Here is a 54,480-nt window from a genome sequence, read left to right as displayed (position 1 = left end):
TCGAGCGATGCCAGGAGCCGCAGCACCGTGCTCTTGTAGAGCTGCGTGCGTTCGGCGAACTGCGCGAGCGACAGCGCCTCGTCGCCGGGCTGGAAGGCCGAGAGCAGGCTCAGCGCGCGGTCGACCGCGGCGGCGCCGCCGGGGGCGGCGTTGAGGTCGGACACCGATTCGTTCTGGGCTTTGCGGGGCATGGCGTGGCTTGACAGTCGGCGGGCTTGCCGATTTAATTCTGTTTGCCAGAATATAGTTCTGCAGGATAGAACAGTCAAGAAAGCATCCGATGACCACCCCCGACGTCCTCATCAGCGAGGTCGGTCCGCGCGACGGCCTGCAATCCGTGAAGGCCATCATGCCCACGGCCGACAAGCTGCGCTGGATCGACGCGCTGCATGCCGCCGGCGTGCGCGAGATCGAGGTCGCGTCCTTCGTGCCCGCGAAGCTGCTGCCGCAGATGGCCGACGCCGCCGAGGTGGTGCGCCATGCCGTCACGCTGCCGGGCCTCGTGGTGATGGCGCTGGTGCCCAACCGCAAGGGCGCGCAGGCCGCGCTCGACGCCGGCGTGCACAAGCTCACGATGCCGGTGTCGGCCAGCATGGCGCACTCGCTGGCCAACGTGCGCAAGACGCCGACCGAGATGGTGGAAGAGGTGCGTGCCATTGCCGACCTGTGCCGCGCGAGCGCACCGCAGGTGAAGCTCGAAGCCGGCATCTCCACCGCCTTCGGCTGCACGCTGCAGGGGCTGGTGCCGGAGGACGACGTGATCCGCCTCGCGGTGCAATGCGTCGAAGCAGGCGCGCAGGAAGTCGGCCTTTCCGACACCGTCGGCTACGCCAACCCCGCGCAGGTACGCCGGCTCTTCAAGCGGCTGCGCGCCGAACTCGGCGTGCACGCGGGCGCCGCCCACATGCACAACACGCGCGGCCTGGGCATCGCGAATTGCCTGGCCGCATGGGACGAGGGCGTGCGCACCTTCGACGCCTCGCTCGGCGGCCTCGGCGGCTGCCCTTACGCGCCGGGCGCGTCGGGCAACGCCGTCACCGAAGACCTCGTCTTCATGTTCGAGGCCATGGGCGTGCGCACCGGCATCGGTCTCGAGAAACTCATCGCGGCGCGCGCGCCGCTCATGGTCGGCCTGCCCGGTGAACCGGTCTACGGCATGACGCCCGAGGCCGGCCTGCCCAAGGGCTTTGTCCAGGAAACCATCTCTCATGTCTGAAGCCAATCCCTTGCCCTACGCCGGCGTGCGCGTCGTCGAGTTCACCCACATGGTCATGGGGCCGACCTGCGGCCTGCTGCTGGCCGACCTCGGCGCCGAAGTCATCAAGGTCGAGCCCATCGAGGGCGACAACACGCGCCGGCTGCTGGGCTCGGGCGCGGGTTTCTTCCCGACCTTCAACCGCAACAAGAAGAGCATCGCGCTCGACCTGAAAAAACCCGAAGGCGTGGAGGCCGCGCTGCGCCTCATCGCCACCGCCGACATCGTGAGCGAGAACTTCAAGCCCGGCACGATGAAGAAGCTGGGGCTCGACTACGACACGTTGGCCAAGCTCAACCCGCGCCTCATCTACGTGAGCCACAAGGGCTTCCTGCCCGGCCCGTACGACCACCGCACCGCGCTCGACGAGGTGGTGCAGATGATGGGCGGCCTGGCCTACATGACCGGCCGCGCCGGCGATCCGCTGCGCGCGGGCACCAGCGTGAACGACATCATGGGCGGCATGTTCGGCGCCATCGGCGCGATGGCCGCGCTGCGCCAGCGCGACATCACGGGCAAGGGCTGCGAGGTGCAGTCGGCGCTGTTCGAGAACAACGTGCTCCTGGTCGCGCAGCACATGATGCAGTTCGCCGCCACCGGCAAGGCGGCCGACCCGATGCCCAGCCGCATCTCGGCCTGGGCCGTGTACGACGTGTTCACCGTGAAGGACGGCGAACAGATCTTCCTGGCGGCCGTGAGCGACAAGCAGTGGGCCATCTTCTGCAAGGCCTTCGGTCTCGAGGAGATGCTGGCCGATCCGCGCCTGAAGACCAACAACGACCGCGTGCGTGCGCGCGAATGGATGATGCCGATCCTGCGCTCGCACCTCGCGAACCACAGCGCGGCCGAACTCAGCGCGGTGTTCGAGCAGAACGAGCTGCCCTTCGCTCCCATCACCAAGCCCCAGGAACTGTTCGACGACCCGCACCTGAACGCCACCGGCGGCCTGGCGCCCGTGCGCATGAATGACGGTCACATGGCGAAGGTGCCGCTCGCGCCCTTCACGCTGGGCGGCGAGCGCCCCGGCATCCGGCTGCAGCCGCCGCACATCGGCGAGCACAGCGGCGCGCTGCTGAAGGAAGTGGGCTACAGCGACGAAGACATCGCCGCGCTGCGGTCGCAAGGCGTCACGGCCGGCGATTGAGCGCATGCCGCCGATGGCGGGCGATATAGTTCCCGCGCCATGGACCGCCTCAAGCAGCTCGAATCCTTTGTCTCGGTCGCGACCCGCGGCAGCCTCACCGCGGCGGCCAAGGCGGAAGGCGTGGCGCCTGCGATCATGGGCCGACGCATTGACGCGCTCGAGGAGCGCCTGGGCGTCAAGCTGCTCGTGCGCACCACGCGCCGCATCGCGCTCACGCACGAAGGCAGCGCCTTCCTCGAAGACTGCCAGCGCCTGCTGACCGAGTTCGCGAACGCCGAGGCCAGCGTGAGTGCCGGCGGTGTGAAGGCCAGCGGCCACCTGCGCGTGACCGCGCCGGCCGGCTTCGGTCGCCGCCATGTCGCGCCGCTGGTGCCGCGCTTTCACGCGCTGCATCCCGAAGTGACGATCTCGCTGAACCTCAGCGACCGCGTGGTCGACGTCACGGGCGAGAGCTTCGACTGCGCCGTGCGCGTGGGCGACCTGCCCGACTCATCGCTCGTCAGCGTGCGACTGGCCGACAACCGCCGCCGCTGCGTGGCCACGCCCGAATTCCTGCGCCGCCACGGCGCGCCGAAGCACCCGAGTGAGCTGTCGCGCTTTGCCTGCCTCACGCTGTCGAGCGACGCTTCGCAGACGCGCGGTTGGGCCTTTCGCATTACCAGCGAAGAGGGCGTGCAGGAGCTGATCCACCTGCGCCCCAGCGGCCCGCTCGACTGCTCCGACGGACAGGTGCTGCACGACTGGTGTCTTGCGGGTCATGGCATCGCATGGCGCAGCACCTGGGAGGTCGAGGCCGAGATCGACGCGGGCCTGCTTGTTCCATTGCTCGACGACTTCGCCGCGCCGCCCAACGGCATCTACGCCGTGTTCGCAGGCACCAAGCACCTGCCGCTGCGCGTGCGACTGTGGCTTGATTTCCTCAAAGCGCAGTACGGGCAGCCGGAATTCTGGGGCGGGCGGTCCTGAAACTGCGACCGGGCGGCACAATGCCTTTTGCATTTGCTTGCAACCCCGATGAAGAAAGTTTCCGATGACGCTCGAAGCCATCCTCGCCTACCTGCACCTGCTGGCCATCCTCACGATGGTCGTGTTCATTTCCAGTGAGGCCGCGCTGTGCCGCGTCCAGTGGCTCAATGCCGCCGTGGTCGAGCGGCTGGCCAAGGTCGACATGGTCTACGGCATCGCCGCCATCATGGTGCTGGCCACCGGCATCGCGCGCACCTGGTGGGGCGTGAAGGGCACGGCCTGGTACTGGACCAACCCGCTGCTGCACGTGAAGCTCACGCTGTTCATCATCGTGGGCGTGCTGTCGATCTTCCCGACGCTGACCTACTTCCGCTGGCGCAAGACGCTGCGCGCCACGGGCAAGTTGCCGGCGGAGGCCGACATCCTCAAGACACGCAAGCTGGTGATGATCCAGGCGCACCTGATCGCGGTGATCCCGCTGGTGGCGGTGTTCCTGGCGCGCGGCTTCGGCAAGTAATCCACAACACCACAAGACACAAAAGAAAGGGCCCGCGTGAGCGGGCCCTTCGACTGTGCGGGAGAAACCAACGTCAGCGCCACACGGCGCTGCGCCGGATCAGGCCTTGGCCGCGTCGGCTTCGCACTTCTTCATGAAGCTGTTCTTGGCGGCACCGGCCAGCGCCTTGCCGTTCTTGTCGACAGCCTTGGCTGCGCAGGCGGGCGTGGCGGCAGCCTTGTTGCACTTCTTCATGAAGCTGTTCTTGGCGGCGCCGGCCAGGGGCTTGCCGTTCTTGTCGATGGCCTTGGCATCGCAGCTGGCGCCACCGGCGGGCGCGGCCGCTGCGGCAGGGGCTGCTGCAGCAGGTGCGGCGGCGGGGGCCACGACCGGTGCCGGAGCCTTGTCCTGCGCGTAGGCGCTGAACGACAGGCAGGCGCCGAGTGCGACGGTGGAGGCGACCAGGGAAAGGAGCTTCTTCATGATGGGATATGTCCTTGCAAGGTTGGGTTGTGACAGTTGTTGCCCGGCCTCGGGGCCGACCATCGTAACGGGCGACATCGCCCATCGGATGACGATCGTTAACTGGACCCGGGTTTGCCCCCGGTAAAATTCACAGATGCTATTGGTCAAACAGGAGCTGCTCGCGGCGCTCGCGAACACGCTCGAAACCCTCTCTCCCGGCGCTGGCGTCAAAGCCGCGTTCGAGTCGCCCAAGGTGGCGGCGCACGGCGATTTCGCCAGCACCGCCGCGATGCAGCTCGCCAAGCCGCTGGGGCGCAAGCCCCGCGAACTGGCCGAGGAACTGAGCGCTGCGCTGCTCGCCACCCCCGCTTTCGGCCAATGGGTCGAGGCCATCGAGATCGCCGGTCCCGGCTTCCTCAACATCCGTCTCAAGGCAGCCGCCAAGCAGCAGATCGTGCGCGAAGTGCTGGCCGCGGGCGAAGCCTTCGGCCGCCAGCCGGCCACGGGTCAAAAGGTGCTGGTCGAGTTCGTGTCGGCCAACCCGACCGGCCCGCTGCACGTGGGCCATGGTCGCCAGGCGGCGCTGGGCGACGCCATCTGCAATCTGCAGGCCTCGCAGGGCGAGAGCGTGTGGCGCGAGTATTACTACAACGACGCCGGCGTGCAGATCCAGACGCTGGCCAACAGCACGCAGCTGCGCGCGCGCGGCTTCAAGCCCGGCGACGCCGAATGGCCCAGTGGCGAGAAGGCACCGGCCTACAACGGCGACTACATCGCCGAGATCGCCGCCGACTTCAAGGCGAAGAAGACCGTCAAGTCGGAAGACCGCGAGGTCACCGGCTCCGGCGACATCGAAGACCTGGACGCCATCCGCGAGTTCGCCGTGGCCTACCTGCGCCGCGAGCAGGACCTGGACCTGCAGGCCTTCCGCGTGCGCTTCGACCAGTACTACCTGGAGTCCAGCCTGTACACCAGCGGGCGCGTCGAGGCCGCGGTGGCCAAGCTCGTGGCCGCCGGCAAGACCTACGAACAGGACGGCGCGCTGTGGCTGAAGTCGACCGACTACGGCGACGACAAAGACCGCGTGATGAAGAAGAAGGACGGCACGTACACCTACTTCGTGCCCGACGTCGCGTACCACATCGCCAAGTGGGAGCGGGGCTTCCACAAGGTCGTGAACATCCAGGGCACCGACCACCACGGCACCATCGCGCGCGTGCGCGCCGGCCTGCAGGCCGCGGGCGAGGGCATCCCCGAGGGCTACCCCGACTACGTGCTGCACACCATGGTGCGCGTCATGAAGGGCGGCGAGGAGGTCAAGATCAGCAAGCGCGCCGGCAGCTACGTCACGCTGCGCGACCTGATCGAGTGGACCAGCACCGACGCCGTGCGCTTCTTCCTGCTCAGCCGCAAGCCCGACACCGAGTACACCTTCGACGTCGACCTCGCGGTAACGAAGAACAACGACAACCCCGTGTACTACGTGCAGTACGCCCACGCGCGCATCTGTTCGGTGCTCGCGGCCTGGGGCGGCGACGTGGCCGCGCTCAAGGCGGTCGACCTGTCGCCGCTGGACAGCCCGGCGGCCCAGGCGCTGATGCTGCTGCTGGCCAAGTACCCGGCCATGCTGACGGCCGCGGCGAAGGATTTCGCCCCGCACGACGTGACTTTCTACCTGCGCGAACTCGCCGCCAGCTACCACAGCTACTACGATGCCGAGCGCATCCTGGTGGACGACGAACCGGTCAAGCTGGCGCGTCTCGCACTCGTCGCGGCGGCCGCGCAGGTGCTGCACAATGGCCTCGCGATCCTCGGCGTCAGTGCGCCGAGCAAGATGTGAATCACCCTCCGAACATGAAGAAGACAAGCAGACAAAGCGGCAACATCGTCATCGGGCTGATCATCGGCCTGGTGCTCGGTCTGGGCGTTGCCCTGGGCATCGCGGTCTACGTCACCAAGGTGCCGATCCCGTTCGTCAACAAGACGCAACGCGGCGGTGCCGAGCAGGACGAGGCCGAGGCCCGCAAGAACCGCGACTGGGACCCGAACGCACCGCTGGCCGGCAAGGCCGGCGCGCCCAAGCCGGCCGCCACGCCGCCGGCGGCCACGGCCACCGGCCCGGTGAACCCGATCACCGGTGCTCCGGTCACCGTGGCACCCGGCACGCCGCCTGTCGCCACCCCGCCGGTCACCGCGCCCGCTCCCGTGGTGGTGGCGCCCAAGCCGGCGCGTCCCGCACCGGTGCCGGCCGAAGCCAACGCGCTGCCGCCGTCGAACGATCCGCTGGGCGACCTCGCTCGCGCCCGCTCGGGCGGCAGCACGACCACCGCGTCTGCGGCACCAAGCCACACGGCCGCCGCACCGTCGCCGTCGGGCGCCGATCCCTTCATGTACTTCGTGCAGGCCGGCGCCTTCCGCACCACCGACGACGCAGAGGCGCAGCGCGCCAAGCTGTCGCTCATGGGCGTCGAGGCCAAGGTCACCGAGCGCGAGCAGGCGGGCCGCACGGTCTACCGCGTGCGCGCCGGCCCGTTCAACAAGAAGGACGACGCCGACCGGCTCAAGGAACGGCTCGACGGTGGCGGTCTCGAATCGGCGCTGGTGCGCGTCCAGCGCTGAGCGGCACCTTTTCTTCATCCACAGCCCTTAAGCTTCGCCCGCGCGGCATTTGCCGCACTCTGTCCATTCCAGCGCCCCGGGCGCGCCGCCAGCAGGGAACTCCCCGCGGCGCGCCGGCTCTGTCTGCGGTACCTACAGGAGAACCCTTTCAATGAAACGTCGTGACTTTTCGCTGGCCGCCACTTCGATCGGGCTGCTTTCGCTGGCCGCCGCTCCGGCGCACGCCCAACGTGCTCCCAAGGCCGGCACCGATTTCCTCGTGCTCGACAAGCGCGTGCCGGTCGATGCACCCGCTGGCAAGGTCGAGGTGGTCGAGTTCTTCTCGTACAACTGCCCGCATTGCAACGACTTCGAGCCCTCGCTCGAAGCCTGGGTCAAGGCCGCCCCGAAGGACATGGCGTTCCGCCGCATCCCGGTGCCCTTCGTGGGCAACGACGTCGAGGCCAAGCAGCGCCTGTACTTCACGCTCGAGGCCATGGGCAAGCTCGACGAGTACCACCCGAAGGTCTTCGCCGCGATCCACGCGCAGCGCCAGAACCTGACCGGCGAAGCCAACATCCAGGCCTGGGCCGAGCGTGCCGGCCTCGACGGTGCCAAGTTCAAGGAAACCTTTGCGTCCTTCGGCGTCGCCAGCAAGGCCCGCCGCGCGTCGCAGCAGACCGAGGCCTACAAGGTGGCCGGCGTGCCGGCCCTGGCCGTGGCGGGCCGCTGGTACGTGGACGGCGAAACGGCAGGCAGCATGGCCAAGGTGCTGCAGGTCGCGACCTTCCTGATCGGTGAAGCCAAGAAGGGCTGATCGACCCGACAGCCCCGGTTCGGGGTCGAATGCAAGGCCCGCTTCGGCGGGCTTTTTCATTGGCGGCGGTGGGCAATCGCCATCCCACGCATACAATGTTTCAGAGCAAGTTTCGTGCCTTTATGACATTGCCCTCCATCCCCACATTCCCCACCCTTCGTCGCCTCGGCCGCCTGGCCTTCGGTGCGCTGTTGCTGGCCGGTGCTGCTTCGGGCGCCTTGGCGGAAACCGCCGACCGCACCAAGCCGATGAACATCGAGTCCGATTCGATGCGCTACGACGACCTCAAACAGACCAGCGTGTTCACCGGCAATGTGCTGGTCACGAAGGGCACGATCATCATCCGCGGTGCGCGGCTGGACGTGCGCCAGGACGCCGAGGGCTACCAGTACGGCGTGGTCACGGCGGCGCCCGGCAAGCTGGCCTACTACAAGCAGAAGCGCAACGCCGGCGACGAGTGGATCGAGGGCGAGTCGGAAGTCATCGAGTACGACAGCCGCGCCGACAACGTCAAGTTCATCCGCCGCGCGGTCATGCGTCGGCTGATCGGTGCCACGCCCAACGACGAGAGCAGCGGCGCGTTGATCGTCTACGACCAGAGCAACGACACCTACACCGTCAACGGTTCCCTCGTGCCGCCGAACGCCGGCGTCGCGGCGCCGGGCGGCGGTGGTCGCGTCAAGGCCATCCTCACGCCGAAGGCCGCGGCAGCCCCCGCAGCGGGCGGCTCGGTACCGGCGGCCGGCGGCAAGAAGCCCGCGGCCCCGGCACCCACTCCCGCGCCCGGCACCGGGCTGCGCTCGACGACCACGTTGAGCGGCCCCGAAGGGGAAGGGCGCAAGTGATCGAAACCGCAGGAACCCAGACCGCCGACGGCATCCCGGGCAGCCGCCTCGTCGCGCGCGGCCTCAAGAAGAGCTACGGCAGCCGCACGGTCGTCAAGGACGTCTCGCTCGACGTGCAGAAGGGCGAGGTCGTCGGACTGCTCGGCCCCAACGGCGCGGGCAAGACCACCTCGTTCTACATGATCGTCGGGCTGGTGCGCGCCGACGCCGGCGAGATCACCATCGACGGCGAGCCCATCGCCCACATGCCGATCCACCGCCGCGCGCGCATGGGCCTGAGCTACCTGCCGCAGGAAGCATCGATCTTCCGCAAGCTCACGGTCGAGGAAAACGTGCGCGCCGTGCTCGAGCTGCAGCGCGAGCCCGATGCCAACGGCCGCCTGGTGCCGCTGACCAAGCAGCACACCGAAGAGCGCCTGGCCGACCTGCTGGCCGACCTGCGCGTGGACCACCTGCGCGACTCGCCCGCGCTCGCACTGTCGGGCGGCGAGCGCCGCCGCGTCGAGATCGCGCGCGCGCTGGCCACCCAGCCGCGCTTCATCCTGCTGGACGAGCCCTTTGCCGGCATCGACCCGATCGCCGTGATCGAGATCCAGCGGATCATCAGTTTCCTGAAAGAGCGCGGCATCGGCGTGCTCATCACCGACCACAACGTGCGTGAGACGCTGGGCATCTGCGATCACGCGTTCATCATCAGCGACGGGCACGTGCTGGCACAAGGCACACCCTCGGAGATCGTCGACAACGCCGAGGTACGCAGGGTGTACTTGGGCGAACATTTCCGCATGTAAGGGCGGGGTCGGTTCCCATGAAGCAAGGGCTGTCCCTTCGCGTCTCGCAGCATCTCGCGCTGACGCCACAGCTGCAGCAGTCCATTCGCCTGCTCCAACTCTCCACGCTCGAACTGAGCCAGGAGGTGGAGCAGATGCTGGACGAGAACCCGTTCCTCGAACGCACCGCGGAAGAAGCGGCGCGCGAAGAGTTCGGGCTGGACACGGCCGATGCGCCGGTGCCGCGCGACGACGCGGGCGAGGGTGAGGCCGACTTCGCGCCGTCCGCCGCCAGCACGACGACCACTTCGAGCGAGACCACCTCGACCCCCGACACCGATGGCCCCGCCGCCGAGATCGCCGAGCGCGAGCCCGACTGGGAAGGCGACGGCACCGTCGACATGGCGCCCGACGACAGCGAGTGGGGCAGTGATGCGCCCGCGCGCCAGAACAACCTCGGCGACGACGAACGCGCCGATGCCACCGAACTCGCGCGCAGCCAGGAGTCGCTGCAGTCGTTCCTGCACCGCCAGGCGCTGACCCTGCGGCTGAACGAGAGCGACAGCGCGGCGCTGCGATTCCTGATCGAATCGCTCAACGACGACGGCTATCTTGAAGACTCGCTGCCCGCATTGGCCTCGGGCCTGGCGGGCGACGACAACGACGAGTTCGACGACCTCGTGCATCACTTCCAGGTGGCGCTGGGCCTGCTGCAGAGCCTGGAGCCGGCCGGCGTGGGCGCGCGCGACCTCGGCGAATGCCTGAGCATCCAGCTGAAGGCGCTCGCCAGCGAAGACGAGACCGAGGCCGAAGCGCTCGTGCGCAAGACCGCCATCGCGATCTGCAAGCAGCCCATGGAGCTGCTCGCGCGGCGCGACTTCAAGCGACTGGCCACGCTCACGCGCACGAACGAAGACCTGGTGCGCTCGGCGCTGCAGATCATTGCGCGGCTCGAGCCCAAGCCGGGGCGCCGCTTTGTCGACGTCGAACGCAACATCGTCATTCCCGACGTGATCGTCACCAAGACCGGGCGCGGCACCCACGTGAAGTTCCGCGTCATGCTGAACCCCGAGGTCATGCCGCGTCTGCGCGTGCACGACATCTACGCCGGTGCGCTCAAGTCGCACAAGGGCGAAGGCAGCCAGGCGCTGTCGCAGCGGCTGCAGGAGGCGCGCTGGTTCATCAAGAACATCCAGCAGCGCTTCGACACCATCCTGCGCGTGAGCAACGCCATCGTCGAGCGCCAGAAGAGCTACTTCGTGCACGGCGAGCTGGCCATGCGCCCGCTGGTGCTGCGCGAGATCGCCGACGAGCTGGGCCTGCACGAATCGACCATCTCGCGCGTGACCACCGCCAAGTACATGGCCACGCCCTTCGGCACGGTCGAGCTCAAGTACTTCTTCGGTTCGGCGCTGGGCACCGAGACCGGCGGCAATGCGTCGAGCACCGCGGTGCGTGCGCTGATCAAGCAGTTCGTGGGATCCGAGAGCATCAAGAAGCCGCTGTCCGACAGCCAGATCTCCGAGATGCTGAAGGAGCAGGGCATCGAGTGCGCGCGCCGCACCGTGGCCAAGTACCGCGAGGCGCTGCGCATCGCGCCGGCAAACCTGCGCAAGGCGCTCTAGAAGCCCGACGATGACGACGAGTCGCCTGCTGTCTCGTTGTGGGCATTGGGCTTTGGTCATGGTGGCGGTGCTGCTGTTCGCCGGCTGCGCCACGCTGCCCGACGAGGCCCCGCGCCCGCCCACCAAGGCCATGGCCGTCTCGGCCGACACCGCGCTCGGCAAGATCGCGCTGGCCTCGCAGCCCGACCCCGACCCCGACCTCAGCGGCTTTCGCCTCATGCCTGGCGGCGACTTCGCCTTCGACACGCGCCTGCAACTGGCGCGCCGCGCGCAGCGCACGCTCGACGTGCAGTACTACCAGATCGAGAACGACGAAACCGGCCGCTACCTGCTGCGCACCCTGCGCGACGCGGCCCAGCGCGGCGTGCGCGTGCGCCTGCTGATGGACGACCTGTACACGTCCGGCGAAGACGAACTGCTGCTCGGCCTGGCCGCCACGCCGAACGTGGAGCTGCGCCTGTTCAACCCGTTCCCGGCCGGGCGCGGCAGCCTGCTCAAGCGCTTTGCCGCGTCACTGTTCGACTTCAGCCGCGTCAACCGCCGCATGCACAACAAGCTGTTCATCGCCGATGGTGCGATGGCGGTGGCGGGCGGCCGGAACATCGGCAACCAGTACTTCACGCGCACCGCGGGCGCGAACTTCATCGACCTCGACACCTTCGTCACGGGCGCACTGATTCCGCGCCTGGGTGTGCTGTTCGACCAGTACTGGAACAGCCCGCACGTGCGCCCGATCGGCTCGGTCGTGCGCACCGACCTGCCGCGCGAGGAGCTGCAGCGTCGCTTCGACGTCGCCACCGGCCCCGACACCACGCCTCCGCCGCCGAAGCCGGCGCCCAACGATCTGCTGGGCTACAGCCCCGTGGCCGACGACCTCGACGCCGGCAAGCTCGGCCTGATCTGGACCACCGCCGAGGCGTACGCCGATTCGCCTGATCGTGTGATCGGCAAGACGGCCTCCTACGGCGGCGTGCCGCTGCTCGACGTCGACAGCGTGCGCTACAACGTGGTCGAGCAGATGCGCCGCGCGGGCAGCGAAGTGACGCTGGTCTCGCCCTACCTGATCCCCGGCGCTTCGGGGCTGGAGGTGATGCGCGAGATCCGCGGGCGCAACGTGAAGATCAGCGTGGTCACCAATTCGCTCGCCGCCACCGACGAGCCGCTGGTCCACACCGCCTACCGCCGCTACCGCGCCGACATGCTCGCGCTGGGCGCCGAGATGCACGAGCTGAGTTCCGCGCGCACGCGGCGCAGCGTGAGGCTGGGATTGTTCGGCACGTCGGTGGGGCGGCTGCACGCCAAGTCGGCGGTGATCGACCAGCGCATCCTGTTCGTCGGCTCGATGAATTTCGATCCGCGCTCGGAGATCCACAACACCGAGATCGGCCTGTTCATCCGCAGCCCCGAGATGGCGCAGCAGACCCTGAAGCTGATCGACGTGCTCAAGCAGCAGGGCGCCTACCGGCTGCGTTTTGCCGAGGGCGGCGATGCAGGCGCAGGGGGAGCAAGTGGTTCGCGGCGCATCGAGTGGGTCAGCGAGGAAGGCGGCAGGACCACCGTGTTGCACGAAGAGCCCGACTCGGGCTTCTGGGATCGCACCATGCTCGAACTGCTGGCACCTCTCACGCCGGAGAGCCTGCTGTAGCGGTTGCTGCCGTGCTGTGCGCTCAGGCGCCGCGTGCCGCTGACCACACCAGGCGCAGGCCCAAGAGGCCCATCACGCCGCCGGCCGCGCGGTCGATCCAGGTCTTGTAGCGCAGGTAGGCCGCGCGTGGCGCGGCCGAGGACAGCGCCAGCGCGACGATTGCGTACCAGCCCGTCTCGATGCAGAAGATCACCGCCGGCACCGCGAGCGCCAGCACCAGCGGCACCTCGCGCGGCAGGAAGGCCGCGAAGATGCTCGCGTACACCACCGCCGTCTTCGGGTTGCTGACCTGCGTGGCCAGGCCGAGCAGGAAGGTGCGCCCGCTGCGGCCTTGCTTGCGAGGCGAGGCTTCGGTGTCGGGCGTCATCGCGAGCGGCTGCCGTGCGCCGCGCCAGATGCGAAAGCCCAGGTAGATCAGGTAGGCGCCGCCGAGGCCCTTGATCGCGAGGTACAGCCCCGGCACCGCGAGGAACGCCGCCTGAAGCCCGGCCAGCGCCGCGATCGAGAACGCCAGCCCGCCGGCGCCCATGCCCAGGGCCGCGGCCAGTCCGTCGCTGCGCGAGGCCACGGCCGTGCGCGCCACCATCACGAAACTCGGGCCCGGGCTCATCGCGCCGACCGCCATCGCGCCGGCGATGCCGAGCAGGGAAAGCGTGGTGTCCATCATGGCGTGGTTCCTTGCGTCGTCATTGCTGCACGTTCACGGCTTCGACCTGCACCAGCAGCTTCACCTTGTTCTCGAAGCCGAAGTTCAGGCCCCAGGTGATGCCCCAGTCGCTGCGCTGCACCGTGGTCTCGAAGTCGCCGCCGCAGACCTGGCGGTTGATGAGCGGGTTCATGTAGCAGTTGAAGCGCACGGCCTTCAGCGTCACCGGCTTGGTCTGGCCCATGAGCGTGAGCGTGCCGGGCACGTCGGTCACCTTGTCGCCGCTGAAGTCGATGCGGTCGGCCACGAAGCGGCCGGTGGGGAAGGCGGCGACGTTGAAGAAGTCCTTGCTCTGCACGTGGCGGTTGAGCAGGTCGACGCCGGTGTTGATGGAGCTGATGTCCATCGTGATGTCGACCTTGCCGCTGGCGCCCGTGCCGTCGATCTGCACCGAGCCGTCCTTGGTGCTGAAGCGGCCGCGGTTGGTGGTGGTGCCGTAGTGGCCCATCTCGTACATCACGAAGGTGTGGGTGGGGTCGATCACGTAGCTGGCGTTCTTGACCGGACCGCCCGAAGGCTTGGCGGCCACCGCGGGCGCCGTGTATTCCTGGGCCGTCGCGAGCGACACGGACGCGGCCGCGAGCACCGTGGCGAAGAAGAGCTTGTTCATGGCGGGGGAGGCAGAAAGCATGAAAGAAAAAACCTGGAGAGGATCGTCGTCAGAGCGGCCCGAAGCCCGCGAGCGTCAGCTTGAAGCGCACCTGCACCTCGTTGCCGACCACCGAGGTGTCGGTCCATTCGCCGTCGCCCACCTTGTAGTCGAGCCGCTGGATCGTGAGCGTGCCCGTGGCCACGGCATACGCGCCGCTTGAAGGCGATGGCGCGATGCTCACCGGCACCGTCACGGGTTTGGTGGTGCCCTTGATGGTGAGCTTGCCGGCCATCTCGAAGCGGCCGTCGCCCAGTGCCTTGATGGCGTTCGAGCGGAAGCTGGCCTGCGGGAAATGCGCGGTGTCGAACCAGGTGGGCTTGGGCAGCTCGGCATCGCTCATCGGCACGCCGAAGCCGGCGCTGGCCGTGTCGATCTGCAGCACGACCGAGCCGCCCTCTGGCTTCTTCGGATCGAAGGCGACCTGCGCGTCGAAGCGCTTGAAGCTGCCTTCCACCGGTACGCCCATCTGCTTGCTGACGAAGACGATCTGGCTCTTGTCGGGCACCAGCTTCGCGGTGGCCGGCTGGGGTTCGGCCGCGACGTGCAGTGCGAGGCCCAGGAGGGCGGCGCCCCACAAAAAAAGACGGGACAGGCGGCGCGTCGTCATCCGACAGATTCCTTGCGTGGCGCGGGCCACATGCGTTGCAACAGACCGTCGCGGTCGATCCAGTGGTGCTTGAGTGCCGCCGCCACGTGCAGCAGCGTGACACCGGCCAGCAGGAAGGCGCTGCGCTGGTGCAGCGGCTTGAGCACGGCCTCGGCGAATTCCTTGTCGACCGGCACCAGGTCGGGCAGCGGCAGCACGCCGAACCACACGACCGGCACGCCCATGCCCGTGCTGTAAGCCCAGCCGAACAACGGGACCGCGAAGAACAGCAGGTACATCAGCACATGGCTGACGCGGTAGGCGGCCGTCTGCCAGGGCGGCATGACCGCCTTCACGCGCGCGGGCAGCGGCGGCGGGCGGTGCGTGAGTCGCCACAGCAGGCGCAGCGCCGACAGCAGCAGGATGGTGATGCCGGCCCACTTGTGCCAGCTGTAGAGCTTCAGGCGGTGCGGCGAGAAGGGCAGGCCCGTCATGTAGAGCCCGACGCCGAGCGAGCCGACGATCATCGCCGCGAGCAGCCAATGCAGTGCGATGGCGACCCGCCCGTAGCGGGGCTCGCGCAGGGCGGCGGCGCCAATGGACGGGGCGGAAGATGGTTCGACGGGCATCGGGCAGGAGCGGCGGCGGCCTGTGCGCGGAGCATAGCTCGGAAGCGATGACACCGCAGCGGCGCCGGGCCCGCAGGCCGCGCGCTACGACGCCTGCGTCTGCTGGGCCCGCAGCAGCACGCGCCGCAGATCGTCCGGCTGCACCGGCTTGCGCAGCGCGTGCCAGCCGCGCGCCGCGGCCAGCTGCTGCGTGGCTTCGGTGATGTCGGCCGAGATCAGCGCGATCGTCAGCGTGGGCTTGCGCTGCGCCAGCCGCTCGGCCAGCGCGATGCCGTTGAACGCACCGGGCAGGCGGATGTCGCACAGCGCCGCGTCGATCGCGTCCAGGTCGGCCAGCGCCAGCGCTTCGGCGGCGCTCGCATAGATGCGCGGCGCCAGTTGCCAGTGCCGCAGCAGCGCCGAGAGACTGTCGGCCACGACGATGTTGTCTTCGACCACCAGCACGGCCAGACCGGGGCGCAGCACGGCGTCTGCGTCGGGCGCCGCCATGGCCACGGACGGTGCAGGCCCCGGCACGGTGGCCGCACCGGGGCGCGCCGCCGGCAGCTCGAAGCTGAAGACCGAGCCCCTGCCCGGCGCCGAGCGCAGCGCGACCTCGATGCCCAGCTGCCCGGCCAGCCGCCGCACGATCGCCAATCCCAGGCCGTGGCCGTGCTGCAGGTTGCGCTCCACGTTGCCGACCTGCTCGAAGTCGTCGAACACACGCGCCTGTGATTCGGCCGCGATGCCGATGCCGCTGTCGCGCACCTCGACACGCCACGCGCGCCCGGTGGCCGCGGCGGGGCGCCGGCGCGCCCGCACCGCCAGCATCACGCGGCCGCGCGGCGTGAACTTGAGGGCGTTGTCCAGCAGGTTGGAGAGCACGCGGCGCAGCGCGACCGCGTCGGTCCAGGCGATGGCGTCCGCAGGGCAGCGCACGGCGACGCGGCCTTCGCCGGCCTGGCGTGCCAGCTCGTGCAGCAACGGCGCCAGCGCTACGCCTGCCGGCCGCAGCGGATCGACCGCCGCCTCGATGCGGCCGATTTCGAGCAGCTGGTTGGTCAGGCCCTCCAGCGCCTGCTGCGCGCGAGAGAGCGAGGCCACCGTGTGCTGCACCGCCGCGCTGTCGGTGCCGTGCTGCAGCTGCTGGCGCAGCACCTCGGCCTGCAGCCCGATGGCCATCACCGGCTGGCGCAGGTCGTGGTTGGCCGCCGAGAAGAAGCGCAGGCGCTCCGCCTGGGCCTGCTCGGAGGCGCGCAGGCCGGCCAGCGCCTGTTCGCGCAGCGTGCGTTCGTTCAGGCGCAGGCCGATGTTCTCCTCGAGCTGGCGCGAATGGTCGGCCACCAGCTTCCACATCATTGCCGTGAGGCCGATGCCGATCACCGCGACTGCCATCATCACCGGCGCCCCGAGCCACAGGCCCGTGACGATCACCGGCGCCAGCAGCAGCGTGATGGCCAGCTGCGTGGCCGGCGTATAGAAAGACACCGAGAACGCCGACGACAGCGTCATGCCCATCAGGATGAGGCCCAGCAGCAGTTGCAGGTCGGCACGCTCGGGGTTGAACAGCAGCACGCCCGCCAGGCCATGCGCCAGCTCCCAGATGGCCGTGCGCAGCGTGTGCAGGCGCTGCGCGGCGCGCAGGCTGGCGGGGGTGAAGGGCTCGGGCAGGCGCTGCGGAAAGAAGCCGCGCATCACCGTGACGCCGGTGACGAGCGCCAGCCACACCAGCGCGCGCACCGGCGAGAACTGCCAGGCGAACAGCGCCGCTACGCCGCAGTTGAGCAGGTACTGCACCAGCAGCACCGGGCCGAGCGGTCGGATCGACAGCCGCAGCACTTCGCACTGGATCGCGAAGCGGTTGTCGCCGCCGCGGGCGTCTGCCGGGGCGGCTGCGGGTGCGGGGGAGGGCGTCATGGGCAAATCGACTATATAGAGAAGGCCCCCGACCCGGCGACAATGGGGGCCCCTAGCGGGCTTCCCGATGGCCGACTTTCCGTGAACGATCTCTCATTTTTCCTGCCTTGCGCCGCCGGCGTCGAGGAATTCCTCGCCCAGGAGGTGCATGCCCTGACCGGCCGCGCCGGGCAAGACCTGCTCACCCTGCGCGGCGGCGTGCGCGTGCGCGCCGACTGGCGCGACGCCCTCAAGCTCAACCTGCACAGCCGGCTCGCGCAGCGCGTGCTGGTCGAACTGGCCCATGGGCCGTACCGCAGCGAGAACGACCTGTACGCCATCGCCAGCGGCGTGGCCTGGGAGATCTGGTTCACGCCCAAGCAGACCTTCAAGATCGAGACCACGGCCCAGCACAGCCCGCTGCAGAGCCTGAATTTCGCCACCTTGCGCATCAAGGACGCCGTGGCCGACCGCTTCCGCGCCAAGGCCCATGGCGTGCGACCGAGCATCGAGACCCAGTGGCCCGACTGCCGCATCTTTGCGCACCTGACCACCGACACCTGCACGCTGTACATCGACACCTCGGGCGAGCCGCTGTTCAAGCGCGGCTGGCGCCAGGACAAGGGCGATGCGCCGCTGAAGGAAACCCTGGCCGCCGCCATGCTGGCCGCCAGCGGCTGGTGGAACCCCGAAACCGGCGAGGTCGCGAAGGCCCCGCTGTACGACCCCTGCTGCGGCAGCGGCACCATCGCCATCGAGGCCGCGCAGATCGCCAGCGGCATCGCGGCCGGGTCGCTGCGGCGCTTCGGCTTCGAGAAGCTGCTGCCGTTTCAGGCGCATGTCTGGACTGCCATCAGGAGTGAAGCCGAGGCCGCGGCGCATGCGAGCGACATCGCCATCTTCGGCTCCGACGTCTCGCACCGCATGGTCGACTTCGCCCAGCGCAACGCGGAACGCGCCGGCGTGGCCGGTGCCGTCGAGTTCCGCGGCGGCGATGCCTTGCAGCGCATGCCGCCCGCCGAAGATGGCGTGATCATGCTCAACCCGCCCTACGGCGAGCGCATCGAGGTCGGCGGCGTCGCCCGCTCCGGCGCCCGCGAGACGGCGCAGACCCCGCGTGAGGGCGAGGACGGCGTCGGCGAGTTCTTTCCCCAGCTCGCCACGCACTGGAAGAAGAACTACGCGGGCTGGACCGCCTGGGTGCTCACGCCCGACCTCAAGCTGCCCAAGCAGATGCGCCTGAAGGAGTCGCGCCGCGTGCCCATGTGGAACGGCCCCATCGAATGCCGGCTGTTCCGCTTCGACATGGTCCGGGGCTCCAACCGCGCGGCGCCGCAGGACGCCGCCACCTGAGCTAGCTCTGCAGCTTCAAGCCTGCGATGCCCAGGAAGATCAGGGCAATGCACATCAGTCGCAGCGGCGCAGCGCTCTCCTGGAAGAAGACGATGCCGATCAGCGTGACGCCGATGGCGCCGATGCCGGTCCAGATCGCATAGGCCGTCCCGACGGGCAAGGTCTTCATGGCGGCGGTGAGCAGCACGATGCTCACCAGTGCCGCGCCCAGGCCCAGCGCAACGGCGCCGGGGCGTTCCCAGCCCGCCGCGGCCTTCAGCGCGAGGGCCATCACGATCTCCACCAGTCCGGCGGCAAGCAGCAGTAACCAGGCCATGGTGCGTGCCTCCTTCACAGCAGCTTGATGATCGCGACGCCGAGCAGCAGCACCGCTACGCCCGCCGTGCGCAGGCTCGACACCGGGCGCTGCGGCAGCCGGAACCAGCCGTAGCGGTCGACGAACACCGACGCCACCTGCTGCCCCGCCACCGTCAGCCCGACCGCGGCCGAGGCGCCGATCGCGGGGATCGCCGTGAACACCGTCGTCACATAGGCCGCGCCCGCCAGGCCGCCGAGCCAGCCCCACCACGGCATGCCGCGCAGCGCGGAACCCGGGGCCGGGGCCGCCGGCGACGGTGCTGCCGGCGCACGCCGGAACAGTGCCACGAGCAGCAGCGTCGCGGCCATGGCCAGCGTCGCCACGAAGAAGCTCACCGCCCCCACCGCGAACGGCGCGCCCAGGTCCTGCCGCAGCAGCCCGTTGACGACGCCCTGCACCGGCAGCACCGCGCCGGCCAGCAGCGCGAGCACGATCCAGCCGGCCTTGCCCGCCAAGGCCTGGCGCAGGCTGCCGGCCTGCCCGGCGACGATGGCCGCGGCGCCCAGCAGCACTGCCAGCGTGCCGCCGGCCATGGCCGGTGTCAGCGCCTTGGGCGTCACGCCGAGCAGGCCGAAGGTGTCGAGCGCGAACGAGGCCAGCATCTGCCCCGCGATGAACAGGCCGACCGCCACCACCGCGCCCAGACGCGGAAACAGCAGGATGGTCGAGACCACGTAGAAGGCGCTCGCCGTGCCGCCGATCACGTGCCACCACGGCACGGCCGGCAGGCCGGCGAGCGCCGTCAGCGTGCCCGTGGCGAGCGCCACGGCCAGCAAGGCCAGCGTGCCGACCGACAGCTGCAGCGTCGTGGCCGTGAAGGGGCTGCCCGTGGCCTTGGACAGCTGGGCGTTGGCACCGGCCTGCACCGCGAGCAGGCCGCCGGCAACGAGCGAGGCGGGAATGAAAAACGTGTCCATGGTCATTCGATCTCCGTGTGGTGTGAAGGCGGGGCGGGCGAAGGGCGGCCCCTTGCGGATGACTGTAGGATCCGCACGTTTGCAAGACCATTCGAAAAAATCGCATCCGGGATATGCATAAATGCAGGACACAGACTGGGATGACTTTCGCGTGTTCCTGGCCGTCGGCCAGGCCGGATCGCTCTCCGGGGCCGCGCGCGGGCTGGGCGTCAACCACTCCACCGTGCTGCGTCGCCTGGGCGCGCTCGAATCGCGCATGGGCGTGCGCCTGTTCGACCGCCTGCCCGCCGGCTATGCGATGACGCTGGCCGGCGAGGCGCTGCGCGAGCGGCTGCAGGGCGTGGGCGAGCAGATCGACGCCGCGCAGCGCCACCTCATGGGGCTCGACCTGCGGCTGACCGGCGTCATCCGCATCACCAGCACCGACACCTTCATGGCCGGGCTGCTCGGGCCGATCCTGGCGGACTTCCGTGCGCTGCACCCGGGCATCGAGCTGCAGGTGGTGATGAACAACCTTTTCCTCAGCCTGACGAAGCGCGAGGCCGACGTGGCGATCCGCCCGACCAACGCCCCGCCGAACCACCTGGTCGGGCGCCGGGCCGGGCGCCTGCAGACGGCGGTGTACGCGTCGAAGGCCTATCTCGCGAAGCAGGCGGCGGACACCCCGCTGGCCGCGCACGACTGGGTCGCGCCCGACGAAGGCCTGTCGCACCTGCTGCAGGCGAAGTGGCTGCGCGAGCAGGTGTCGCCCTCGCGGATCGCGGCGCGCGTGGACAGCCTGGTCGGCATGACGCAGCTCGTGAAGCGCGGCATGGGCCTGGGCATGCTCCTGTGCATGCTGGCCGACACGGAAGAGGAACTGGTCCAGGTCGAGCCGCCGATGGAGGCGCTCGACACGCAGGTCTGGGTGCTGACGCATCCCGACCTGAAGGAGGTGGCGCGGATCAAGGCCTTCACCGACTTTGCCTACGCGCGGCTCGTCGCCGACAGGAAGGTGTTGGCGCTGCCTGCGGGACGGCATGCGGTGCGCTGAAGGCCCGGGCGCCGGCATGGTGCAACATCGGCGGTAGCCCGTCTTCACGCCGCCCATGACCTTGCCCGCCCCCGACCTCGTCGTCATCGACACCAACATCGCGCTCGACCTGCTGGTCTTCGAGGACCCGGCCTGGGCGCCGCTGGTCGACGCCCTCGCGCGCGGCGCGCTGCGCTGGCTGGCCACGCCCGCCATGCGCGGCGAACTGGAACGCGTGCTGGGCTACCCGCTGATCGCCCGGCGCATGGCGCAGCGGGAGCTGACGATTCCCGCGGTGCTCGCGGACTTCGATGCGCGCGTGCAGCTGGTGACCGAGGTGCCGGCGCGGGCGCCCTGCGTGTGCAGTGACCCGGACGACCAGATGTTCATCGACCTGTCCGTGGCACATGGCGCCCAGCTGTTCAGCAAGGACAAGGCAGTGCTGTCGATGAAGAAACGGCTGGCGCTGCGCGGAGTGGTGGTGCGGTCGGCGCTGGGGTAGCACCGAACAATGCCGCGCGTGGCGAGCCCTCAGGCCGGCACGCTGTCGATGTTCAACCGGTCCCAGTGCCGGTGCTTCGCGATCGCCGCGATGAAGTCCTGTGCGATCCGCGTGGCGGGGGTGGCGTCGCCCAGGTTGGTGACGGGCGTTTCGGCCACCACCACGCCGGCCGGTGCCTCGCCTTCGGGCGTGACGCCGAGCGTGGCCAGCAACTGCACACCCTCGCCGATTGCGCAGATCGCCTTGCAGTGCTTATAGGCCTCGAGCACGAAGTGCACGGCATCGCCCTGCGCCGCGAGCGCGGCGGCGCCCTCGGCGCCTGCGGGCACGAGCACGGCGTCGAACAGCACCGACGCGGTGTTGGTGAAGGTCATGTCGATGTCGATCTGGCGCTTCGACGCGCTCGCCACCGTGCCCAGGCGCGGCCCGACCACCTTGCACAGCGCGCCCGCCTGTTCGAGCGCGTCGCGGATGGGCTTGAGCGATGCGGAATCGACGCCGTCGGCCACGAGGATCGCGACCTTGCGCGTGCGCACCACGCCGTCGGCGTTGCCGTCGCTCATGCGCAGCGCGGGCGATTCGTCGATGGGCAGTTCGATGCGGTGATCGCGAAAGCCCGCGTAGCCTGCGGCCGCCTTGGCGTCGGGCTCGCCGATGCCCAGCGGTTCGGCCACGCGGCGCGCGAGTTTTTCGTCGACGTGCGCGAGGTTGTCGACCATGCGCTGGCGGATGGCGGGCACTTCGAGCTTCGAGAGTTCGAAGCGGAAGGCCGCGACGATGTGCTCCTTCTCGACCGTGCTCTGGCTGTTGAAGAACAGCCGTGCCTGCGTGAAGTGGTCGTCGAACGACGGGCTGCGCCGGCGCACCTTGGGTGACTCGATCTCTTCGGGGAACGACTGGAAGCCATGGCTGCCGCCGTCCACGCGGAACTCGGTGCCGCTGCCCAGCGTGTTGGGCTCGTAGGCCACCTGGCCGCGTGCGATGGTCTGGCGGTGCATGCCGTCGCGCTGCATGTTGTGGAACGGGCACACGGCCTTGTTGATCGGCAGCTCGTGGAAATTGGCGCCGCCCAGGCGTGAGATCTGCGTGTCGGTGTAGCTGAACAGGCGCCCCTGCAGCAGCGGGTCGTTGCTGAAGTCGATGCCGGGCACGACGTGGCCCGGATGGAAGGCCACCTGCTCGGTCTCGGCGAAGAAGTTGTCGGGGTTGCGGTTGAGCACCAGCTTGCCGATGCGCTGCACGGGCACCATTTCCTCGGGAATCAGCTTGGTCGGGTCGAGCAGGTCGAAGCCGAGCGCCTCCGCGCGGTCGGGCGCGATGAGCTGCACGCCGAGTTCCCATTCGGGGAAGTGGCCCTGCTCGATGGCCTCCCAGAGGTCGCGGCGATGAAAGTCCGGGTCCTTGCCGGCGATCTTCTGCGCCTCGTCCCACACGAGGCCGTGCACGCCGAGCTTGGGCTTCCAGTGGAACTTCACGAAGTGGCTCTCGCCGCGCGCATTCACGAAGCGGAAGGTGTGGACGCCGAAGCCTTCCATCATGCGAAGGCTGCGCGGAATGGCGCGGTCGCTCATGGCCCACATCAGCATGTGGGTGCTCTCGGGCATGAGCGAGGCGAAGTCCCAGAAGGTGTCGTGCGCGCTCGCGGCCTGCGGCATCTCGTGGTGCGGCTCGGGCTTCACGGCGTGGATGAGGTCGGGGAACTTCATCGCGTCCTGGATGAAGAACACCGGGATGTTGTTGCCCACGAGGTCGTAGTTGCCCTCGCGCGTGTAGAACTTGACGGCGAAGCCGCGCACGTCGCGCACGGTGTCGGCCGAGCCGCGCGAGCCGGCCACCGTGGAGAAGCGCACGAACACGGGCGTCTTCGCATCCGGGTCCTGCAGGAAGTCGGCGCAGGTGTACTGCGACATCGACTGGTAGACCTGGAAGTAGCCGTGCGCCGCCGAGCCGCGCGCATGCACGGCGCGCTCGGGAATGCGCTCGTGGTCGAAGTGCGTGATCTTCTCGCGCAGGATGAAGTCTTCGAGCAGCGTGGGCCCGCGCACGCCCGCCTTGAGCGAGTTGTGGTTGTCGGGAATCTGCAGGCCCTGGTTGGTCGTCAGGTGCGTGGGGTGCTCGGCGGTGAAGCCCTCGAGCTGCAGCTGCTTGGCGTTGGCGCCGTCACCGGTCTTGGCGGTGCTGGCGCGGCGGCCCGCGGCGGCCTTGTTCTGGGCGGACATGGCGGTTCTGGGCATCGATGAGGGGTCGGGCTCAGCCGACCTCGTTGCTGTTGCCGCTGCCGATGAAGATGTCGAGCACGTTCACCACGGCGATCAGGCCGATGCAGCCGGCCACGGCGGCCACCGCCCAGATCAGGATGTCGTCGCCCCAGGTGCCCATGAGCGAATCGAACAGTGCTGAGATTTCCATGGTGTCTTCCCTCCGAGAAAAGCGGAGGCCGCGAGCCGGCGAATCCGCAAGGGAAGAGCTTAGGTTTGGCCCGGTTCACGGGTCGTAGTGGCGGCCCCTCCCCGCCTGTGGGAGAAGGCGCGCGTCCCCGGTAGGAGGGCGCCGACAGCGCTGCCGTGCCGACGCGCGATGGGGCTCAGGCGGCCGGGTCGAGTACGCGCTCGCTGGGCCGCGCGAAGTAGAACCACTCCGCGCCCGGCAGCGCCATGGCATTCGGGAACACGATGAAGCCGTCGTCGGGCGCGCTGACCAGCGTGCCGTCGTGCCGCATGCCGACGGGTTCGCCGCGCTGCACGGCATCGAAGGTGGCCCAGTCGCGCACGAAGCTGTCGTCTTCGTGCAGGCGGTCGGTCACGCTGGCCAGGCGCAGCAGTTGCGGTGGCTGCGCGGGCGCGGCCGACAGGCCCGGCGGCAGCGGCGCCATGCCCAGCAGCGCGAGCGTGCGGCGGATGGCGCTCCACGCCACCTCGGGTGCCTGCGGGTCCTGGTGCTGGCCGCATTCGAGCGTGACGCCGTAGCCGCCGCAGCTGCGGATGTATTCGTTGGTGCCGCGACCGAAATCGATGGCGGCCTCGTCGACCGTGGCGCCGCGCTGCGCGAGGCCGGCGGCGTAGATGTCGAGCCAGCCTTCGACGACGATGGGCGTGCCGATGTGCAGCGCGAGTCGGCCTTCTTCCTGCGCACGCGCGAAGGGTTCGAGGGAGCCGCTGTTGTCGCGCGGGCCGATCATCGCGAAGGCCTCGCCTTCGCTCTGGAAGGAGTGCAGGTCGAGCAGCACGTCGTGGCGCGCGATCACCGGAGCCAGCCGGTTGGTGATGCGACCTTCGTAGTCGGCGGGCGCATCGCTCGGCCGGAACAGGCGGTTGAGATTGCGCTGGCCTTCGCGCTGCAGGCGGCGCCGTGCGAGCGGGTTGGCAACGGGCACGAGCGTGAGTTCGCCGCGCAGCAAGCGCAGGTCGCCGGCCTCGAATTCGGCCAGCACGCGCGCAATGCCCTCGGTGCCGGAGGTCTCGTCGCCGTGCACCCCACCGATCACGAGCAGGCGCGGGCCGGGGTTCAGCGACGCGAACGCATGGATGCGCAGGCTGTCGGTGGCGGTCAGGGCGTCGTCGAAAAGGGCGGTGGACATGCGGGCGATTATGCGGAGGCGACTCCTGGCGCGCAAAAGCCAAAGACCTCGCGACACACGGGCGTGCCGCCGCCAACCTACAGCCGTGCCCAGGCCTGTCCTACCGCCCTGTGGCGAGGTGCCACGCAAGCTGGCGCCAGACCAGGACGTTCAAGGAGCACACGATGGCCAAGCCGCACAAGGACAGGAAAGACACCGGAAAGGACACCACCCGCGTCGAACAGGGCGGCGAGTCGGCGCCACGGCTGCCGCACGAGCGCGACCAGTCGTCGGACAGCCAGGCCATGCAGGATGGCCAGCCGCCCGAGCGGGGCAAGCGAGGCTACGAGGACGTGGAGCGCGGCGTGGTCGACACCGACCGCGGCCTCACGCCCGAACGCACCGCCGACGGCAAGGTCAGACGTTGACCGTGGCCAGCTGCTTGCGCATGTCGCCGATGACCGCGCCGTAGTCCTTGGCGTTGAAGATCGCGCTGCCGGCCACGAAGGTGTCGGCGCCGGCCGAGGCCACGCGGGCGATGTTGTCGGCCTTGATGCCGCCGTCCACTTCGAGGCGGATGTCGCGCCCGCTCTGCTCGATGCGCTTGCGCGCCTGCTCGATCTTGCGCAGCGCCGAGTCGATGAAGCTCTGGCCGCCGAAGCCGGGGTTCACGCTCATGATGAGGATCAGGTCGATGTCGTCGATGGCCCAGTCCAGGGCCTCGAGGCCGGCGCCCGGGTTGAACACCAGGCCGGGCTTGCAGCCCGCGGCCTTGATGGCCTGGATGCTGCGGTGCACGTGGGTCGAAGCGTCGGGGTGGAAGCTGATGTAGTCAGCGCCCGCTTGCGCAAAAGAGGCGGCCAGTGCGTCGACCGGCTGGATCATCAGGTGAACGTCGATCGGCACGGGCGTGCCGTCGGCGGTCTTGGCGTAGGGCTTGAGGGCCTGGCAGATCATGGGGCCGAAGGTCAGGTTCGGCACGTAATGGTTGTCCATCACGTCGAAGTGGATCCAGTCGGCGCCGGCCGCGATCACGTCGGTCAGTTCCTGGCCGAGGTGCGCGAAGTCGGCGGAAAGAATGGAGGGCGCAATGCGGAACGGGGTGCTGCTCATAACCCCGGATTCTCGCAGCCGCCGCAAGTCCGAGGAAAGGCCTCCGTTACCATGCGCCCCATGTCACACAGCCCCTTCAGCGTACAGGTCGAACCGCGTTACCTGGCCGACCAATCCTCTCCGAAGGACAACGTCTACACCTTCTCCTACACGGTCACGGTGACCAATGTGGGCGAAATCGGCGCGCAGCTCATTGCGCGCCACTGGCTCATCAACGACGCCTCGGGCCACGCGCAGGAGGTCAAGGGCCTCGGCGTGATCGGCCAGCAGCCGCTGCTGGCGCCCGGCGAGTCGTTCCGTTACACCAGCGGCTGCCGCCTGCAGGCGCCCAGCGGCACCATGCACGGCAGCTACTTCGTGGTGACGGAGGAGGGCGAGCGCTTCGACGTGCCGATCCCGATGTTCGTGCTCGAAGCCGACATTGCCGGAACACCCGTTTCCCGGGTGCTGCACTAGGTACTACCCCAGGCTTCGCGCACTTCGTGTCGCTTCTCCTTCCCCCTCGCCGGGGGCAACACCAGCGGCCCGGCTGAGCCGGTTCCGCGGTGTTCCCCGCACTGATCCGCTACGAATTCATCATGGCTGCTGCATCTCGCGACTTGCAGGGGCTGCTTGCCGGCCTCGACCCCACGGCCGATGTGGCGCAGCGCCACATCTGGCTCATCAACCTCTTTGACTGGCTGCGCGGCGACCGCGCCTCGCCGCAGGCCGCCATCGGCCGTGTGCAGTTGCTGCTGGACGCCGTCGAGGCACGGCCCGAGCTGTGCGAACGGCTGCGCGCCTGGTGGCGCGCCTTCACGCAGACGGTCGACCTCACGGCGCTGCTGGCCGACTACGGCTTTGCGCCGCGCACCGCCTTCCTGAGCGAATTCGGCGAGCGCATGCGCCGCAAGATCCTGCCCGGCACGCCCGAGACCACCGACGCCTCGGACCTGTTCCGTCTGGTGCTGCCCGGCGTGTTCGATGCCGGCTGGATCGCGCTGCTCGACGAGACGCAGCTCGCGCGCATCGGCGCGCTGCTGTCCGACGCAGCGCCCGCACACGACGGCTCGCCGCGCTGGCGCCACACGGTGATGGACGCCGTCACCTACTGCTGCAGCCAGGTGGTGGCGACGGGCTTCTCGCCCGAGCTGCGGCTGCGCATCAGCCCCGAGGCGGGCGAAGCGCGCCCATTCCACGCCCTGATGGCCGACCTCGACGCGCTGCGCGAGCAGATGTTCGCGCAGCCGCGCGCTGAAGACGCGCTGCAGGCCGCCTTCGTGGCCTTTCGCGACCGGCTCGACGCCTGCCGTTCCAGCGCCTCGTCGGTCTACACGCACCTGGAAGACAACGGCATCTCGGTCGGCCTGGTGTTCCGGCTGCGCCAGCTGCGTGAGCGCGTGCTGCGTATCCGCGAACTGCTCGACTGCCTGATGTCGCCCGTGCCGGGGCCGAGCATGGCGCGGCTGGTCGGCAGGCTGGTGCTGGCGGGGGGCGAGCGCAACAGCATCCGCGCGCTGATCGCCTCCAACTCGTCGATGCTCGCGGCCAAGGTCACCGAGCGCAGCGCCGAAACCGGCGAGCACTACATCACGCGCGACCGCCGCAGCTACCTGCAGATGGTGAAGAAGGCCGCCGGCGGCGGCGCCTTCACGGCGCTGACGGTGCTGGCCAAGTTCGGCATCTACGCGCTGGCGCTGTCGGCCTTCTGGAGCGGGCTGGCGTCGGGTCTCATGTATGCGGCCAGCTTCGTCGCGATCCAGCTGCTGCATCTCACGCTGGCCACCAAGCAGCCCGCGATGACCGCGCCCGCCATGGCGGCGCGGCTGCGCGACATCAAATCGGACGGGGCCGTGGACCAGTTCGTCGACGAGGTGGCCAACCTCGTGCGCTCGCAGGTGGCGGCCGTGCTGGGCAACGTGCTGCTGGTGGTGCCGGCGGTAGGGCTGCTGGCGCTGGGCTACCAGGCCGCGCTGGGCCGGCCGCTGCTGGACGCGGCGCATGCCGCTTCCACGCTGCATTCGCTGTCGCTGCTGGGCTCGACCGTGCTTTTTGCGGCAATCACCGGCATCCTGCTGTTTTCGTCCAGCATCATCGCCGGATGGACAGAAAACGCCTTTGTCCTGCATCGCCTGGACTCCGCCATGCGTTACAACCCTCGCATCGGCGCCTTTCTCGGTGCCGCCCGGGCCCGTCGCTGGGCCGCCTTCATGCGCACACACATCTCAGGCTTCGCCTCCAACATCTCGCTGGGACTCATGCTCGGACTGCTGCCCGCGTTCGCGGGCTTCTTCGGGCTCGGGCTGGATGTGCGCCATGTCACGCTGTCGGCCGGCCAGATCGCGGCCGCGGCGGCATCCATCGGGTTGCCGGCACTGCACCAGCCGGCCCTGTGGTGGGCGGTTGCGGCGATCCCGGTGATCGGCGCGCTCAATGTGAGCGTGAGTTTCTACTTCGCTTTCCGGCTGGCGCTGCGCGCGCACAGCGTGAGCCTCGGTGACCGCGCCCGCATCCGCAGCGCGATCTGGGCTCGCTGGCGCAGCCGGCCGGTGAGCTTCTTCCTGCCTACATGAACCTGACCGCCTTCATCACCGACCTGCAGGGCTTCTGGGCCGAATGGGTGCGCCCTTCGGCCGGCCTGCCCACCGTGCTCTGGGCCCTTCTGGTGGCCGCCGCCGCGGCCTCCGGCCACCTGGTGCAGCGCTACCTGGGGCTGCCGAAGGTCATCGGGTACTCGGTGGTGGGCGCGGTGGTGGGTTTCGCGGGCTTCGAGGGTGCGATCTGGCCGCTGCGCGGCATCAGCCTCTTCCTGCTGGAGCTGGGGGCGGCCGTGGTGCTGTTCGAGGCCGGCGGGCGGCTGCCGCTGCGCTGGTTCCGCCACAACCCGATGGTGCTGGTGCAAAGCCTGCTCGAAGCGGGCCTGACCTACTTCGGCGTGTACTGGATATTGATTCTTCTGGGCCTGCCCGAGCCGGTGGCCAACCCCATCGCGCTGATGGCGATCGTCGCTTCGCCCGCGGTGCTCAGCCGCGTGATCATGGACACCCGCGCCGCCGGCCCGGTGACCGAGCGCGCCATGACGCTGGCCACGCTCAACACCTTCTACGCGCTCACGCTGGGCTATGCGCAGGCCGGCCTGATCGAGCACGCGCCGCAGACGATGCTGCAAAAGCTCTACCCGGTGGCGGTGGTGCTGGGCCTGTCGTTCGTGGTCGGCGCGATCATGGCGCTGGCGTTGCGCTCGGCGCTGCGCGTGATGAGCCCGAGCAGCGAGAACACCTCGATCCTGCTGCTGGCCATCATCGCGGCCGGTGCGGCGCTCACGGCGCACATCGGCGGCTCCGCGCCGCTGGCCGCGCTGATCGGCGGCGTGCTGCTCAAGACGCTCAACCCCAAGCCTTGGGCCTGGCAGCGCCAGCTGGGCACCGCGTCGTCGCTGCTGACCATGCTGATGTTCGTGCTGGTGTCGATGGTCGCGGCCCAGGCCGACTGGACGCTGCCCGTGGCCAGCGTGGTGCTGGCCGTGATCGGCGTGCGCCTGGTCACCAAGATCTCGGGCGTGGCCATTGCCAACCCGGGCAGCGGCGCCAGCTGGAAGCAGGCCTTCTGGGTCGGCTGCGCGATGACGCCGTTGTCGTCGATCGCCTTGCTGATCGCCTCCAATTTCGCATCGGCCTCGCCGCTGCTGGGCACCATGATCACGCAAGTGGCACTGCCCTCGATCCTGCTGATGGAAGTGATGGGCGCCGTGCTCGCCACCGTGGCGATCCACGCCGTGGGCGAAAGCTCGGTGCCCTGGACGCCGCAGGCCTTCAGCACCACGGAAGACACGCAGCGATGAGCAGCAACAGCAACCCCACCTCCGCCATGCCCCCGATCGATCCGGACAGCGACGACGTCCGCTCCGCGCCGCTGGCGGCCGACCCGGCCAGCCGTGCCGTCAAGCTCGAACCCTTCAACAAGTCGGAAGCGCTGTCGCTCGGTGTGGAGCTCGAGCTGCAGCTCGTGAACACGCACGACTACGACCTCGCTCCGTACGCCGAAGACATGCTGCGCCTGATGGCCCAGACCCCGCTGCCGGGCAGCGTGGTGCCCGAGATGACCTCGAGCATGATCGAGATCTCGACCGACATCTGCCACTCGGCGCAGGACGTGATCACGCAGCTGTCGCCGATCCGCGAAGCGCTCATCAAGAACGCCGACAAGCTCAACATCGCGGTGGTCGGCGGCGGCACGCATGCCTTCCAGCAGTGGCACGAGCGGCGCATCTACGACAAGCCGCGCTTTCGCGAGCTGTCGGAGCTGTACGGCTACCTGAGCAAGCAGTTCACCATCTTCGGCCAGCACGTGCACATCGGCTGCCCCGACGCCGACGCGGCGCTGCTCATGCTGCACCGCATGTCGCGCTACATCCCGCACTTCATCGCGCTGTCGGCCTCGTCGCCCTTCGTGCAGGGGCAGGACACGCAGTTCGACTCCGCGCGGCTGAACTCGGTGTTCGCGTTTCCGCTGTCGGGCCGCGCGCCCTTCACCACGAGCTGGAAGGAATTCGAGGCCTACTTCGAGCGCATGACCCGCACCGGCGTCGTGCGCAGCATGAAGGACTTCTACTGGGACATCCGCCCCAAGCCCGAGTTCGGCACCATCGAGATCCGCGTGTTCGACACGCCGCTCACCGTGGAGCGCGCCGCCGCGCTGGCGGGCTACGTGCAGTCGCTGGCCGCGTGGTTCCTGCAGGAGCAGCCCTTCGAGCCGAGCGAGGACGACTACCTCGTCTACACCTACAACCGCTTCCAGGCCTGCCGCTTCGGGCTCGACGCGGTGTATGTCGACCCGGCCAGCGGCCAGCACATGCCGCTGCGCGACCACATCCTCATGACCATGACGCAGCTCGAGTGGCACAGCGAGGCGCTCAACGCCACGCAGGCGCTGGGCGAGCTGCGCACCAGTGTCGAGTCCAACCGCAACGATGCGCGCTGGCTGCGTGAGAAGCAGGGCAAGGAGCGGCTGCTGGCGGAAGTCGTGCGACAGGCGTCGCTGCGTTTTCGCGGACAGGCCTGAGCCTTTCCGGCGCGCAGTTCAGGCCGCCACGGCCTCCTGCGAGAACTGCCGGCGGTACACCGTCGGCGACACCTTGAACGCCGCGGCGAAGTGCTTGCGCAGCAGCACCGCCGAGCCGAAGCCCGCGTCGGCCGCCACGCGCTCCACCGAACGATCCGTGGTTTCGAGCAGCCGCTGCGCCAGCGCCAGGCGCTGGTTCTGCAGCCACTGGCCGACCGTCGTGCCCGTCGATTCGCGAAAACGCCGCGTGAAGGTGCGCCGGCTCATGAGCGCGCGCTGCGCGAGGTCGTCGAGTTCGTGCGGCGTCTGCAGGTGGCGACCCAGCCATTCGAGCAGCGGCGTGAGCCGGTCGCGCTCAGCCGCCGCCGGCACGGGCTGCTGGATGTACTGCGCCTGCCCGCCCTGGCGGTGCGGTGCGACGACCATGCGGCGCGCAGCGCGGTTCGCGGTGTCGGCGCCGTAGCGCACGCGCAGCAGGTGCAGGCAGCAATCGATGCCCGCCGCCGTGCCCGCCGAGGTGAGCACGTTGCCGTCGTCCACGTACAGCACCTCGGGCTGCAGCATCACCTTCGGGTACTGCTTTGCAAAGGCCGCGGCCAGGTGCCAGTGCGTGGTGGCGGGTCGCCCGTCGAGCAGGCCGGCCTCGGCCAGCACGAAGGCGCCCAGGCACAGCCCGACCACGGTCGCGCCGCGACGGTGCGCCGCCTGCAGCGCACGGATGAGCGCGGGAGGCGCCGGGCTGCCATCGTCGCGCCATGACGGCACCACCACGATCTGCGCGCGGCGGATCGCGTCCAGGCCGTGCGGCACCACCAACGTGAAGCCCGCGTTGGTGGCCAGCGGCCCGGGCTCGGGCGCGCAGACCTGCACGCGAAAGCGCGGCGCGCCGGTGTCGGTGCGGTCTTCGCCGAACACCATGCAGGGCACGGAAAGGTGAAAGGGGCTGATGCCGTCGAAGGCGACGACGGCGATGGTTTCGGCGGGGGGCGCAGGCATGGCCCGATCTTATCGATGAATGGCTTTCGGGCCACTGTCGCAAAACCCGTGGTGCGCGAAGAATCGAGCCATTCCACACGCAACCACCACCGAAGGAGCCACCCCATGAGCCAGAATGCACCGCGCCGTGCCCTCGTCGTCATCGACGTGCAGAACGAATACTTCGAAGGCGGCGGCCTGCCCATCGAATACCCGCCGGTCGAGAGCTCGCTGCCGAAGATCGCGCAGGCCATGGACGCCGCGCGTACGGCCGGTGTGCCCGTGGTGGTGGTGCAGCACCACGCCCCGAAGGGCGCGCCAGTCTTCCAGGCCGATGCCTTCCACGGCCAGCTGCACCCCGAGATCGCCCAGCGTCCGCGCGACCACCTGGTGACGAAGGCCTTCCCGAGCGTCTTCACCGGCACCGATTTCGCCGACTGGCTCGCGCGCCACGAGATCGACACGCTGAGTGTGACCGGCTACATGACGCACAACTGCGACGCCTCTACCGTGTTCGAGGCCATGCATCGCGGGCTGAACGTGGAGTTCCTGTCGGACGCCACCGGCGCGCTGCCTTACGAGAATGCGGCCGGCCGCGTGAGCGCCGAGGAAATCCACCGTGTCTTCAGCGTCGTGTTCCACAGCAACTTCGCCGCCGTGGCGACGACCGACGCATGGATTGCCGCGCTGAAGAGCGGCACGGCGATCGAGAAGGACAACGTGGTGATGTCCAACCGCCGCGCGCGGGGCGTCTGAGCCGCCGATGAGCCTCAGGCCAGGCTCAACGGCTGAAGCACCGGCTTCCAGCGCTCCACCGCGATCTTCTTGAAGCCGCGGCCGTTCGGGTGCAGTTCGTTGGCCCAGTCGGTCGGGCCCAGCGTGCCTCGGCTGTCCACCACGTGCAGGTGCTGCGGGTCGCCCTGGGCGATGTTCAGCAGCATGCCGTGGAAGCCGTCGATCAGGTGGTCGACGCAGGGCTTGAACAGTTCCGGCGCCACGCCTGCGTCGACCAGCGCCGGGCGCAGCCAGCCTTCGCGGCCGAACAGCGCCTCGCCGGTGGGCGGGGCGTAGTCGTAGCTGTGCATCACGATGTGGCAGTCCACGCTCGTGCGGGTGTAGATGAGGCCGATGAGCGCGCGGTACTGCTCGTCCATCTCGACGAGGAACTGGTCGAAGCCGCCCTTGCCGTTGCGAAAGCACTGCGCGGCCTGCGTCTCGCCCGAGCAGTCGGTCTTGAGCAGCGGCCGCAGGTCGTTGAAGCCCGCGAAGTCGTTGCCGCCGCCGCTGATGAACACCGCCGACAGCGTCGGCCCGTACAGGCGCAGCGATTCGCGCACGGCGTTGCGGTACTTGCCGTCGACGTAGTCGCGTGTTTCCGCGCCGTTCATGCCCTTGGCCAGGATCACGTGGCCGCGCGTGCCGACCACGTCGCCCAGGTAGTTCAGCAGGCAGCCGCCCGGCAGCGGGTACCAGAACCACGAATCGCCGAACGCGAGGATCGTGGCGGTGCCGTGTGGCCCCATCTGCAACTTGGTTTCGTCCCAGTAGACAGCCATGGCGAACTCCTCGTGTACGGGCGCCATGGTTCTCGCAACGGCCGCCAGGCGCCATCCCCCGTTCGCGGTAGAACGTGGGCGAACGGCCGGGGCCGGTGATGCGCCATGTCGTTATGCTCTCGCACCCATGGGTGAATTCGACCTGATCACACGCTATTTCAAACGTCCCGCCACGCGCTCGCCGCTGGGCGTGGGCGACGACTGCGCCTTGCTCGCGCCGGCCGCGGGCATGCAGCTCGCCGTCTCTTCCGACATGCTGGTGGAGGGCCGCCACTTTCTCTCGACCGTGGCGCCGGCCCGCCTGGGCCACAAGGCGCTGGCCGTGAACCTCAGCGACCTGGCCGCCTGCGGCGCCAAGCCGCTGGCCTTCACGCTGGCGCTGGCGCTGCCCGGCGTGGACGAGCCCTGGCTCGAAGGCTTCTCGCGCGAGCTGTTCGCGCTGGCCGACGCGCACGGCTGCGAGCTGGTGGGCGGCGACACCACGCGCGGCCCGCTCAACATCTGCATCACCGTGTTTGGCGAGGTGCCGGCCGGCGGCGCGCTGCTGCGCTCGGGCGCGCGCGCGGGCGACGATCTCTGGGTGAGCGGCTCGCTCGGCGACGCGCGACTGGCGCTCGAGGTGTTTCGCGGCACGATCGCGCTCTCGGCCACGGCCTTCGACGCGGCCCGCGCGCGCATGGAGCAGCCCACGCCACGCGTGGCGCTCGGCCAGGCGCTGCGCGGCATCGCCACCTCGGCGGTGGACGTGAGCGACGGCCTGATCGGCGACCTGGGCCACATCCTCGCGTCCAGCCGCGTGGGCGCCACGCTCGACGCCGACGCTGCCACCGCGCTGATCGCACTCGACACCACCGGCCTGCCCACCGAGGTGCTGCGAACCTGTGCGCTCTCGGGCGGCGACGACTACGAGCTGGTGTTCACCGCGCCGGCCTCGGCCCGCGCGGCGGTCGAGCAGGCCGGACAGGCGAGCGCCACGCGCGTCACGCGTATTGGCCGCATCGAGGCCGATGCGGGCTTGCGCATCGTGGATGCGAGCGGCGCGCCGGTGCCGCAGCGCTTCGGCTCGTTCGACCACTTCGTCTAGGGCAACAGGCCCTGATCACGAGCCGCGCATCACCGCGCGCATCTTGTCCTGCGCGGTGTTGATGGCGGCCGACTGGCTGCTCAGCTGCTGCACCATCTTGTTGAGTTCGGTCCCCACCGCCGGATCGGTCACGGTGAGCGTGGCGCCGGAGACCTGGAGCTTGGACTTGTTCTTCTCCATGAAGTCGCCAATGGCCAACGCACTGTCGAACACGGCATCGAGCGCGGGAAACACCTCCTTGAAGGTGGCGGCAGGCGTCGTCACCGTCTTCTCATAGGCCTTGCCATAGACCTGCTTCAGGTCGTCGGGCTGTTTGAGTTGTGCGCGCGCCGCATCGGCCTTGGTCAATTGCTGATCGAGCGCGGTGCGCAAGCCGCCCAGGCCCTCCTTGGCGGCCTTGAGATCGTCACGGCGTGCCGGCAGGTCGGCCAGCGAGCGCAGCGCGCCCTTGGCCATGATCTGCGTCATCGGTTGGCTCACCGACCGGTTCATGCCTTCGTTGAAGTCGGTGATCACCGCGTAATGCTGCGCGTAGTCGCCGAACGAGGTCTTTTCTTCGGCGGTGGGCGTGGGCACGCGCAAGCCGGGCTTGTCGAGCACACGGGTCTGCAGGTAGGTGATGAAGGCGGTGCGCTGTTCGGCCTCCTTGTTGCCGCAAGCCACGAGCAGCATCGAAAGCATCAGGCCGAGCGCCAGGTGCAGCCATGCCGAAGAGAAAAGGGATCGGGTGGTCGTTGTCATGGGCACCTGCTTTCGTGAGAAGAAGCGACCGGCCAGCATACGACCGGCCCGCGTCCACGGCTACTGCAGGCTCTTCTTCAGCGCCTCGATGAACGCCCGCGCCGCCGCCGACAGCGAGTGGCCGCGCTTGGTGACGATCGAGATGTCGCGCGCCACGCGCGGCGCGCTGAGCACCTTGACCACGAGCACCGGGTTCTTCTCGGCGCGCGCGAAGGCCGACGGCATGATCGACGCACCCATGCCGGCTGCCGTCATCCACAGCGCGGTGGACAGGAAGGACACCTCGTTCACCACGTCGAGCGTCACGCCGGCCTCCGCCGCGGTGCCGTCGATCAGCGGACGCACGCCGTAGCCGGGGCGCACGGTGATGACCGGGTGGCGTCCCAGGTCGGACCAGCGCACCACGCGCGCGGTGGCCAGCGGATGGTCGGTGCGGCACACCACGGCGAGGTGATCGCGCATGAGGCGCTGCACCTCGACCTCGGGGCCGGGCCGCTCGGGCGTGCCGATGCCGAAGTCCACGTGCTCGCCCAGGATGCGCGAGATGAACTGGTCGGGCGCGCAGTCGTTCACCAGCACGCGAACTTTCGGGTGCTGCGCGTTGAATGCGCGCAACGCATCGGGCAGCAGGAAGCCCGCGAGCGTGGGCGTGATCGCCAGCGTCACGCGCCCGCGTTCGAGCGTGGCGAGTTCGCGGAAATCGGCCGACAGCGAATCGACGTCGCGCAGCACGCGCTCGACGGTGGACATCATCTGTTCGGCCGCGGCGGTGGGCTTGAGCGCGCGCGTGGTGCGGTCGAACAGGCGCGTGCCCAGGCCCTCCTCGAGCTGGCGGATCAGCATGCTCACGGCCGACTGCGTGACGAACAGCCGCGTGGCCGCGGCGCCCAGCTTGCGCAGCTGGTAGACGGCGAGGAATGCGCGCAGCTGGCGGATCGTAGGACTGAAGTTCGTATTCATCAGAAAATTTGAAAAATCATTCGGAATTTCTTGATTTACGAATGAATCCTGCCATCGTTCAATCTCCGATCAAAGCGAAAACACCGAATTCAAGGAGAGGCCCGAATGACAGCACCCATCGCCCGCGGCATGCGCGCGTTTCGTGAGCGACGCAGGCGACTGCTGTGGGCCGCAGCAGCCGGTGCGCTGCTGGCCGGCTCGGCCCTGGCGCAAGCCCCCGCGGGCGACTTCCCCACCAAGCCCATCCGCATGGTCGTGACCTTCCCGCCCGGCGGCAGCGCCGACGGCGTGGTGCGCATGCTGGTGCCGCGCCTGAACGAGAAGCTGGGCCAGCAGGTGGTGGTCGACAACCGTCCCGGCGCGGGCGGCAACGTCGGGCTGACGCTGGTCGCCAAGGCGCCGGGCGACGGCTACACGCTGGGCGTGGGCGCGGCGGGCGCGCTGGCGGCCAACGTGAGCCTGTACCCGCAGATGCCTTTCGATCCGCAGAAGGACCTCAAGCCGGTGGGCATGCTGGCGGCGATTCCGTTCGTGCTGGTCGGCCATCCCTCGGTGGCCGCGAAGACGCAGCGCGAACTCATCGCGCTGGCCAAGGCGAAGCCGGCCTCGCTGTCGATCGGCCACGGCGGCAACGGCACGGCCATGCACCTGTCGGCGGCGCTGTTCAACCAGATGGCGGGCACGCGGCTGGTCGAGGTGCCGTACCGGGGCTCGGGCCCGGCGGCGCTCGATGTGCTGGGCGGGCAGATTCCGCTCGCGGTGGTCGACCTGCCGTCGTCGCTGCAGCAGATCCGCGCCGGCAAGCTGGTGGCCTTCGCCGTGACCAGCCCGCAGCGCCTGCCGATGCTGCCCGAGGTGCCGACGGTGGCCGAGGCCGGCCTGCCGGGCTACGACTCGACCGGCTGGTTCGGCGTGGTCGCGCCGGCCGGCACGCCGGCGCCTGTGGTGGCGCGGCTCAATGCCGAGATCAACGCCGCGCTCGCCGACGAGCAGGTCAAGACGGCGATGCGCGCGCTCGGCGTGGAGCCCGCGCCGGGCTCGGTGGAGTCCTTCGACAGCTACATCCGCGCCGAGACCAAGAAGTGGGCCCAGGTGATCCAGGACGCCCACATCAAGCTCGACTGAACGACAGGCTCACACAGACATGACGACGACCGCTGATACCTCGATGCAAGCCGACGTGCTGATCGTCGGCGCCGGCCCCGTGGGCCTCACGCTGGCGATGGACCTGGCCTCGCGCGGCGTCTCGGTGATCCTGTGCGAGACGCGCCGCTTCGCCGAACCGCCGAACGTGAAGTGCAACCACGTGGCCTCGCGCACCATGGAGCAGTTCCGCCGCCTGGGCGTGGCGCAGCAGCTGCGCGATGCGGGGCTGCCGGCCGATCACCCGAACGACGTGGTGTTCCGCACCTCGGTGACGGGCACCGAGCTCACGCGCATTCCGATTCCGTGCCGCCGCGACCGCTACACCGAGACCGAAGGCCCCGACGCGTGGTGGCCCACGCCGGAGCCGCCGCACCGCATCAACCAGATCTACCTCGAACCCATCCTGCTGCGGCACACGGCCGCGCTGCCGGGCGTGACGCTGCTCAACCGCACGCAGTTCGAGCGCTTCACGCAGGACGCGGACGGCGTGCGCGCGGTCGCCACCGACATGGACACCGGCGCCACGCGCAGCATCCGCTGCCGCTACATGGTCGGCTGCGACGGCGGCAGCTCGCAGGTGCGCAAGCAGATCGGCGCGAAGCTCGAAGGCACGGCCGTGATCCAGCGCGTGCAGTCGACCTTCATCCGCGCGCCGAAGCTGCGCGAGCTGATTCCCGGCAAGCCCGCGTGGTCGTACTACGCCATGAACCCGCGCCGCTGCGGCACGATGTTCGCCATCGACGGCCACGAGACCTGGCTGGTGCACAACCACCTGAACGCCGAGGAGCCGGAGTTCGACTCGGTCGACCGCGACACCTCGATCCGCGAGATCCTGGGCGTGGGCCCGGACTTTCACTACGACATCATCAGCAAGGAAGACTGGGTCGGCCGGCGCCTCGTGGCCACGCGCTTCCGCGAAGGCCGCGTGTTCCTCGCGGGCGACGCCGCGCACCTGTGGGTGCCGTATGCGGGCTACGGCATGAACGCCGGCATCGCCGACGCGCTGAATCTTTCGTGGCTGCTGGGCGCCTGCGTGCAGGGTTGGGGCGACGAGGCCATCCTCGATGCCTACGAGGCCGAACGGTTGCCGATCACCGAGCAGGTGTCACAGTTCGCGATGGACCATGCGCAGAAGATGATCCGCGCGCGCCGCGCCGTGCCGTCCGACATCGAGGCGCCCGGACCCGCGGGCGACGCGCTGCGCGCCGAGATCGGCCGTGAGGCGTATGCGCTCAACGTGCAGCAGTTCTGCTGCGGCGGGCTCAACTTCGGCTACTTCTACACCGGCTCGCCGATCATCGTGCCCGACGGCGAGCACCGCGCGCCGCCGTACTCGATGGGCGAGTTCACGCCGTCCACCGTGCCCGGCTGCCGCGCGCCGCATTTCTGGCTGGCCGACGGGCGCTCGCTGTACGACGCCTTCGGTCCGGGTTACACGCTGCTGCGCTTCGATCGCAGCGTGGACGTGCGCCCGCTGGAGCGCGCCGCCGCCGCCTACCGCATGCCGCTCACGGTGCTGGACATCGAGACCGCGAGCCTGCCCAAGGCCTACGCGCACCGGCTCGTGATCTGCCGCGCGGACCAGCACATCGCCTGGCGCGGTGCGCACCTGCCGGCTGACGTGTACGACCTCGTCGCCACTTTGCGCGGCGAATCGCGCCGCGAGCGTGGCCGTCGGCGAGCCCTCGCCTGGGAAGGCGTGCTGGCCTGACCTGGTACTCCCCCAGGCTTCGCGCACTTCGTGTCGCTTCGCCAACCCCCTCGCCGGGGGCGACACCTGCGGCCCGGCAAAGCCGGTTCCGCGGTGTCTCGCGAAGGGCGCGTGCGCTATCGCGCTGACGCGCGCCGCGCCAACCAGGCCGCGACTGCAGGCGCCAGCGCGAAGATGGTGAACAACCAGATCGCAGCAGAGCGTGCGCCGTCCACGCCGCCCGGCACCGTGAGCCCCGCCGCGTTCGCCACCAGCCCGGCCACGGCCGCGCCGACGGCCATGCCGTAGAGCTGCACGGTGGTGATCGAGGCCGAGGCCAATCCTTCCTGGCCGCGCGGCGCGAGCGCCATCACGCGCGTCAGCAGGTGCGGCCAGCCGATGCCCACGCCGAAGCCGACAGCGGCCAAGGCTATCGCCACGAGCGTGGTCTCGACAGGGGCGCCGAGCGCGCCCGGCGTCGGCAGCAGCCACGCGAGCGCCAGCAGGCCCGCCGTGCAGACCACCGGTCCGGCGTGCAGCATGCGGTCGGCGCCCGCGCCGCTGCGGCCTGACGAGAGCAGTGAGCCGATGCTCCAGCCGCCCGCCATCGCCGCCGTGAGGTAGCCCGCCGCGAGCGGCGTGTGGCCGTGCAGCAGTTGCAGGAAGTAGGGCACGAAGATTTCGGTGGTGGTGCCGATGAGCAGCAGCGCCACGCTCGCGTAGATGGCGCCCAGCGGCGTGCCGAGCACATAGGCGCCGGTCGGCAGCAGGCGCACGGCGCCTGTGCTCTGCGCATGGCGGTCGATGCGGGTGGCGGCAAAGCCGATGGCCAGGCCCAGCATCACGCCCACCGCCTGTCCCGCCAGGCCGGGCCAGAAGCCGCTGGCCGCGATCACCAGCACCGACAGCGCCAGCAGCGCGATCTGCGGCGCCGGCACGCGCGGCATCTGCGCCGGACGGTCATGCCGGATACCGGCCGCGGGCCGCAGCTGCACCGTCACCAGCAGGGCCTGCGCCGTCGCCACCGGCAGCAGCGCCCAGAAGGCCCAGCGCCAATGACCGGCCTGCGCGAACAGCCCGCCCACGGCCGGCCCGCACAAGGTGGCGACGCCCCACATGCCCGACACCAGCGCCACCGCGCGCGGCCACAGCCGGGGCTCGAACACGCGCTGGATCAGTCCGTAGCTCAGCGCGGCCAGCAGGCCGCCGCCCAGGCCCTGCACCGTGCGCCCCGCGAGCAGCCACGGCATGGCCGGTGCCAGCGCGCAGCCCACCGAGCCGGCGGTGAACACGGCCAGCGCCGTGAGGCACGCGCCACGCGGTCCGCGCGCGGCCAGCAGCCGCACCGACAGCGTGGCGCCGAGGATCGAGCCGACCACGAACAGGGTCGTGCTCCAGGCATACCAGTCGAGCCCGCCGATCTCGCGCACCACCGAAGGCAGCACGGTGGTCACGATGTGGACGTTGACCGCGTGCAGCGCCACGCCGCCGGTCAGCGCCAGCGCACGCCAGCCGTTGCGGCCGCTGAACAGCTCACGCCACGCGGCCGTGGGCGGCGGCGCGCTCGGGGCGGCATCGAGGGAAGGGGAAGAGGACGACATGGGAACGAAGCAGAACGGAAAAGGAGCCTGGATACTAGGCGGCGCCCCTCAATTAAACAAGTTATGTCTTTGATAAATAAAAACTACAAGGCGCCGCCGCCGGCAGGGATGCGCGACACTCCGGCACCGATGCAAGCCGTTTCTCCTCTCTCGAATCCCTCGCCCGCCACTGGCGCTCTGCCGCGTCCCCCGATGCGCCGACCCACATTCCGCTTTCTGCTCTCGCACCCGGCGCACTTCATTGCGCTGGGCTTCGGTTCGGGCTTGTCGCCTTTCGCGCCCGGCACCGTCGGCACGCTCTGGGCCTGGGCCGCCTTCGTGGTCATGCAGCTGTGGTTCACGCCCGCGACCATCGGCTGGATCATTCTGGCCGGCCTGCCGATCGGCTGGTGGGCCTGCACGGTCGCCGCCCGGAACATGAACGTTTCCGACCCCGGCGCCATCGTGTGGGACGAGGTGGTCGCCTTCTGGCTCGTGCTCTGGCTGGTGACGCCGGCCGGGCTGTGGGCGCAGGTGATCGCCTTTGCGCTGTTCCGTTATTTCGATGCCGCCAAGCCCGGACCGGTGGGCTGGGCCGACGCCGTCTTCAAGCCGCGCGACCCCGAGCGGGTGCAGTGGTGGCGCGCGGGCTTCGGCATTCTTCTGGACGACCTGGTGGCGGCCTTCTGCACGCTGCTGGTCATTGCGCTGTGGCGCGCATGGTGAACCCGATGGAGCCTTCCATTTCCGCAGTTCAGGCCTTGGCCGAACAGGACATTCCCGCGCTCGTCGCGACGCTGGCCGAGCGCCTGCAGGCCAGGGGCTGGATGATGGCCACCGCCGAAAGCTGCACCGGCGGCCTGATCGCCGGCGCCTGCACCGACCTGGCGGGCTCCAGCGTGTGGTTCGAGCGCGGCTTCGTCACCTACTCGAACGCCGCCAAGACCGAGATGCTGGGCGTGGACGCTGCGCTGATCGAGGCCCACGGCGCCGTCAGCGAGCCCGTGGCGCGCGCGATGGCCGAGGGCGCCATCGCCCATGGCGCACCGGCGCGCGCAGCCGTCGCCGTGACCGGCGTGGCCGGCCCCGCGGGCGGCTCGCCCGACAAGCCGGTGGGCACCGTGTGGTTCGGCTGGTCGGTCGACGGGCAGGTGCGCACCGAGCGCCGGCGTTTCGACGGCGACCGCGCCGCGGTGCGCGCGGCCACGGTGCACTACGCGCTGCAGACGCTGATCCAGCTGCTGCCGCGCTGAGAGCGCCTCGCTCGCCGCTCGGGCGCTTCTTCAGGCCTGCATGAAATCGCCGACCGGCCGGCGCGGCGCGGGCGGCACCGGCGCCATCGGAAAGCCCAGGCGGCACATCATCTGCACGGTCGGGCTGCGCGCATGGCGCGACGGTGCGGCGCCGATCAGCATGTCGTGCGCCGCCGCGTAGTGCGGCGCCATCTCCGGAAACTCTTCGAGCGGCTGGCTCATGGGCTGCATGCCCAGGCCCAGGTCGGTCGCGCGCAGCTGCTGGCGCACGTAGGCGCGGCCCGCGGCGATCTGCTCGCTGTGGCTGTTGCCGCTGGTGCTGATCCAGACGAAGCCCATCGCGGTGTGGGCCTGGTCCTCGAACATCCGCAGCGTCTGCCGGAAGGAGAGGCTGTCCTCGGCCGCCGGCACTTCGCGGTCGAAGCGCCCCAGCGCGACCGCCATGCGCATCGCCGGATCGTTGAGCGAGAAGCCGTCGCGGTGCGCCAGGATTTCCTGCGGCCCCACGCGCAGCATGCGCAGGTTCTCGCGCGCGGTGTGGGGCGTGACCAGCTCCACGCGCGCCGCCGCGGCGCACAGCTTGCGCAGCGGCAGCACGCGGGCCATGTCGACCGTGCCGGCGGATTGCACGCTGCTGCCCGCACTCGAGGCCACGACCGCGGTGAGCCCCTGCAGCATGTCGGCCGACACCGCGCGCCCGGTGTCGAAGCGCTGCTTGGGCGTGCGCCGGCGCAGCACCTGCGCGAACAGCGGATCGGGCGTGCCGCCGCGCGACAGCGTCAGGCGCGCCACCGGCAGGTGCGGCCATTGCTGCGGCGCGCCCGCCAGCTCGCCCTGCGGCCACAGCTGCACGCGGGCCTGCACACCCTGCTGGGCCAGCGCCATCACCAGCAGCTCGATGAACGCGCCGTGGCCGATCATCAGCTGGCGGCCGAAGGGATCGGTGGCGGGTTGCACGCGTTCCCGGTCGGTGTACAGCACGATGGCATCGGGCTCGCGCAGGTCGACCAGCCAGGGCTGGCCGTTGTAGGCCGTGGGCGCGGTGACGGCATAGGCGACGGCGCGCTTGCGCACATCGGGCTCGTCGCCGGGGCCGTTCCAGATCTCGAAGGCGGCAGCCGGCACATCGGCGTGGAGCCACCAGGTGGCCAGCGCTGCCGCGCCCGCCGCCACCGCGAAGCCGCCTCCCAGCAGGCGCACGAAATCTCTGCGTTCTCTCATGGGCTCGATTCTTTGAAGCATCGGGCGTGTTACACAATGGCCGGGACCTTCAACTCCGATATGCAGAAATGAATAGGTCCGGGCATCCCGACAGCCTGCCCGTGGCCGATTGCAGCACCGCCCACCACGGCCTCGCGCAGACCCCTGTCGTTTCCGACAGGGGGAGGGCGGTCCGGGATCAGTTCAAGGGACGAGCAGGCCCAGCGCCACGGCCCGTGCGCAGGTGGCGGAGCGGCCCTGTGTGTCGAGCTTGCGGGCGGCACCCACGAGGTGGAAGTACACGGTGCGCTCGCTGATGTGCAGGATCTCGGAGATCTCCCAGGTCGACTTGCCGACGGCCACCCAGTGCAGCACCTCGCGCTGGCGCGCACTCAGCACCGGCACCTTCGCATCGCCCTGCAGCCGGCGCACGGTCGAATGCAGGCAGGAGGCGAAGTAGCTCATCGGCGCCAACGTCGCGCGCAGTTCGCGCAGGTCGGCGGTTGCATCGGTGGTCAGGGTCATGAAGGCCCAGTCGATGCCGGGCGTCCACAGTGGCACGGTCAGCCCCGCCTTCAACCCGTGCTCGCCGGCGCTTCGCAGCAGGCCGCGTGCGCGCTGCCCGATGTCGGCGCGCGTGTGGCTCACTTGCCCGAGCCAGCTCCACGCGGTGGCCGGCATGCCGGCGCGCACATGCTGCACGCGGGCGTCGGCCTGTTCGCCGGCGCTGCTGCGCAGCGACTCGTAGCGGCTGCGAACCCATGCCTGGGGCAGCTCGTGGAAGAACAGCAACGCGTCCTGCGCGGGCGCATCGGCACGGGGCGCGGGCACCGGGCGCTTGAGCACGTAGGCGCCGTGGTTGAAGCCCATCGCCCGCATCGCGCGCCGGTTGACCTGCGCGACCTCCTCGAGCGTGCGGGCGGCCATGACGGCCTCGACGAACTGCCAGTCGTTGATCACCTCGGCCATGGATGCGTCCCCTTGGGTTGTGTGCGCGGGGCGGGGCGACTGACTGTTAGGATATTTTTTCTGCACCCACCGCCAGGGCGCCGGCCCTGCGGGAACCGGCATCGGGGGCGCATGTTAATGCGGGACACCCGCCAACGCCTATGAACCCCGACCTTCAGTTCGACTGGCGACTCGTCCGTTCCTTTCTGGCGGCCCTCGACCACGGCAGCCTGCTGGGCGCGGCGCGCAAGCTCGGCGCGAGTCAGCCGACGCTGGGCCGGCACATCGCCGAGCTTGAGGCACAGCTGGGCGTGGTGCTGTTCGAGCGCACCGGCCAGGGCCTGCGCCCGACCGCCATGGCCACGCGGCTGGCGGAGGCGGCCCGCACCATGGAAAGCGGCGCGCTGGCGTTGTCGCGCAGCGTGTCGGGTGCCAACACGGCCATGGCCGGCTCGGTGCGCATCTCGGCCAGCCAGGCCACGGCGCGCCAGATGCTGCCCAGCCTGCTGGTGCGGATGCGCCAGGAGCTGCCCGACATCCAGGTCGACCTGGTCTCGACCAACGAGATCAGCAACCTGCTGCGGCGCGAGGCCGACATCGCGATCCGCATGTCGCAGCCCACCACGGCCAGCGTGGTCGCGCGCCGCATCGGCACCTTTGCGCTCGGCGCCTTCGCCCATTCCGACTACCTGCGCCGGCGCGGCATGCCGCGCCAGACGAGCGACCTGCTGCGCCACGACGTGCTGGGCTACGACAGCATCGACACCATCATCCGCATGTCGGCCCAGCTGGGCACGCCGCTGCAGCGCGAGGACTTCTGCTTTCGCACCGACGACATGGGTGCCTACTGGGAGGCGCTGCGCCAGGGCATGGGCATCGGCTTCGTGAGCGAGTCGCTCGCGCACAGCGACACCGGCGTGGTGCGCGTGCTGCCGCAACTGAAGATCCAGTCGCTGCCGGTGTGGCTCGCGGTGCACCGCGAAATCCGCACCGACCGTCGCATCCGCGCCGTCTACGACTTCCTTGTGCGCAACATCCCGGCGATGATCTGACACCACCACCGCGAGGCCCCATGACCGCAGCCACCCACGCCCCGACCATCGAGCGCTTCTACAGCGCGTTCTCCCAGCTCGACGCCGCCACCATGGCCGCCTGCTACGCGCCCGACGCGGTGTTCGACGACGAGGCCTTTTCGCTGCGCGGGCGGCGCGAGATCGGCGGCATGTGGCGCATGCTCTGCGACGCCACCAAGGCCAAGGGCGCCGACGTGTGGCGCCTGAGCTGGCGCGACGTGCAGGCCGACGGCCGCACGGGCAGCGCGCACTGGGACGCCCACTACCGCTTCAGCGCCACCGGCCGCCTCGTCGACAACAGCATCGACGCGCGCTTCACCTTCACGCCCGACGGCCTGATCGCCACGCATCGCGACAGCTTCCCGTTCTGGACCTGGTCGCGGCAGGCGCTGGGCACGCCGGGCCTGCTGCTGGGCTGGACGCCCATGCTGCGCAAGAAAGTGCGCGCCACGGCTGCCGCCAACCTCGCCACCTTTCTTGCACGCCAACCCTCATGACCACTTCGACCGCACTCACCTTCACGAACAACGAAGCGCAGCACCGCTACGAGGCCGCGCTCGACGGCAAGCTCGCGGCCTACGCCGAATACAACCTGCTGACCGACGCGATCATGTTCACGCACACCGAGGTGCTGCCCGAGCATGAAGGCAAGGGCGTGGGCTCGGGCATCGCGAAGCACGTGCTCGACGAGGCGCGCGCCAAGGGGCTGCATGTGATTCCGGTGTGCCAGTTCATTGCGGGCTACATCCGCAAGCACCGCGAGTACGCCGACCTCGTGCGGGCCGACGTTCAGCGCGCCTTCAAGATCTAGAACCAGGCTCGCCCCCAGGCTGCGCGCACTTCGTGTCGCTTCGCCAACCCCCTGCCGGGGGCAACACCTGAGGCCCGGCAAAGCCGGTTCCTCGGTGTTCCGCGATCAGGCTGTGGTGGACTTGGGTGCGGGCAGCCACGCGAAGGCCGCGATGCCCATCACCAGCAGCGCGGCGATGGTCGCGAGCACGGCGGTCAGCGGATCGGCGCCGTGCGCCGCCGCCACCGATGCCGCCACGCCCGTGCCCCATTGCATGAAGGCGACGCCCAGGAACATCGCCATCGTGAAGACCGCCATCGCGCGGCCCGTGAGCGCGGCCGGGTAGGCCACCCGCACGTCGGCGTACTGCCAGACGATGAAGCCCGAGAGCACGCCGATCAGCACCATGCCCGCGATGTCGAGCCAGGCGGAATGCAGCACGGCGATGAGCGCGAACAAGCCGGCGTAGACGATGCCGCAGGCCACGATCCAGCGGCGGCGCGAGGCGCCATCGCGGTCGAGGCGGCCGAACAGCGGCGAGCCGAACAGCGCGATCACCGACACCGCGAGCGCGACGTTGCCGCTTTGCACCAGCGAGTAGCCGTGGCGCTCCATCATCAGCGGGCCCAGCCACAGCCCGCGCAGCGAGATGAAGGCCGCGTACGTCACCGCGCCCAGCACCATGATGCCCAGCGTGTGCGGCATCGCGAACAGCGCGCCGAACTGGCGCACCGCCTCGGGAATCGACTCCTTCTTCTGCGGCACCGCTGACGCGGGCTCGTGCACCCAGCGCCAGATCGCAAGCCAGGCCAGTGCCGAGGCCAGCGCCAGCACGAGGAAGCCGGCGCGCCACGAGAACGCCTGCACCAGCCACGCGAGCGGCGTGCCCGTGGCCAGCATGCCCAGGCCGCCGATGGCCAGCACCATGCCCGACACGGTCGCAAAGCGCGCCGCCGGAAAGTGCCGGGCGATGAATACCGTGCACACCAGGAAGGCCGGCGCGCAGCCGACGCCGATCAGCGCCTGCCCGGCTACCAGCACGAGGTAGTTCGGCGCCACCGCCGACAGCAGCGCGCCCGCGATGGCGACCGGAAACGCCACCAGCACTGTGCGGCGCACGCCATGCAGGTCGATGCCGATGCCCATGAAGAGCTGCATCGCGCCGAACGCAAAGTGAAAAGCCCCCGAGAAGATCCCGAGGGCCTGGGCCGACAGATGAAAGTCCGCCTGCAGCGGGCTCGCCATGATCGCGCCGACGGTGCGGAACGCCTGGCTCAGTGCGACGCCGGCGCACAACGCAAGAACCATGACCCACGCCGCGCGCACGGTGAGGGGCTCGGAGGCAGCGTGCTGCGCCGGCACGGCGGCACTCATGCCGGGAGTACCGCAGACAGAGGTGCGTTCATGCCCCGTGGCACTTCTTGTATTTTTTTCCACTGCCACAAGGGCACGGGTCGTTGCGGCCGGGTTCGGCTTCCTTGCGGATGGTCTCGACCTTCGGGCCCAGGCTCTTCCAGAGCTGGCGCAGGTCGTACACCGCCCAGATTGCGGCGCCGAAATCGTCCAGGCGCTGCTGGCTCACGCTCGGCGGGCCGTTCTCGTCGTACATCGACAGCGTGGGCTTGGCCGTGTCGTCCTCGGTCAGCGCGACGATGTTGTCGAGCGCGTCGTCGAGCATCTGCGCGGCTTCCTTGTCGCGCGGGGTGGCCCAGTCTTCGGGCCAGTTCTCGACCGCGTACATGAAGCCCAGCGCCCAGACCTGGGCGAACGAGGGGATCTCTTCGCCGGCCATCTCGGCGCGTTCTTCCTCGGGCAGCGAGGCGATGGCGCCGCGCGTGTCGAGCACCTCGGGCTGCCAGCTGCGTTCGTCCTCGAGCGTTTCGACCGGGGCGTCCAGGCCTTCCTCGATCTCGCGCCAGCGGCGCTTCCAGTTCCAGACGAACTCCATGTGCTGGGCCGGCACGAAGTTGTCGCCCAGCAGCACGGGCCAGTATTCGGTGGGGTCGATGGGGCGGCGCGTGCAGATCAGTGCGGCCATGAAGCCTTCGCAGAACTCCCACTGGGGAATTTCCTCGTCGTGCTCGCGCATGGCGTCGAGCGCGGTGTCGAGGGCGTCGAAGTCGTCGGGGCCCAGAGGTTGTTGGGGGGCAGCCGCGAGGGCCGAAGGGGTATCGGGGGTGTCTGGGGTGGTCGTCATGGCAGCAGTCATGGCAGGTTTGGGGCAGCCCTCTATGATGCAGCAGGCTCCCGCCGACATCTGATGACTATGCCCACGATTATTCCGTTTCCTGCACGCTACAGCGCGTTCGCCCTGTGCGTGCTCGGTCTGGTGGCCTGCCTGGCCATGGTCCTGGTCTCGCCGCACCTGTGGCTCGCCTGGATCGGGGTGGCCGCTTTCGCAGCGCTCACGGGCACAGGTGTGCACGATCTGCGCCAGTCGCGCCATGCCATCCTGCGCAACTACCCGGTCATCGGGCACCTGCGCTTCCTGCTGGAATTCATCCGGCCGGAGATCCGCCAGTACTTCATCGAGAGCGACGCCGAGGCCGCGCCGTTCTCGCGCGCGCAGCGCTCGCTGGTGTACCAGCGTGCCAAGGGCGAGCCCGACAACCGTCCCTTCGGCACTCAGCTCAACGTGTCGGCCTCAGGCTACGAGTGGATCAACCACTCGATGCAGCCCACCAAGCTGGACGGGCACGATTTCCGCATCGTGATCGGCGGCACGCCGCAGCCGGCCGATGCGAATCCGGCGCAGGTCTGCACGCAGCCGTACAGCGCGAGCGTGTTCAATATCTCCGCCATGAGCTTCGGCGCGCTGTCGGCCAACGCCATCCTCGCGCTCAACCAGGGCGCGCAGATGGGCGGCTTTGCGCACGACACCGGCGAGGGCTCGATCTCGCAGCACCACCGCGTGCACGGCGGCGACCTCATCTGGGAAATCGGCTCGGGCTACTTCGGTTGCCGCAACGACGACGGCACCTTCAACGCCGAGCGCTTCACTGCCAACGCGCGCGACCCGCAGGTGAAGATGATCGAGATCAAGCTGAGCCAGGGCGCCAAGCCCGGCCACGGCGGCGTGCTGCCGGCGGCCAAGGTCACGCCCGAGATTGCCGCGGCGCGCGGCGTGCCGGTGGGCGTGGACTGCGTCTCGCCCTCGTCGCACAGTGCCTTCTCCACCCCGACGGAGATGATGCATTTCATCGCGAAGCTGCGCGAGCTGTCGGGCGGCAAGCCGACCGGCTTCAAGTTCTGCCTGGGCCACCCGTGGGAATGGTTCGGCATCGTCAAGGCGATGCAGGCCACCGGCATCACGCCCGACTTCATCGTGGTCGACGGCGCCGAGGGCGGCACCGGTGCGGCGCCGGTCGAGTTCAGCGACCACGTCGGCGCGCCGTTGCAGGAAGGCCTGCTGCTGGTGCACAACACGCTCATCGGCGTCAACCTGCGCCACCGCATCAAGATCGGCTGTGCCGCCAAGGTGATCACCGCCTTCGACGTGGCGCGCATGATGGCGCTGGGTGCCGACTGGTGCAACGCGGCGCGCGGTTTCATGATGGCGCTGGGCTGCATCCAGGCGCAGAGCTGCCACACCGGCCACTGCCCCACGGGCGTGACCACGCAGGACCCGGTGCGCCAGCAGGCGCTGGTGGTGCCGACCAAGGCCGACCGCGTGCGCAACTTCCACCGCAGCACGCTGCACGCGCTGCAGGAGCTGGTGCAGGCCGCAGGGCTCGACCATCCGCAGCAGATCACCGCACACCACATCGTGCGCCGCATCTCCGACACCGAGGTGCGCCTGCTGAGCAACCTGGTGATGCAGGTGCAGCCCGGCGCCCTGCTCGGGCCGCTCGACGACCAGCACAACGTTTTCCGCACCTACTGGCCGCTGGCCAGTGCACAGAGTTTCCAGCCCGTGACGCAGGGCCCGTACGGGCTGGCGGCGTCGGGCTTTGCCATGGCCGCATGAATCCACTGAGACGAGGAGGCGCCGCGACGCGCCTGCACAGCCAACGGGGCGCCGCATCGGCGCCCGCGCCGCTCGATGACGCCCCGGCGTCGCCCCCATCCGCGCCCGGCGACTACGCCGAGTTCCTGCGCGTCACCCTGCCCAGGCAGGCCAAGAACGTGGCCAGCCACCGCTTCGGCAGCGAGCGCGTCTGGCTCAAGAAGGCCGGCCCGCGCCACGGCAAGTGGGGCTACCGCGTGATGGCGCTGGCCGCGCGGCTCGCCGGGCTCGACGTCATCAAGCCCGTGCCCAACCCGGGCGGCGAGGCGGCCATCGCCACCGAAGCCCGCCGACTGAAGCAACTGGCCGACGCGGGCCTGCGCGTGCCTCTCGTGCTGGCGCAGCAGGCCGACGGGCTGCTGATTTCCGATCTCGGCGAAAGCGGCCGCGCCACCGTGGTGCTGCAGGAGCGCATCGACCAGGCCGCCGCCGCAGGCCCTGCCGCGCTGCTCTCCGTGTGGCGCGAAGGCCTGGCCGCCATCGCCGCCGTGCACGTGTGCGGCCAGCACCTGAGCCAGGCCTTCGACCGCAACCTCGTGCAGTGCCCCGACGGCGTGATCGGCTACATCGATTTCGAGGACGACCCTTCCGAGGTCATGACCCTGGCCGAATGCCAGGCCCGCGACTGGCTCAGCTACCTGCACTCCACGGCCATGATGCTCGAAGCCGCTGCGCCACAGGCCGCAGGGCAACACTGGCATGCGGCGCTGAACGGCGTGAACGAGGAAGTGCGCGAGCGCATCGCGAATGCGGCGCGACGCATGAAATGGGCGCAGAAGCTGCCGGCCAGCCGGCGCTGGGGGCGGGATACGCAGCGCGTGCGGGCCGTGGCGCGGTTGTTGGGGCAGTGGTATCTGGCGGGGGCTTCGGCGCGAGCCTAGCGCGCGGCCTTTGGATCAAGCGTTGAGTATCGCCATCAGATCGGCTTGCGGATGAGGATGTCTACTTCGCGTTGATGACGGGCATCCCGTCACATGTCTCTTCCGAAAAGCTCTCCGGGTCGTAGGACTCGCTGGCGTATTTTCGAGCGCCAGTTTTCAAATTGATGAAGAACGACAGGTTCGTGTGGATCAGTGCCCAGTCGCCTGATCGGGGATAGCGAACCTCTCTGACACCACCTCCCAAAATCCCAGAGTAAATCACTTTTTTCTTGCGTATTTCGATCAATGAGAGGTAGGCGGCCTGAGGTGCTTCATTTGAGGTTTTCTTGGGGCTGCCCCAGACAAGGACGTTGTTTTTTCGGCAATTTGCTTTGGCTTGAGAGATTTTTTGATTCAAGTGATAGGTGTGTGTCCCATTTTCTGTTTTGATTGTAATTTTTGACTCGTTCGAGATGGAGATTTGAGGGGTAGTGTTTCTTGCGTGCGATATGGGGAAGTTCGCGCAAAGAAAGGCTAGTATAATCAAAAAAGATGATTTATTCATCGCCTAATATTGAGTAGGAATTTTTTGTTTCATTCCATCTCACAGTGGATGGCGGCTTCTCCCCAGGGTTCACCCGTCGACTGACGGCGTTTGAGGTGGCCTCACTGATTCCTGCATCGGCCTCTGCCGGAATTTGATGTGTGACACAGTAGTAGCAAGCCGTGTCCACTGCGCTGAATGAATCATCTCCTGCCAGCTGTGGATCAGAGATGATCGGGCCGGGTGTTCCGGGCTTCAAAAACCAATTCTTGTCATAAGACGAAATGGAAAGCCAGCCGCGATAAATCCAATACATCGAATAATTGAATCTGCCTGTAAGTTGCTTCATCCCGCGACCACGGAATTTTATGCCATCTCCGGCGTCTGTATTTCCCAATATCTTGTTGCCTTCATATTTGACGGTGTTTGAAAAATAGGATAATTGAGTTGAGTTTGATGGGGTGATTCTTAAATATCCGTTGTGCTCTGGTTGAATGGATATGTGATTGTTTCTTATGGCAATATCGGTCCTGACAGAAATCTCTCTGACTATCATGAAGTAGTAGCTCTCGCGGGCGGCTTGTCCAAAGAAATGGGCCGCCCGTTCGGGAGTGTTTAAGGAGTATTTTCGGAAGGCTCTGTTAATGGGGAGTCGATAGATATTTTTGTATTCAAGAGATGTCTTGTTGACGGATTTGTAGATTGATTCCGAGTAGATTTGTGCAAGCTCCGATTCGGAAAACCATCCGCATTGTCTGAAGAATGCAATAAATTCGGTGGGATGAAATCTCCAGTTGGCCTGTATGTAGGCTGCCGGCAGATCTGAGAAGCTCATTGACTTGAGGTGTTTTACAAATTTTTCCCAGTTGCTGGGAGTCTCCAACTTGTAGCCCTCATCTTGTGTTCTTAGCCACTGGTGGCGAGCTTCGATGCTGTTCTGATCCCATTCGCTGGGGAACTTGCAGATGACCCTCCGCAAGGAGCGTCGAAGTACCGACGCGCCCAAACGCTTGGCCAACATTCGGCGCTCCTCGCTTTCCACAATTTTTTCAGCCTGCCCATGTGTCGCCTGAGGATCGCGCAGCAGACGGCGTAAGCGATAGGACTCGCACAATTGATTCATTGGCTTGGGGTCGTCGTCATAGCAGTTCCAACTCGCCACGGGAAGGAAGTCCGCATCGCTGAATTTGAAGCTTCCTTGAGCGTTCAAGTCAGCCCATACCGAGCCTGTAGCAGTCGGAATCCTGCGCCAATGGGCGGCGTTTGCTGGCAGTGGATCCCGTCCGGTGCCATGGCCCAAGTTGCGGCCAAAGCGCAACAGTTCATACCATCCACTGGGACTGCTGGAGGCTTGCGTCGCTGCATCAAGGCTCTTGTGGCGATCGGTCGCTTGCTTGTACAAGTTGTACTCGTTATCTGACTCAAACTGGCCTTTCCTTAGCGTGTTGGGCAGCATGGAGTCCGGGTTCCGCAATGAGGTGCCGATGGGAATGCCGTGGCAGTCATAGCTGCGCAAGATTGAATCACCGCGTTCGTACCGGATCTCCACCCACAGCGGCTCCTGCAGCGTGTTTGGCACCACATGATCCGTGGCAGCGCTGGCGCCGCCGCGCGGCGTACGTACATGAGTTGTCGGCCTGCTAACACTTGTCGGTGTACTGGCGCTCAAGTAGATGAAAGTGCTGCCGAAGACTACGTCGGTACGCCCATCGGCTGTTGGCGTGATAGCCGGCGCATGTTCCTGCCAACCCGGTGCACGATTCAAGATGTGCCGCAGACTATCGGTGTCACAGGAGATCTCGAAGTGAATCTGTCCCGGATGGCTGTAGATGCAACCAGGTTTCCCTAGCGGGGCTTTGCGCCGAATGTCGAGGGGCTTGTTTCCTGATTTGACCTCGGCTACGGCAAGCTCCGACAAATGCATGTAGAGACTGTAGAAGGTAAAGGATGTTGGTGTCGCCGCCGCGTTGTTGCTGGCACCAATCTCCGAGCTATGCCGAATGATGACGATGCCGTTATCGCTCCATTGGGGGCCCTCGGGACTGTAGTTTTGGGGGTCGGCAGGATCGGTGTTGGGCTTCGTTCCAGCCTTCGCGAAGATGATTTGTCCATCTGCCACAGCACGCACCGAGGCGTAGCCGGCGCCTTCTCGCGGGGCTTGGATATGGACTCCGTTGTGCCACATCAGCGATGCACTCACCGGAAATGATCCCTCGAGTGCCGAAGTTCCCGGCGCACGACCTGCGGGTTGAGACATGGCGAAGTCGACCCACTCGGCATCGATCTGGTTGACTGGACGCGGGGGCAGGAATGGCGGGCTGATGATCATGGGGGCTCCTATAGGGAGAGAAAGTGGCCACCGTCTTCCGTCGCGTTCTTCCCGGAGAACTCACCTCGCGGGAAGATCACGTCAGGCACCTGCCGGCTCATGGGCCCGACCTGCGCATGCAGTGCCGCATGCTCCTGCCAGGTGCCGGCCGTGCCGTGCTGGATGCCGCTCTCGCTCCACTCCGAGTAGCTGCCCCCGCCGATGATCACGACCTTCTTCTTCGCGGTGATGTGCAACTCGCCTTCCACGCTCTTGATGACGACGTCCTTGTGCGCAACCAGAATCAGCTCATCGCGGTGCGCCTGGATCTCGATCGGGTCTTCGCTTGCGATGAGCTTGATGCCCTTCTTGTGCGTGAACGCGCGGATGCCTTCGGCTGCGCTCGCCAGCCAGCGCTTGGCAGTGCTGATGGAGGTGTGCCCCTGGCTCGTGAAGCCGGCGTGCTCTCCGGTGTGCAGATGGATGCTGCCCGGCGTGCTGGTCTCGATGCCAGCGGGGCTGGCGAGCACGAGGTGTGGCTCGTTCAACTCAGGGAAGCGGCCATCTTTGTTCTGCGTTTCCTTGCCGTGAATGGCGTCGTTCTGCGCCTTCAAAGCCTTCTGCACGAGGTCTTGATCAGCGCCTTGCTCTTGCGCCTTGTGCACCTGCGCTGCTTCGGCCAGCGCGTCGTGCTGATCTTGCGCAGCCCCCAGTCGTTGGGTTGTTTCCCCCATATCCTTGGCATGGTTTGCTGCGTTGTTTCTGGCTTCCGTGGTGACGAGCATGCCGTCCTGCGCCCGCAACACCCCATGCCCGTCAGTCCTCAGCTCAAAGCCCTCAC

At 68.5% G+C, this 54,480-nt stretch carries 55 protein-coding genes (1 of these 55 only partly in view); 30 read left to right on the top strand and 25 right to left on the bottom strand.

The annotated features are described in order from the left end of the window. A protein-coding gene (locus tag D3H34_RS13485) for an IclR family transcriptional regulator (protein ID WP_119553993.1) crosses the window boundary here: on the bottom strand, nucleotides 1-191 show its 5' end (the start). Its footprint begins 550 nt before the window's first position; 191 of the gene's 741 nt are visible here — the first part of the coding sequence; its start codon is at nucleotides 189-191; its stop codon lies beyond the left edge, outside the window. A gap of 89 nt (nucleotides 192-280) precedes the next feature. On the opposite strand from D3H34_RS13485, the gene D3H34_RS13480 reads away from it, so the two are divergent. From D3H34_RS13480 to D3H34_RS13465, 4 genes are all read left to right on the top strand, one after another. Further along, entirely contained in the window at nucleotides 281-1,216 is a 936-nt protein-coding gene (locus D3H34_RS13480) for a hydroxymethylglutaryl-CoA lyase (RefSeq protein WP_119553991.1), read from the top strand. After that, nucleotides 1,209-2,399 (top strand): CaiB/BaiF CoA transferase family protein, encoded by a 1,191-nt coding sequence (locus D3H34_RS13475; RefSeq protein WP_119553989.1) that lies wholly within the window; start codon nucleotides 1,209-1,211, stop codon nucleotides 2,397-2,399. Before D3H34_RS13480 ends, D3H34_RS13475 begins: the two co-directional genes overlap by 8 nt. A gap of 39 nt (nucleotides 2,400-2,438) precedes the next feature. After that, a complete protein-coding gene (locus D3H34_RS13470; protein ID WP_119553987.1) occupies nucleotides 2,439-3,365 on the top strand; it encodes a LysR family transcriptional regulator in 927 nt (308 codons plus the stop codon). Between the two features lie 64 nt (nucleotides 3,366-3,429). After that, complete coding sequence (locus D3H34_RS13465; RefSeq protein WP_119553985.1) at nucleotides 3,430-3,882, top strand: DUF2214 family protein; 453 nt, start codon at nucleotides 3,430-3,432, stop codon at nucleotides 3,880-3,882. Nucleotides 3,883-3,981: 99 nt separating this feature from the next. On the opposite strand, the gene D3H34_RS13460 is transcribed toward D3H34_RS13465, so the two are convergent. Then, a complete protein-coding gene (locus D3H34_RS13460) occupies nucleotides 3,982-4,344 on the bottom strand; it encodes a hypothetical protein (RefSeq protein WP_119553984.1) in 363 nt (120 codons plus the stop codon). Nucleotides 4,345-4,480: 136 nt separating this feature from the next. Here D3H34_RS13460 and argS point away from each other — a divergent pair, with 136 nt between their 5' ends. The 7 genes from argS to D3H34_RS13425 all read left to right on the top strand — a co-directional run bounded on the left by argS (nucleotide 4,481) and on the right by D3H34_RS13425 (nucleotide 12,626). Continuing rightward, nucleotides 4,481-6,166, top strand: a complete 1,686-nt coding sequence (argS, locus tag D3H34_RS13455) for an arginine--tRNA ligase (protein ID WP_119553982.1) — start codon at nucleotides 4,481-4,483, stop codon at nucleotides 6,164-6,166. 14 nt (nucleotides 6,167-6,180) lie between these two features. Continuing rightward, nucleotides 6,181-6,945 (top strand): SPOR domain-containing protein, encoded by a 765-nt coding sequence (locus D3H34_RS13450; RefSeq protein WP_119553980.1) that lies wholly within the window; start codon nucleotides 6,181-6,183, stop codon nucleotides 6,943-6,945. Nucleotides 6,946-7,096: 151 nt separating this feature from the next. Continuing rightward, nucleotides 7,097-7,741 carry a thiol:disulfide interchange protein DsbA/DsbL gene (locus D3H34_RS13445; RefSeq protein ID WP_119553978.1) on the top strand — a complete coding sequence of 215 codons (645 nt, stop codon included), beginning with the start codon at nucleotides 7,097-7,099 and terminating at the stop codon, nucleotides 7,739-7,741. 122 nt (nucleotides 7,742-7,863) lie between these two features. Further along, nucleotides 7,864-8,586 (top strand): lipopolysaccharide transport periplasmic protein LptA, encoded by a 723-nt coding sequence (gene lptA / locus D3H34_RS13440; RefSeq protein WP_119554092.1) that lies wholly within the window; start codon nucleotides 7,864-7,866, stop codon nucleotides 8,584-8,586. Beyond that, the gene (lptB, locus tag D3H34_RS13435; protein WP_119553977.1) at nucleotides 8,583-9,377 is read left to right on the top strand and encodes an LPS export ABC transporter ATP-binding protein; all 795 of its coding nucleotides are present in this window, start codon (nucleotides 8,583-8,585) and stop codon (nucleotides 9,375-9,377) included. Before lptA ends, lptB begins: the two co-directional genes overlap by 4 nt. A 17-nt stretch (nucleotides 9,378-9,394) precedes the next feature. After that, entirely contained in the window at nucleotides 9,395-10,981 is a 1,587-nt protein-coding gene (gene rpoN, locus D3H34_RS13430) for an RNA polymerase factor sigma-54 (RefSeq protein ID WP_119553975.1), read from the top strand. Between the two features lie 10 nt (nucleotides 10,982-10,991). Further along, nucleotides 10,992-12,626 (top strand): phospholipase D family protein, encoded by a 1,635-nt coding sequence (locus D3H34_RS13425; RefSeq protein ID WP_119553973.1) that lies wholly within the window; start codon nucleotides 10,992-10,994, stop codon nucleotides 12,624-12,626. A gap of 22 nt (nucleotides 12,627-12,648) precedes the next feature. Here the strand turns inward: D3H34_RS13425 and D3H34_RS13420 are convergent, their stop codons facing one another. From D3H34_RS13420 to D3H34_RS13400, 5 genes are all read right to left on the bottom strand, one after another. Continuing rightward, nucleotides 12,649-13,293, bottom strand: coding sequence for a LysE family translocator (locus D3H34_RS13420; protein ID WP_119553971.1), 645 nt, complete (start codon nucleotides 13,291-13,293; stop codon nucleotides 12,649-12,651). A 19-nt stretch (nucleotides 13,294-13,312) separates the two neighbouring features. Then, complete coding sequence (locus D3H34_RS13415) at nucleotides 13,313-13,942, bottom strand: YceI family protein (protein WP_119553969.1); 630 nt, start codon at nucleotides 13,940-13,942, stop codon at nucleotides 13,313-13,315. A gap of 49 nt (nucleotides 13,943-13,991) precedes the next feature. Next, complete coding sequence (locus D3H34_RS13410; RefSeq protein ID WP_119553967.1) at nucleotides 13,992-14,591, bottom strand: YceI family protein; 600 nt, start codon at nucleotides 14,589-14,591, stop codon at nucleotides 13,992-13,994. Further along, nucleotides 14,588-15,199, bottom strand: coding sequence for a cytochrome b (locus D3H34_RS13405; RefSeq protein WP_119553966.1), 612 nt, complete (start codon nucleotides 15,197-15,199; stop codon nucleotides 14,588-14,590). The genes D3H34_RS13410 and D3H34_RS13405 overlap by 4 nt, the downstream gene beginning before the upstream one ends. Nucleotides 15,200-15,283: 84 nt before the next feature. Then, a complete protein-coding gene (locus D3H34_RS13400) occupies nucleotides 15,284-17,095 on the bottom strand; it encodes an ATP-binding response regulator (RefSeq protein ID WP_119553964.1) in 1,812 nt (603 codons plus the stop codon). Nucleotides 17,096-17,176: 81 nt separating this feature from the next. Between D3H34_RS13400 and D3H34_RS13395 the strand changes: the two genes are divergently transcribed. Next, the gene (locus tag D3H34_RS13395; RefSeq protein WP_119553963.1) at nucleotides 17,177-18,427 is read left to right on the top strand and encodes a THUMP domain-containing class I SAM-dependent RNA methyltransferase; all 1,251 of its coding nucleotides are present in this window, start codon (nucleotides 17,177-17,179) and stop codon (nucleotides 18,425-18,427) included. Between the two features lies 1 nt (nucleotide 18,428). Here D3H34_RS13395 and D3H34_RS13390 read toward each other — a convergent pair whose 3' ends face one another. Both D3H34_RS13390 and D3H34_RS13385 read right to left on the bottom strand, forming a co-directional pair. Further along, entirely contained in the window at nucleotides 18,429-18,743 is a 315-nt protein-coding gene (locus D3H34_RS13390; RefSeq protein ID WP_119553961.1) for a DMT family transporter, read from the bottom strand. 14 nt (nucleotides 18,744-18,757) lie between these two features. Continuing rightward, entirely contained in the window at nucleotides 18,758-19,702 is a 945-nt protein-coding gene (locus D3H34_RS13385) for a DMT family transporter (RefSeq protein ID WP_119554091.1), read from the bottom strand. Between the two features lie 121 nt (nucleotides 19,703-19,823). Between D3H34_RS13385 and D3H34_RS13380 the strand changes: the two genes are divergently transcribed. Together D3H34_RS13380 and D3H34_RS13375 are read left to right on the top strand one after the other, a co-directional pair. After that, nucleotides 19,824-20,735, top strand: a complete 912-nt coding sequence (locus D3H34_RS13380; RefSeq protein WP_119553960.1) for a LysR family transcriptional regulator — start codon at nucleotides 19,824-19,826, stop codon at nucleotides 20,733-20,735. A gap of 55 nt (nucleotides 20,736-20,790) precedes the next feature. Further along, complete coding sequence (locus D3H34_RS13375; protein ID WP_119553958.1) at nucleotides 20,791-21,216, top strand: putative toxin-antitoxin system toxin component, PIN family; 426 nt, start codon at nucleotides 20,791-20,793, stop codon at nucleotides 21,214-21,216. Nucleotides 21,217-21,245: 29 nt separating this feature from the next. Here the strand turns inward: D3H34_RS13375 and D3H34_RS13370 are convergent, their stop codons facing one another. From D3H34_RS13370 to D3H34_RS13365, 3 genes are all read right to left on the bottom strand, one after another. Then, on the bottom strand, nucleotides 21,246-23,435 hold the full coding sequence (locus tag D3H34_RS13370; RefSeq protein ID WP_119553956.1) for a catalase: 2,190 nt from the start codon (nucleotides 23,433-23,435) through the stop codon (nucleotides 21,246-21,248). Between the two features lie 31 nt (nucleotides 23,436-23,466). Next, nucleotides 23,467-23,625: a hypothetical protein gene (locus tag D3H34_RS34265; RefSeq protein WP_167481191.1), complete on the bottom strand. Its 159-nt coding sequence runs from the start codon at nucleotides 23,623-23,625 to the stop codon at nucleotides 23,467-23,469. A 175-nt stretch (nucleotides 23,626-23,800) separates the two neighbouring features. After that, nucleotides 23,801-24,793 (bottom strand): succinylglutamate desuccinylase/aspartoacylase family protein, encoded by a 993-nt coding sequence (locus D3H34_RS13365; RefSeq protein ID WP_119553955.1) that lies wholly within the window; start codon nucleotides 24,791-24,793, stop codon nucleotides 23,801-23,803. A gap of 164 nt (nucleotides 24,794-24,957) precedes the next feature. On the opposite strand from D3H34_RS13365, the gene D3H34_RS13360 reads away from it, so the two are divergent. After that, on the top strand, nucleotides 24,958-25,200 hold the full coding sequence (locus tag D3H34_RS13360) for a hypothetical protein (protein WP_119553953.1): 243 nt from the start codon (nucleotides 24,958-24,960) through the stop codon (nucleotides 25,198-25,200). Here the strand turns inward: D3H34_RS13360 and rpe are convergent. Further along, a complete protein-coding gene (gene rpe, locus D3H34_RS13355) occupies nucleotides 25,190-25,885 on the bottom strand; it encodes a ribulose-phosphate 3-epimerase (RefSeq protein WP_119553951.1) in 696 nt (231 codons plus the stop codon). The two genes, D3H34_RS13360 and rpe, sit on opposite strands and share 11 nt — an antisense overlap. A 60-nt stretch (nucleotides 25,886-25,945) precedes the next feature. Between rpe and apaG the strand changes: the two genes are divergently transcribed. The 4 genes from apaG to D3H34_RS13335 all read left to right on the top strand — a co-directional run bounded on the left by apaG (nucleotide 25,946) and on the right by D3H34_RS13335 (nucleotide 30,925). Beyond that, complete coding sequence (apaG, locus tag D3H34_RS13350; RefSeq protein ID WP_119554090.1) at nucleotides 25,946-26,341, top strand: Co2+/Mg2+ efflux protein ApaG; 396 nt, start codon at nucleotides 25,946-25,948, stop codon at nucleotides 26,339-26,341. 122 nt (nucleotides 26,342-26,463) lie between these two features. Next, complete coding sequence (locus D3H34_RS13345; protein WP_119554089.1) at nucleotides 26,464-28,437, top strand: site-specific recombinase; 1,974 nt, start codon at nucleotides 26,464-26,466, stop codon at nucleotides 28,435-28,437. Next, the gene (locus D3H34_RS13340) at nucleotides 28,434-29,705 is read left to right on the top strand and encodes a cation:proton antiporter (RefSeq protein ID WP_119553949.1); all 1,272 of its coding nucleotides are present in this window, start codon (nucleotides 28,434-28,436) and stop codon (nucleotides 29,703-29,705) included. The genes D3H34_RS13345 and D3H34_RS13340 overlap by 4 nt, the downstream gene beginning before the upstream one ends. Continuing rightward, nucleotides 29,702-30,925 (top strand): YbdK family carboxylate-amine ligase, encoded by a 1,224-nt coding sequence (locus tag D3H34_RS13335; protein ID WP_119553948.1) that lies wholly within the window; start codon nucleotides 29,702-29,704, stop codon nucleotides 30,923-30,925. The genes D3H34_RS13340 and D3H34_RS13335 overlap by 4 nt, the downstream gene beginning before the upstream one ends. Nucleotides 30,926-30,943: 18 nt before the next feature. Here the strand turns inward: D3H34_RS13335 and D3H34_RS13330 are convergent, their stop codons facing one another. Beyond that, nucleotides 30,944-31,921, bottom strand: a complete 978-nt coding sequence (locus tag D3H34_RS13330; protein ID WP_119553947.1) for a GlxA family transcriptional regulator — start codon at nucleotides 31,919-31,921, stop codon at nucleotides 30,944-30,946. Nucleotides 31,922-32,026: 105 nt separating this feature from the next. Between D3H34_RS13330 and D3H34_RS13325 the strand changes: the two genes are divergently transcribed. Then, nucleotides 32,027-32,656 carry a cysteine hydrolase family protein gene (locus tag D3H34_RS13325; RefSeq protein WP_119553945.1) on the top strand — a complete coding sequence of 210 codons (630 nt, stop codon included), beginning with the start codon at nucleotides 32,027-32,029 and terminating at the stop codon, nucleotides 32,654-32,656. A gap of 14 nt (nucleotides 32,657-32,670) precedes the next feature. On the opposite strand, the gene D3H34_RS13320 is transcribed toward D3H34_RS13325, so the two are convergent. Beyond that, on the bottom strand, nucleotides 32,671-33,456 hold the full coding sequence (locus tag D3H34_RS13320; protein ID WP_119553943.1) for an SGNH/GDSL hydrolase family protein: 786 nt from the start codon (nucleotides 33,454-33,456) through the stop codon (nucleotides 32,671-32,673). 127 nt (nucleotides 33,457-33,583) lie between these two features. Between D3H34_RS13320 and thiL the strand changes: the two genes are divergently transcribed. Then, nucleotides 33,584-34,540 carry a thiamine-phosphate kinase gene (gene thiL / locus D3H34_RS13315; protein ID WP_119553941.1) on the top strand — a complete coding sequence of 319 codons (957 nt, stop codon included), beginning with the start codon at nucleotides 33,584-33,586 and terminating at the stop codon, nucleotides 34,538-34,540. Between the two features lie 15 nt (nucleotides 34,541-34,555). On the opposite strand, the gene D3H34_RS13310 is transcribed toward thiL, so the two are convergent. After that, a complete protein-coding gene (locus tag D3H34_RS13310) occupies nucleotides 34,556-35,221 on the bottom strand; it encodes a DUF3053 domain-containing protein (protein WP_167481192.1) in 666 nt (221 codons plus the stop codon). A gap of 120 nt (nucleotides 35,222-35,341) precedes the next feature. Continuing rightward, the gene (locus D3H34_RS13305) at nucleotides 35,342-36,241 is read right to left on the bottom strand and encodes a LysR family transcriptional regulator (RefSeq protein ID WP_119553939.1); all 900 of its coding nucleotides are present in this window, start codon (nucleotides 36,239-36,241) and stop codon (nucleotides 35,342-35,344) included. Nucleotides 36,242-36,346: 105 nt separating this feature from the next. Here D3H34_RS13305 and D3H34_RS13300 point away from each other — a divergent pair, with 105 nt between their 5' ends. Both D3H34_RS13300 and D3H34_RS13295 read left to right on the top strand, forming a co-directional pair. After that, nucleotides 36,347-37,366 (top strand): Bug family tripartite tricarboxylate transporter substrate binding protein, encoded by a 1,020-nt coding sequence (locus D3H34_RS13300; RefSeq protein ID WP_119553938.1) that lies wholly within the window; start codon nucleotides 36,347-36,349, stop codon nucleotides 37,364-37,366. 19 nt (nucleotides 37,367-37,385) lie between these two features. Beyond that, nucleotides 37,386-39,098: an FAD-dependent oxidoreductase gene (locus tag D3H34_RS13295; RefSeq protein ID WP_119553937.1), complete on the top strand. Its 1,713-nt coding sequence runs from the start codon at nucleotides 37,386-37,388 to the stop codon at nucleotides 39,096-39,098. Nucleotides 39,099-39,214: 116 nt separating this feature from the next. On the opposite strand, the gene D3H34_RS13290 is transcribed toward D3H34_RS13295, so the two are convergent. Beyond that, nucleotides 39,215-40,678, bottom strand: coding sequence for an MFS transporter (locus D3H34_RS13290; RefSeq protein WP_119553936.1), 1,464 nt, complete (start codon nucleotides 40,676-40,678; stop codon nucleotides 39,215-39,217). A 192-nt stretch (nucleotides 40,679-40,870) separates the two neighbouring features. On the opposite strand from D3H34_RS13290, the gene D3H34_RS13285 reads away from it, so the two are divergent. Next, the gene (locus tag D3H34_RS13285; protein ID WP_286185684.1) at nucleotides 40,871-41,383 is read left to right on the top strand and encodes a phosphatidylglycerophosphatase A family protein; all 513 of its coding nucleotides are present in this window, start codon (nucleotides 40,871-40,873) and stop codon (nucleotides 41,381-41,383) included. A gap of 5 nt (nucleotides 41,384-41,388) precedes the next feature. Next, nucleotides 41,389-41,910, top strand: coding sequence for a CinA family protein (locus tag D3H34_RS13280; protein WP_286185683.1), 522 nt, complete (start codon nucleotides 41,389-41,391; stop codon nucleotides 41,908-41,910). Nucleotides 41,911-41,940: 30 nt separating this feature from the next. Here D3H34_RS13280 and D3H34_RS13275 read toward each other — a convergent pair whose 3' ends face one another. Both D3H34_RS13275 and D3H34_RS34675 read right to left on the bottom strand, forming a co-directional pair. Next, a complete protein-coding gene (locus D3H34_RS13275) occupies nucleotides 41,941-43,131 on the bottom strand; it encodes an Acg family FMN-binding oxidoreductase (RefSeq protein ID WP_286185681.1) in 1,191 nt (396 codons plus the stop codon). A gap of 183 nt (nucleotides 43,132-43,314) precedes the next feature. After that, nucleotides 43,315-44,079: a helix-turn-helix transcriptional regulator gene (locus D3H34_RS34675; protein WP_167481190.1), complete on the bottom strand. Its 765-nt coding sequence runs from the start codon at nucleotides 44,077-44,079 to the stop codon at nucleotides 43,315-43,317. Between the two features lie 140 nt (nucleotides 44,080-44,219). Between D3H34_RS34675 and D3H34_RS13265 the strand changes: the two genes are divergently transcribed. The 3 genes from D3H34_RS13265 to D3H34_RS13255 are packed head-to-tail and all read left to right on the top strand — an operon-like array spanning nucleotide 44,220 to nucleotide 45,942. Beyond that, on the top strand, nucleotides 44,220-45,110 hold the full coding sequence (locus D3H34_RS13265) for a LysR family transcriptional regulator (RefSeq protein ID WP_119553930.1): 891 nt from the start codon (nucleotides 44,220-44,222) through the stop codon (nucleotides 45,108-45,110). A gap of 20 nt (nucleotides 45,111-45,130) precedes the next feature. Continuing rightward, nucleotides 45,131-45,628: a nuclear transport factor 2 family protein gene (locus D3H34_RS13260; protein ID WP_119553928.1), complete on the top strand. Its 498-nt coding sequence runs from the start codon at nucleotides 45,131-45,133 to the stop codon at nucleotides 45,626-45,628. Then, nucleotides 45,625-45,942, top strand: coding sequence for a GNAT family N-acetyltransferase (locus D3H34_RS13255; RefSeq protein ID WP_119553927.1), 318 nt, complete (start codon nucleotides 45,625-45,627; stop codon nucleotides 45,940-45,942). Before D3H34_RS13260 ends, D3H34_RS13255 begins: the two co-directional genes overlap by 4 nt. Before the next feature lie 105 nt (nucleotides 45,943-46,047). Here D3H34_RS13255 and D3H34_RS13250 read toward each other — a convergent pair whose 3' ends face one another. Then, on the bottom strand, nucleotides 46,048-47,229 hold the full coding sequence (locus D3H34_RS13250) for an MFS transporter (protein ID WP_119554085.1): 1,182 nt from the start codon (nucleotides 47,227-47,229) through the stop codon (nucleotides 46,048-46,050). 94 nt (nucleotides 47,230-47,323) lie between these two features. Next, nucleotides 47,324-48,118, bottom strand: a complete 795-nt coding sequence (locus D3H34_RS13245; protein ID WP_119553926.1) for a YecA/YgfB family protein — start codon at nucleotides 48,116-48,118, stop codon at nucleotides 47,324-47,326. A 69-nt stretch (nucleotides 48,119-48,187) separates the two neighbouring features. Here D3H34_RS13245 and D3H34_RS13240 point away from each other — a divergent pair, with 69 nt between their 5' ends. Beyond that, nucleotides 48,188-49,888 carry an FMN-binding glutamate synthase family protein gene (locus tag D3H34_RS13240; protein WP_119553925.1) on the top strand — a complete coding sequence of 567 codons (1,701 nt, stop codon included), beginning with the start codon at nucleotides 48,188-48,190 and terminating at the stop codon, nucleotides 49,886-49,888. After that, nucleotides 49,885-50,808 carry a BUD32 family EKC/KEOPS complex subunit gene (locus tag D3H34_RS13235; RefSeq protein WP_119553923.1) on the top strand — a complete coding sequence of 308 codons (924 nt, stop codon included), beginning with the start codon at nucleotides 49,885-49,887 and terminating at the stop codon, nucleotides 50,806-50,808. Before D3H34_RS13240 ends, D3H34_RS13235 begins: the two co-directional genes overlap by 4 nt. A 61-nt stretch (nucleotides 50,809-50,869) precedes the next feature. On the opposite strand, the gene D3H34_RS33925 is transcribed toward D3H34_RS13235, so the two are convergent. From D3H34_RS33925 to D3H34_RS13230, 3 genes are all read right to left on the bottom strand, one after another. Continuing rightward, complete coding sequence (locus D3H34_RS33925; RefSeq protein WP_147400422.1) at nucleotides 50,870-51,352, bottom strand: hypothetical protein; 483 nt, start codon at nucleotides 51,350-51,352, stop codon at nucleotides 50,870-50,872. Continuing rightward, nucleotides 51,345-53,660: a M23 family metallopeptidase gene (locus D3H34_RS33920; protein ID WP_147400421.1), complete on the bottom strand. Its 2,316-nt coding sequence runs from the start codon at nucleotides 53,658-53,660 to the stop codon at nucleotides 51,345-51,347. Before D3H34_RS33920 ends, D3H34_RS33925 begins: the two co-directional genes overlap by 8 nt. 8 nt (nucleotides 53,661-53,668) lie before the next feature. Then, a partial coding sequence (locus D3H34_RS13230) for a DUF2345 domain-containing protein (RefSeq protein WP_147400420.1) occupies nucleotides 53,669-54,480 on the bottom strand: 812 nt, incomplete at its 5' end.

The organism is Acidovorax cavernicola (assembly GCF_003581445.1).
Note: the sequence above shows the minus strand (reverse complement) of the source record. Positions and strands in the feature narration are given on the sequence as shown.

Bases quoted from the DNA above. Each gene is read 5' to 3' on its own strand.
- D3H34_RS13445 (WP_119553978.1), top strand. From the start codon at position 7,097: ATGAAACGTCGTGACTTTTCGCTGGCCGCCACTTCGATCGGGCTGCTT.
- D3H34_RS13370 (WP_119553956.1), bottom strand. From the start codon at position 23,435: ATGTCCGCCCAGAACAAGGCCGCCGCGGGCCGCCGCGCCAGCACCGCC.
- rpoN (WP_119553975.1), top strand. From the start codon at position 9,395: ATGAAGCAAGGGCTGTCCCTTCGCGTCTCGCAGCATCTCGCGCTGACG.
- D3H34_RS13275 (WP_286185681.1), bottom strand. From the start codon at position 43,131: ATGAGAGAACGCAGAGATTTCGTGCGCCTGCTGGGAGGCGGCTTCGCG.
- D3H34_RS13415 (WP_119553969.1), bottom strand. From the start codon at position 13,942: ATGAACAAGCTCTTCTTCGCCACGGTGCTCGCGGCCGCGTCCGTGTCG.
- D3H34_RS33920 (WP_147400421.1), bottom strand. From the start codon at position 53,660: ATGATCATCAGCCCGCCATTCCTGCCCCCGCGTCCAGTCAACCAGATC.
- D3H34_RS33925 (WP_147400422.1), bottom strand. From the start codon at position 51,352: ATGAATAAATCATCTTTTTTGATTATACTAGCCTTTCTTTGCGCGAAC.
- argS (WP_119553982.1), top strand. From the start codon at position 4,481: ATGCTATTGGTCAAACAGGAGCTGCTCGCGGCGCTCGCGAACACGCTC.
- D3H34_RS13330 (WP_119553947.1), bottom strand. From the start codon at position 31,921: ATGCCTGCGCCCCCCGCCGAAACCATCGCCGTCGTCGCCTTCGACGGC.
- D3H34_RS13480 (WP_119553991.1), top strand. From the start codon at position 281: ATGACCACCCCCGACGTCCTCATCAGCGAGGTCGGTCCGCGCGACGGC.
- D3H34_RS13305 (WP_119553939.1), bottom strand. From the start codon at position 36,241: ATGAATACGAACTTCAGTCCTACGATCCGCCAGCTGCGCGCATTCCTC.
- lptA (WP_119554092.1), top strand. From the start codon at position 7,864: ATGACATTGCCCTCCATCCCCACATTCCCCACCCTTCGTCGCCTCGGC.
- D3H34_RS13280 (WP_286185683.1), top strand. From the start codon at position 41,389: ATGGAGCCTTCCATTTCCGCAGTTCAGGCCTTGGCCGAACAGGACATT.
- D3H34_RS13385 (WP_119554091.1), bottom strand. From the start codon at position 19,702: ATGGACACGTTTTTCATTCCCGCCTCGCTCGTTGCCGGCGGCCTGCTC.
- D3H34_RS13410 (WP_119553967.1), bottom strand. From the start codon at position 14,591: ATGACGACGCGCCGCCTGTCCCGTCTTTTTTTGTGGGGCGCCGCCCTC.
- D3H34_RS13420 (WP_119553971.1), bottom strand. From the start codon at position 13,293: ATGATGGACACCACGCTTTCCCTGCTCGGCATCGCCGGCGCGATGGCG.
- D3H34_RS13240 (WP_119553925.1), top strand. From the start codon at position 48,188: ATGCCCACGATTATTCCGTTTCCTGCACGCTACAGCGCGTTCGCCCTG.
- D3H34_RS13250 (WP_119554085.1), bottom strand. From the start codon at position 47,229: ATGGTTCTTGCGTTGTGCGCCGGCGTCGCACTGAGCCAGGCGTTCCGC.
- D3H34_RS13450 (WP_119553980.1), top strand. From the start codon at position 6,181: ATGAAGAAGACAAGCAGACAAAGCGGCAACATCGTCATCGGGCTGATC.
- rpe (WP_119553951.1), bottom strand. From the start codon at position 25,885: ATGAGCAGCACCCCGTTCCGCATTGCGCCCTCCATTCTTTCCGCCGAC.
- D3H34_RS13400 (WP_119553964.1), bottom strand. From the start codon at position 17,095: ATGACGCCCTCCCCCGCACCCGCAGCCGCCCCGGCAGACGCCCGCGGC.
- D3H34_RS13470 (WP_119553987.1), top strand. From the start codon at position 2,439: ATGGACCGCCTCAAGCAGCTCGAATCCTTTGTCTCGGTCGCGACCCGC.
- D3H34_RS13285 (WP_286185684.1), top strand. From the start codon at position 40,871: ATGCGCCGACCCACATTCCGCTTTCTGCTCTCGCACCCGGCGCACTTC.
- D3H34_RS13425 (WP_119553973.1), top strand. From the start codon at position 10,992: ATGACGACGAGTCGCCTGCTGTCTCGTTGTGGGCATTGGGCTTTGGTC.
- D3H34_RS13290 (WP_119553936.1), bottom strand. From the start codon at position 40,678: ATGTCGTCCTCTTCCCCTTCCCTCGATGCCGCCCCGAGCGCGCCGCCG.
- D3H34_RS13335 (WP_119553948.1), top strand. From the start codon at position 29,702: ATGAGCAGCAACAGCAACCCCACCTCCGCCATGCCCCCGATCGATCCG.
- D3H34_RS13300 (WP_119553938.1), top strand. From the start codon at position 36,347: ATGACAGCACCCATCGCCCGCGGCATGCGCGCGTTTCGTGAGCGACGC.
- D3H34_RS13345 (WP_119554089.1), top strand. From the start codon at position 26,464: ATGGCTGCTGCATCTCGCGACTTGCAGGGGCTGCTTGCCGGCCTCGAC.
- D3H34_RS13475 (WP_119553989.1), top strand. From the start codon at position 1,209: ATGTCTGAAGCCAATCCCTTGCCCTACGCCGGCGTGCGCGTCGTCGAG.
- D3H34_RS13405 (WP_119553966.1), bottom strand. From the start codon at position 15,199: ATGCCCGTCGAACCATCTTCCGCCCCGTCCATTGGCGCCGCCGCCCTG.
- D3H34_RS13320 (WP_119553943.1), bottom strand. From the start codon at position 33,456: ATGGCTGTCTACTGGGACGAAACCAAGTTGCAGATGGGGCCACACGGC.
- D3H34_RS13265 (WP_119553930.1), top strand. From the start codon at position 44,220: ATGAACCCCGACCTTCAGTTCGACTGGCGACTCGTCCGTTCCTTTCTG.
- D3H34_RS13390 (WP_119553961.1), bottom strand. From the start codon at position 18,743: ATGGCCTGGTTACTGCTGCTTGCCGCCGGACTGGTGGAGATCGTGATG.
- D3H34_RS13340 (WP_119553949.1), top strand. From the start codon at position 28,434: ATGAACCTGACCGCCTTCATCACCGACCTGCAGGGCTTCTGGGCCGAA.
- D3H34_RS13460 (WP_119553984.1), bottom strand. From the start codon at position 4,344: ATGAAGAAGCTCCTTTCCCTGGTCGCCTCCACCGTCGCACTCGGCGCC.
- D3H34_RS34675 (WP_167481190.1), bottom strand. From the start codon at position 44,079: ATGGCCGAGGTGATCAACGACTGGCAGTTCGTCGAGGCCGTCATGGCC.
- D3H34_RS13360 (WP_119553953.1), top strand. From the start codon at position 24,958: ATGGCCAAGCCGCACAAGGACAGGAAAGACACCGGAAAGGACACCACC.
- D3H34_RS34265 (WP_167481191.1), bottom strand. From the start codon at position 23,625: ATGGAAATCTCAGCACTGTTCGATTCGCTCATGGGCACCTGGGGCGAC.
- D3H34_RS13295 (WP_119553937.1), top strand. From the start codon at position 37,386: ATGACGACGACCGCTGATACCTCGATGCAAGCCGACGTGCTGATCGTC.
- D3H34_RS13325 (WP_119553945.1), top strand. From the start codon at position 32,027: ATGAGCCAGAATGCACCGCGCCGTGCCCTCGTCGTCATCGACGTGCAG.
- D3H34_RS13245 (WP_119553926.1), bottom strand. From the start codon at position 48,118: ATGACGACCACCCCAGACACCCCCGATACCCCTTCGGCCCTCGCGGCT.
- D3H34_RS13260 (WP_119553928.1), top strand. From the start codon at position 45,131: ATGACCGCAGCCACCCACGCCCCGACCATCGAGCGCTTCTACAGCGCG.
- apaG (WP_119554090.1), top strand. From the start codon at position 25,946: ATGTCACACAGCCCCTTCAGCGTACAGGTCGAACCGCGTTACCTGGCC.
- D3H34_RS13365 (WP_119553955.1), bottom strand. From the start codon at position 24,793: ATGTCCACCGCCCTTTTCGACGACGCCCTGACCGCCACCGACAGCCTG.
- D3H34_RS13310 (WP_167481192.1), bottom strand. From the start codon at position 35,221: ATGCTTTCGATGCTGCTCGTGGCTTGCGGCAACAAGGAGGCCGAACAG.
- thiL (WP_119553941.1), top strand. From the start codon at position 33,584: ATGGGTGAATTCGACCTGATCACACGCTATTTCAAACGTCCCGCCACG.
- D3H34_RS13255 (WP_119553927.1), top strand. From the start codon at position 45,625: ATGACCACTTCGACCGCACTCACCTTCACGAACAACGAAGCGCAGCAC.
- D3H34_RS13465 (WP_119553985.1), top strand. From the start codon at position 3,430: ATGACGCTCGAAGCCATCCTCGCCTACCTGCACCTGCTGGCCATCCTC.
- D3H34_RS13380 (WP_119553960.1), top strand. From the start codon at position 19,824: ATGCAGGACACAGACTGGGATGACTTTCGCGTGTTCCTGGCCGTCGGC.
- D3H34_RS13235 (WP_119553923.1), top strand. From the start codon at position 49,885: ATGAATCCACTGAGACGAGGAGGCGCCGCGACGCGCCTGCACAGCCAA.
- D3H34_RS13375 (WP_119553958.1), top strand. From the start codon at position 20,791: ATGACCTTGCCCGCCCCCGACCTCGTCGTCATCGACACCAACATCGCG.